The following is a 55,160-nucleotide window of genomic DNA, read 5'->3' on the forward strand; positions in this document are numbered from 1 at the left end:
GCGTTGAAAGACTCCATCCCCTTCCTCCCGCAGGATTCCAACCTCACGTCGCTCGGCGTCATCAAGGTGCCCGACGCACTGCCGAAACAGCTCGGCATGCAGGGCTTCTTCTACCCCAGCGCCGTCAAGCAGGCGACGGGCGCCTACGCGTCGAACTATCCCGACGCCATCAACCCGGTCCTCTCGCTGAGCGTGTACACGGGCGACCTCGGCCTCGACGACGGTGTGCCTCAGTCGGTCTACACGCTCGAGACCGGAAAGCTGAAGGTCCTCGCCGGCACCCAGCCGTCGGCCGAAGAGAAGCCGATCGCCCTGAAGCCCGGCCAGACAGTGAAGTTGCCCGACGGTCTCGGCTCGATCGAGTTCACCGGAGTCAGCCGCTTCGTCTCGCTCGACATCCACCACGACCCGTCGCAGCTCTACGTGCTCGTCTTCGCCGTGCTCATCGTGCTCGGCCTGCTCACGGGCCTGTTCGTGCCCCGCCGCCGCGTGTGGGTCAAGGCCGTCCAGGGCGAGAACGGGCTCCGCATCGAGTACGCGGGCCTCGCCCGCGGAGAAGACCCGACGCTCGAGCGCGCCGTCGGCGACCTGGCCAAGAGGCACCAGGCCGTACTCGACCCGAAATCGGCCTCCGATCGACGTAAGGTGAACCCGTGACGACTGATCAACTCTCGCTCTACTGCCTCTATGCGGCCTATTCGGCGATGGCGATCTACACGATCTCCTTCATCGCCTTCGCGCTCGACCTCGCGAAGCGGTCGGGCGACGCCCAGGTGGCCGCTACCGCGGCGATCAAGGCTCAGGCCCAGCGTCTCGCCGGCAAGGCCGAGATGATCGAACAGGGCGCAGGAACTCCTGGCGGCTCCGTCGCCGTCCTCGAGCGCACCGACGTCGACACCGGCGCCGACGCGCCCCGCCGCTCGTCGAAGTTCGAGCGCATCGGCATGTCGATGATGGTCCTCGGCCTCGCCGTCCACATCTCCTCCGTCGTGCTCCGCGGGTTCGCGGCCGACCGGGTGCCGTGGGCGAACATGTTCGAGTTCGGCCTCACCGGCACGGCTCTCATCGTCGCGGTCTTCCTGATCGTGAACCTGTTCGTCAACCTGAGGTACCTCGGCGCCTACGTGATGGGCCTGAACCTCATCCTGCTGGGCGTCGCCGTGGTCAACTTCTACGTCGCGGTCAGCCCCCTGGTGCCGGCGCTGCAGTCGTACTGGCTCGTCATCCACGTCTTCGTCGCCTGCCTCGGCACGGCGTTCTTCGCCATCGCCGGTGGGCTCTCGGCCGCGCAGATCATCCAGGACCGCCGCGAGACGGCGAAGAACCCGGGTCTGCGCCTGTTCGACACGCTCCCCGGAGCCGAGCGCCTCGAAGACCTCGCCTACCGCATCGCGCTGGTCGGCTTCGTGCTCTGGACCTTCACGCTCATCGCCGGCGCCATCTGGGCCGAGAAGGCCTGGGGCCGCTACTGGGGCTGGGACACCAAGGAGACCTGGACCTTCATCATCTGGGTCATCTACGCCGGCTACATCCACGCCCGAGCGACCCGCGGGTGGAGAGGAGCGCGCTCGGCGTACCTGTCGCTGGTCGGCTTCGCGGCTGTCATGTTCAACTTCTCGGTCGTGAACCTGTTCTTCAAGGGCCTTCACGCCTACTCGGGTCTGTAAGCGCCGCCGTTCTCGCCGAGGAGGGCGTAGCAGGCTCGGATGCGGTCGAGCCACCAGGCGCGTCGCTCGGCGGGCGCCGCGTGCTGCCGCAGCAGGTCGATGTCGACGTCGATGCGCCGCACGTCGACCGCACCGCCCGAGGGGAGCAGCGGCTCGCGAGTGACGTCGGCGGTCAACATCGCCGCGGTGCCGAGGCCGCAATCGTGGGGGAGCGCGGGCACGGCGGCGGCGAGGTAGGCCCCCATCGAGAGCCCGACCGACGTATCGATGGCGCTCGATACGACGACCGGCAGCCCGGCCTCGCGCACGATGCGCGTCGCGGCGGCCACCCCGCCGAGCGGCTGGGCCTTGATGACGAGGAGGTCGGCGGCTCCGGCGCGGGCGACGGCCAGAGGGTCGGCGGCCTTGCGGACGCTCTCGTCGGCGGCCACGGGCACCCCGGTGCCGGCGGCCCGTACCGCGGCGAGCTCTGCGACGGTGCGACAGGGCTGCTCGACGTACTCCAGGTCGAAGGGGGCCAGCGCCTCGAGGGCGGCCAGCGTCTCGTCGACGGACCAGTGCATGTTGGCGTCGACGCGCACCCTCCCGGCGGCACCGACGTACTCGCGCGCGGCCCGGACCCGGGCGACGTCGTCGGCGAGGCTCTGCCCCGGCTCGGCCACCTTCACCTTGACGGTGCGGCAGCCGGGGTACCGGTCGAGGATCCCCGCCACCAGCGCCGCGTCGACAGCGGGGAGCGTCGCGTTGACCGGCACCCGGTCGCGCAGGGGAGCCGTCTCGTCGCCCCACCCGAAGTCGATGGCGGCCCGGAGCCAGGTCGAGGCCTCCGCAGGCTCGTACTCGACGAACGGGCTGAACTCGGTCCAGCCGCGGGGCCCCTCGACGAGCAGCGCCTCGCGCACGTCGACACCGCGGAACCGGTTGCGGAGCGGAAGGGCCACCACGTGGGCGTCGCGGACGAGGTCGTCGATCGAGGGAAGCACGCGGCCCAGTCTTCCACCGGGGCCGGTGGCTAGGCTTGCAGCCATGCGCGACACCGTCTCCGACCTGTTCGATCCCCGCGAGTGGAATGAGGTCGAGGGCTTCGCCGGGCCGACGAATGCCGCGTTCACTGACATCACCTACCATCACGACGTCCGCGGCCAGGTCGCCCGGATCGCGTTCGACCGTCCGGAGGTGCGCAACGCCTTCCGGCCGCACACCGTCGACGAGCTCTACCGTGCCCTCGACGACGCCCGCATGAACCCGCGGATCGGCGTGGTGCTCCTCACCGGCAACGGGCCCAGCGCGAAGGACGGCGGCTGGGCGTTCTGCTCGGGCGGCGACCAGCGCATCCGGGGCCGCGACGGCTACAAGTACGAAGGCGACGAGGCTCTCAAGCCCGACCCGGCCCGGAGCGGCCGACTCCACATCCTCGAGGTGCAGCGGTTGATCCGCACGATGCCCAAGGTCGTCATCGCGGTCGTCCCCGGCTGGGCCGCGGGCGGCGGCCACTCGCTGCACGCCGTCGCCGACCTGACGATCGCCAGCCGCGAGCACGGCAGGTTCAAGCAGACCGATGCCGACGTGGGCTCGTTCGACGGCGGCTACGGCAGCGCGTACTACGCGCGGCAGATCGGCCAGAAGCTCGCCCGCGAGGTGTTCTTCCTGGCGCAGGAGTACTCGGCCCAGCGCGCCTACGAGATGGGCGCGGTCAACGCCGTCGTCGACCACGCCGAGCTCGAGGTCGAGGCCCTGTCGTGGGCACGCATCATCATGACGAAGTCGCCGACCTCGATCCGCATGCTGAAGTTCGCCTTCAACGCGGTCGACGACGGCATGGTCGGCCAGCAGGTGTTCGCCGGCGAGGCGACCCGCCTGGCCTACGGCACCGACGAGGCCGTCGAGGGCCGCGACTCCTTCCTGCAGAAGCGCGAGCCTGACTGGTCGCCCTACCCCTGGCAGTACTGATGTCGGGAGGGCAGTGATGCACGGGCTGCGAGCCATCGACGCACGCCGGCCGCGCGAGGTGCTCGAGGGGCTGCGCGACGCGCTGGCAGGCGGCGACGCCGTGAATCCGCGGGTCGACTCCGGAGTTCCTGCGGACCTCCCGACCCAGGTCGAGAAGCGCGTCGCCCTGGTGATCGAGACGAGCGGCTCGACGGGGAAGGCCAAGCGCGTGGCCCTCTCGACCGGCGCCCTGCTCGCCGGAGCGGCCGCCGCCGACTCGGCCCTGAGCGGCCCGGGCCAGTGGGTGCTCGCGCTTCCGGCGCACTACGTCGCAGGCACCAACGTGCTCGTCCGCTCGATCGCCGCCGAGACGGAGCCCGAGCTGCTCGAGCCGGGGCACTTCGATCCGGCCGCGTTCGCCGCTGCCGCACGGCGCCTGACGCATCCCGTCCGCTACACCTCCCTCTTGCCGGCCCAGCTCTCGACGATGCTCGACTCGCCCGACGCCTCTTGGCTCGCGCGATTCGACGCGGTGCTGGTCGGCGGTCAGGCCACCCCGCGATCGCTGCAGGAACGTGCACTCGCCGCCGGAGTCCGCGTCGTCCGCACCTACGGCTCGAGCGAGACGAGCGGAGGCTGCGTGTACGACGGCGTCCCCGTCGGCGCCACTCGAGCGGCCGTGGTCGACGGTCAGCTGGAGCTCAGCGGACCCACCCTCGCCGAGTACTACCTGGGCGATCCCGAGCGGACCGCGGCGGCGTTCGTCGAGCGTGACGGCGTGCGCTGGTACCGCACCGGCGATGCGGGCGTCGTCGACGACGAGGGCGTCGTCACCGTGACCGGCCGGCTCGACGACGTGATCGTCTCGGGCGGTGAGAAGGTCTCGCTCGGCGTCGTGGAGCGGATCGTGCGCGAGCTGCCGGGCCTGGCGGGCGCCGTCGTCGTGCGCGCCCCCCATGCCCGCTGGGGTGAGGTGCCGGTCGTCGTCGCTGTGCCGCCCGTCGTGCTGACCCTGGCCGACCTCCGGACCGCCGTCGCGGACTCCGCGGGTCGCGCCGCGGCCCCCGACCGCATCCTGGTCGTCGACGCTCTCCCGCTGCTGCCGAGCGGCAAGCCCGACCGCGTCGCCCTGGCGCGCCTCGCCGCCACGGCCTGAGCCCCGGGGGTTTCGTTCCCGAAGGCTTTCCCTGGGCGTGAATTCACGCGCAGGGAAAGCGTCTCCAGAGCGAACTCCTGCCCCTCGCAGGGCGTGGAGCGAAGTGGCCGACTTCGGAGAGACGCCCGGTAAACTCCCGAGGTGCCACAGACGCGATCGAACAGCAAGAAGAAGACCGGCCGACCGGGCGGACGCCCCGGGAAGGTCGTCGCGCGCAAGGCGACGGCCGGCGACTGGATCTCGGGGGCGCGGCCTCGCACGCTGACCCTGTCGATCGCGCCGGTCGCCCTCGGCAGTGCCGCCGCCGCGGCCGTCAACGACTTCGACTGGCCGCTCGCGCTCCTGTGCCTCATCGTGTCGCTGTTCCTGCAGGTCGGTGTGAACTACGCGAACGACTACTCCGACGGGATCAAGGGCACCGACAAGTTCCGCGTCGGCCCTCCGCGCCTGACCGGCGGCGGCGTCGCCAACGCGAAGAGGGTGCGCAACGTCGCCTTCGCCTCGTTCGCCGTCGCGGCCGGTGCGGGCATCGCCATCGTGATCATCACGCAGTTCTGGTGGCTCCTCGCCGTCGGCGCCGCGTGCGTGGTCGCGGCCTGGTTCTACACCGGGGGCCGCCGCCCGTACGGCTACAACGCCATGGGCGAGATCTTCGTCTTCGTGTTCTTCGGCCTCGTGGCGACGTGCGGCACCATGTTCGTCCAGGCGCACGACGTCTCGTACACGGCCGTCGGCTTCGCCGTCATGATCGGCCTGTTCTCGTGCGCGGTGCTGATGGTCAACAACATCCGCGACATCGAGCAGGACCGCCAGGCCGGCAAGCGCACGCTCGCCGTCGTCCTCGGCCAGCGCGGGTCGCGCATCGTCTACGCGCTCTTCCTTCTGGTGCCGTACGTGATCGTGTTCTTCTACACGTACCTCTTCTTCAACGTCGGCTACGTCTACTTCGCTCTGATCCTGACGCTGCCGGCCCTGCTCATCGGCGTCACGGCGAAGACGGCGAAAGAGCTCATCCTGGCGCTCCAGCTGTCGTCGTTCTCTGCGCTGCTGTTCTCACTGGGCCTGAGCGCCCTGTTCTTCTTCGCGCAGCCGTAGCGCGCACCGGCGCGGCGTCAGCGCGCACCGGCGCGGCGTCAGCGCGCGTCGGTCCGGGACGCCCTACGCGTCTTCGGACGGCGGACCCGACTTGCGCAGCACGGGGCGGCCGCCGAGCAGCTCGTCCTCCGCGTCGGCGTCGAGGTCGCGCTCCGGCACCATGCGCCGCTGCGCGATGCCCTCGGCGACACCGGCGCGAAGGCGGCCGAAGAAGATGTACGAGATGAGCAGTGCCAGCACCGCGGCGATTGCGGCGGCGATGTAGACGTTGATCGACGGGATGAACCTCAGCACCACGAAGATGACCGCGAACGTGCCGATGCGGGCGGAGGTGTAGAGGAGCGCTGCTTTCACGCTGGGCAGTCTAAACGAGCTACCTCGGCCAGGCGATCGCACAGTCGGGGCGCCTACCATCGCCCACATGGTCAAGGGTCTGATTGTTCTGATCGTGGCAGCCGCCGCGTTCGTCGTCTACGCCCTCGTCGACTGCCTCTTCACCGAGCATCAGCGGGTGCGCGCACTGCCGAAGCCGGTGTGGGCTCTGATCGTCATCGTGCTCCCCGTCGTCGGCGCCGTGCTGTGGCTGCTGCTCGGCAGAGCCCCGCGCACGCCGCGACGCACCGTCGCCCCCGACGACGATCCGGAGTTCCTGGGCCGCCCGTTCACGGCGGTGAGCGACGAAGACCGTCACGAGCTCGACGAGCGCATCCGCCGCCTCGAGCAGGAGCTCTCGGAGCCGCCCGCCCGCACGGATGACGACGGGCCGAGTGGCACACTGAGGTAGTGCCGACCCTTCCCGCCCCCTCGGGCAGTCCCGCTACCGATTTCGCCGTCATGCTCCTCGCCGAGCTGCAGGCCTCGGGCGTCCGAGACGTCGTGCTCAGCCCGGGGTCGCGGTCGCAGGCGCTGGCCCTCGCGGCGGCGGAGTTCGAGCGCGCCGGGCGCCTGCGGCTGCACGTCCGGCTCGACGAGCGCTCAGCGGGGTTCCTGGCCCTGGGGCTGGCGATCGAGTCGGGGCAGCCCACCGCCGTCGTCACCACGTCGGGAACCGCCGTCGCGAATCTGCATCCGGCCGTGCTCGAGGCGCATCACTCGGGCGTCCCGCTGATCCTGCTGACGGCCGACCGGCCCGACGAGATGCGCGGGATCGGCTCCAACCAGACCACTCACCAGCCGCGCCTCTTCGGCGAGGCACTCCGCCTGCTGCGCGACGTGCAGGCGCCGTCCGACAGCGGAGTCGACGCGCAGTACGTCCACGAGCTGGCGCGCGAAGCCGTCTCGGCCGCCCTCGGCCGCTCCGGCTCGCCCGACCGTCCCGCTGCACCGGGCCCCGTCCAGCTCAACGTGGCCTTCCGGGAGCCGCTCTCCGCCCCGGCGACCACGCTTCCGACCGAGGCTGCGCCTGCTCCGGGCGCAGGAACTCCGACGACCGCCGCCCTCCCCGGCCGCACCGCCGACCTCCGCGTCGACGAGGTACCCGGCACCGTCGTCGTCGCCGGCCACGCGGCCGGCCCCCGGGCCGAGGAGGCCGCCCGCCTGCTCGGCGCGCCTCTCGTCGCCGAGGTGTCGAGCGGCGCCCGCTTCGGCCCGCACCTCGTGCCGTCGTATCGGCAGCTGCTCGACGATCCCGCGTTCGGCGGCGCCGTGCGCCGCGTCGTCGTGTTCGGGCACCCCACGCTCACCCGCGAGATCCCCGCACTGCTGAAGCGGGCCGACGTGGAGGTCGTCGTGGTGCGCGGCGCAGTCCCGGAGGCGTACGACCCGAGCCGGTCGGCGACCGTGGTCGACGACGTGCGGATCGAGGGCGACCCCGACGGTCGGCAGCATCGCGGCTGGGTCGGAAGCTGGGTGCACACCGGTCGGGCGCTGCTGAGCGACGACGACGCGGCGCCCGACCTGGAGGCCGAGCAGTCCGAGTTCCTGCGCTCCGAGGTCGACGTGATTCGGCAGCCGGTGACACGTCGCCACCTGGTCGAAGCGCTCTGGCGCCTGACCTGGCCGCACGACCGGCTGATCCTCGGGGCGTCTCGGCTGATCCGCGAGGCCGACGTCGCCGTGACCGGCAAGAAGATCGCCGTGCACGCGAACCGCGGCCTCGCCGGCATCGACGGCACGATCGCGACGGCCACCGGAATCGCGCTCGCGTCGCAGGCCGGCGGCACCTCGGGAGGCCCTGCGCTCGACTGGGCCGACGGCGCCCGGGGCATCTCGCGCGTGCTCGTCGGCGACCTCACACTGCTGCACGACGCCGGCTCCCTGCTGTTCGGCGAGGGCGAGGCCCGCCCGCGGCTGCAGATCGTCGTGGGCAACGACGGCGGCGGCACGATCTTCGACGGGCTGGAGGTCGCGCAGACCGCGCCCGTCGACGCCATGACGCGCGTGCAGCTCACGCCGCAGCCGGTGTCGTTCGAGCACCTGGCCCGTGCCTACGGCTGGGACTACGTGCGGGCGTCGACCCGCGGCGAGCTCGAGCAGGCGCTCGCCGGGCCGACGGGCACTGTCATCGAGGTGCCGCTGGCGCGGTGAGAACGGCAGAGGCTCCGGGTCTGCAGGCGCTCCGGGTCTGCAGGCGCTTCGGGTCTAAGGTCGAGAAATGGCCAAGACGTGGAGCACCGAACCGTCCGACGCGCTGAAGTTCGCGCCCGGCACCGCCCTCGACAGCATCGACACCGACGCCTCGCCCGGCTTCGGCGGCGACAAGAAGTACGGTCAGCAGACGCTCGAGTCGGGCCGCGAGCAGCTGTCCGAGCTGCAGGAAAAGCTCTTCGCCGACTCGCGCGCGGCAGGTGGCACGAAGAGCGTGCTGCTCGTGCTCCAGGCGATGGACACCGCCGGCAAGGGCGGCATCGTCCGCCACGTGGTCGGCGCGGTCGACCCGCAGGGCATCAAGCACCACGCCTTCAAGAAGCCCACCGAAGAGGAGCTGGCCCACGACTTCCTCTGGCGGGTGCGCAACGAGCTGCCCGGCGTGGGCATGATCGGCGTCTTCGACCGGTCGCACTACGAAGACGTCCTCGTCGCGCGGGTCCGCTCGCTGGTCTCGACCGACGTGCTCGAGCAACGCTACGACGAGATCAACGCCTTCGAGAGCGAGCTCGTCGCGAGCGGCACGACCCTGATCAAGGTGATGCTGCACATCTCGTTCGACGAGCAGAAGGCGCGTCTGGCAGAACGGCTCGACCGCCCCGACAAGCACTGGAAGTACAACCCCGGCGACATCGACGAGCGCAACCTCTGGGCCGACTACCAGAGCGCCTACCAGGTGGCCCTCGATCGCACGTCGACCGATCAGGCGCCGTGGTTCGTGGTGCCAGCCGACAAGAAGTGGTACGCGAGGGTCGCCGTCCAGCGGCTCCTCATCACCGCGCTCCGGGCGCAGGAACTCGACTGGCCGCCGGCCGACTTCGACGTCGCCGTCGAGAAGACGCGTCTCGCAGCCTCCTAGCGGGGCCACGGCTCGGCCCACCCGGTCAGCGTCGTCGACGGTCAGCCCAGCGCGTCGGCCATCGGCATGAACTTCATCGTGGTCTCCGCGACCTCGCGACTGGCGACGGACTCGGCGACGATGCCCGCCCCGGCGTAGGCCCGCACGCGGCCGTCGGCGCCGTCGGCCGCTCGCGTCACCTGAGCGCACCGGAGAGCGATCGCCCACTCGCCGTCGCCGTCGGCCCCCACCCAGCCCACGGGGCCGGCGTAGCGGCCGCGGTCGAACGGCTCGAGCCGCGCGATGACGGCCAGGGCGGCGGGGGTGGGAGTTCCTGCGACCGCTGCCGTGGGGTGCAGGGAGTCGATGAGGTCGAGCGCGGACGCGCCGTCGGCCAGGCGCCCCCGGACGTCGGTGGCGAGGTGCCACACGTTCGGCAGCCGGAGCGTGAACGGCCTCTCGGCCGTGGTGACCTCGATCGCGTGGCGCTCGAGCGAGAGCAGGATGCTGCTCAGGGCGAAGGCGTGCTCGTCGAGGTCTTTCTGCGACGTAGCGAGCTCGAGCGCGTTCGCGGCGTCGGAGGCCGCGTCGATGCCGCGGCCCATGCTGCCGGCAAGGACCCGGGCGCTCAGCTCGCCGGACTCGCTGCGGATCAGAGTCTCGGGGCTCGACCCGATGAGCCCGTCGACCGCGAACGTGTAGGTGTCGGGGTAGGCGAACGCGAGGTCGCGCGCCACGCGACGCAGGTCGGCGTCGTCGGGGAGGGCGGCGTCGAGGGGCCTCGCCAGCACGACCTTGCTCAGCTCGCCCGACTCGATCGCGGCGACAGCGTCGTGCACGGCACCGGCGTACGCGGCCGCCGTGAACGCCGGCTCGGCGAACTCGACGTGCACCTCGGCGCCCAGCGACGTGCGCTCGCCGACGTCGGCGCCGTCGACCCGCGTGATCCAGTCGATGCCCGCGCGACGGCCGACGACGACCCGCGGCACGATGAGCACGCTCACGTCGTCGGACTCGTCCGCGAACGCGAAGGACCCGAACGCGACGAGCCCCGTTCCCGCGAGCCGCACCTCGTCGACGACGGTCGCAGCCGCGGCGATCCCTCGCCAGGCCTCGGCCGCCTCCCGCATCCGCGCCTCGCCCCGGAACTCGAGCCGCAGCGCCTCGCCGATGCCGGCGATGCCGTCGCCGCGCCGCACGAAGAGGAGCGGATCGCGAGGGTCGACGTGGGCGAGGAAGGGGGTGATGTCGTCGATCCGGGTGGTCTCGACGTGCAGGGGGTGGTTCACTTCTTCATCGTAACGACCGGGATCGCGGGGCCCTCGGGCAGTTGCGTCCCCTTCACCTGGGTGTTCGTCGTGCATCGCCTGCTCTCGGCCTGGGTGGAGATCGGGCCGGTAGGATTCCCTGCGTGACCAAGGCCGATATGAACAAGCAGCCCAGCGAGGTTGCCTCCATGTTCGATGGGGTGGCCGCGCACTACGACGTGACGAACGACATCCTGTCGGGCGGCAACGCGGTGCTGTGGCGCATCGCCACCGTGAAGGCGATCGGCGCCGAGCCCGGCGAGAAGGTGCTCGACATCGCCGCCGGCACCGGCACGTCGTCGGCCGCCATCGCCAAGGGCGGCGCCACCGTCACGGCTCTCGACTTCTCGGCCGGCATGGTCGCGGTCGGCCGCAAGCGCCAGCCGCACATCGAGTTCATCGAGGGCGATGCCGAGCGGCTGCCGTTCGACGACGGCACCTTCGACGCCGTCACGATCTCGTTCGGCCTGCGCAACGTGAACAAGCCGCGCCAGGCGCTCTCCGAGATGTACCGTGTGCTCAAGCCCGGCGGCCGTGTCGTGATCTGCGAGTTCTCGACCCCGCCCGTCGCCGCCCTGCGCTTCGGCTACCAGGCGTACCTGCGGCACGTGCTGCCCGGAATCGCCAAGGTCACCTCCAGCAACTCGCCCGCCTACACCTACCTTGCCGAGTCGATCGAGAAATGGCCCGAGCAGCAGGTGCTCAGCCAGTGGCTCCGCGGGGCCGGCTTCACCCGTGTCGCCTACCGCAACCTGACCGCAGGGATCGTGGCCCTCCACCGGGGCCACAAGCCCGCCGGCTCGACGAGGCGACCCGCCTCGGCCCCCGACGCCTGAACCACACGCAAAGGTGAACCCGTGAACCCCAGTGCACCTCCGGCTCGTCGGAGCTCGGGCTTGAGCTCGTCGCTCGGCCTCGCTGAGAAGCTCTTCTCGTCGGCCTCCGAGCGCCGCTTCGTCGCGGCCATCGACGCCGGCCTCGAGCGCGTCGAAGACGGCCTGCTCGTCGAGATGGCCTTCGGCGACGACCTCGCCGACGTCACGAGCCGCTACCTGCTCAGTGCCGGCGGCAAGCGCATCCGCCCGACGCTCGCACTGCTCATCTCGCAGCTGGGCGACGGGGCCACCGACGCCGTCGTGTCGGCCGCGCAGGCCGTCGAGATCACTCATCTCGCGTCGCTCTACCACGACGACGTCATGGACGAGGCGACCATGCGCCGAGGCGTACCGAGCGCCCAGTCGCGCTGGGGCAACAGCGTCGCCATCCTCACCGGCGACCTGCTCTTCGCCCGGGCCTCCACGATCGTCGCCGATCTCGGCGAGGAGGCGATACGGCTCCAGGCGCAGACATTCGAGCGCCTCTGCCTCGGCCAGCTGCATGAGACGATCGGCCCGCGCGAGGGCGACGACCCCATCGCGCATTACCTCGACGTGCTCAGCGACAAGACCGGCTCGCTCATCTCGATGGCGGCCAAGGTCGGCGTCATGTTCTCCGGCGCCCCGCGGGAGTACCTCGGGCCGGTCTCGGCCTTCGGCGAGAAGATCGGCGTCGCCTTCCAGCTCGTCGACGACGTCATCGACCTGTCTCCGCAGAGCGAGGAGACCGGCAAGCGCGCCGGCACCGACCTCCTGGCCGGCGTCGAGACCCTGCCGCTCATGTACCTGCGCGTCGAGGCCCAGACCGACATCGACTCGTCGGCCCTGCTCAGCGAGATCGAGGCCAACGTGCGCGCCGCGACCGCGGGCGGCGACGTCAGCGAGGCCGACCTCGCCGACACCGTCCGGCAGCTCCGCGAGCACGACGTGACGCGCCGCACCCACGACGAGGCCCGCCGCTGGGCCGACGACGCGGTCGCCGCACTCGCGCCGCTGCCGCAGGGCCCCGTGAAGAAGGCGCTGACCCGCTTCGCGGAGCGCGTCGTCGAGCGCCAGGCCTAGCTCTCCCGCCTCGGGCCCTGGTGCCCGGGCTTGTCCGAGCGATTCGCAGCGGCACGCCGAACACACCCTGACCACCTGTCCGAGAACACCCCGAACCGCCCGGAAAAGAACGCAGTACCTATGACGACCTTGCGCCTCGCCATCGTTGGAGCCGGCCCCGCCGGTATCTACGCCGCCGACATCATCCTGAAGGCCGAACGCCAGTTCGACGTCCAGATCGACCTGTTCGAGCAGCTCCCCGCCCCGTACGGCCTCGTCCGCTACGGCGTCGCCCCCGACCACCCGCGCATCAAGGGCATCATCAACGCCCTCCGCGACGTGCTCGACCGCGGCGACATCCGCATCTTCGGCAACGTCCGCTACGGCGTCGACATCTCGCTCGACGACCTGAAGAAGCACTACAACGCCGTGATCTTCTCGACCGGCGCCATCAAGGACGCCGACCTCGACATCCCCGGCATCGACCTCGAGGGCAGCTACGGCGCCGCCGACTTCGTCAGCTGGTTCGACGGCCACCCCGACGTGCCGCGCACCTGGCCGCTGGAGGCCTCCTCGATCGGCGTCGTCGGCGTCGGCAACGTCGCCCTGGACGTCTCGCGCATCCTCGCCAAGCACGCCGACGACCTCCTTCCCACCGAGATCCCCGACAACGTCTACGACGTGCTCAAGGCTTCGCCCGTCACCGATGTGCACATCTTCGGCCGCCGCGGTCCGGCCCAGGTGAAGTTCTCGCCGCTCGAGCTCCGCGAGCTGGGCGAGCTCCGCGACGTCGACATGATCGTCTACGACGAGGACTTCGACTACGACGAGGCCTCGAAGAACGCCATCGCCACCAACAAGCAGGTCTTCGTCATCGACAAGGTCCTGAACCAGTGGCGCCAGCGCGAGACCGGCAGCGCGTCGCGCCGTCTCCACCTGCACTTCTACGCCAAGCCCGTGCGAGTCGAAGAGGTCGACGGCCGGGTCTCCGGCCTCACCTACGAGCGCACCCGGCCCGACGGCGCCGGCAGCGTCGAGGGCACCGGCGAGTTCCGCACCGTCGAGATGCAGGCGATCTACCGCGCCGTCGGCTACTTCGGCTCGCCCCTCGACGGCATCCCGTTCGACGAGAAGCGCGGCGTCATCCCGAACCACGAGGGCCAGGTGCTCGACGACCACGATCAGATCGTGCCCGGCGTGTACGCCACCGGCTGGATCAAGCGCGGCCCCGTCGGCCTCATCGGCCACACCAAGAGCGACGCGATGGAGACCGTGCAGCACGTGCTGACCGACCAGGCGTCGTGGTGGGCCCCGGCCGACCCTTCGCTCGAGGCGATCCCCGCGTTGCTCGAATCCCGCGGCGTCGCGTTCACCGACCTCGAGGGCTGGCACCGCCTCGACGAGCACGAGATGGCGCTCGGCGCCGGCTTCGAGGGCGAGGTCGAGCGCGTCCGCGTGAAGGTCGTGCCGCGCGACGAGATGGTCACGGTGTCGCGGGCTCAGTAGTCTCGGCGCCCGGGCCTGTGGATGACTTCTGCAGACTCCCGGGCGCCGCCGCTACCGTGGTGGCATGACGCTCACCGCCTCGCGCCCTGCCGCTTCCGGCCCGGGAGCACGCCTCCGCGGCATCGACGCGGCGCGCGGCATCGCCCTGTTCGGCATGTTCGCGGCGCACCTCGTCGACGTCGAGAACCCCGTCGACTGGAGCGAGCCGTCGACCTGGTGGTCGATCGTGGCGGGTCGGTCGTCCGTGCTCTTCGCCGTGCTCGCAGGCGTCTCGCTGGCTCTGACGACGGGGCGCGACAAGCCGGTCCGCGGCGCGGCCCTGACAGTCGCCCGGCGCAGGATCGCCACCCGCGGCGTCCTCATCGCCGTGATCGGCATCCTCCTGATGCTGCTCGAGACTCCCGTGGCGGTCATCCTCGCCACCTACGGCATCCTCTTCGTCGTGCTCCTGCCCGCCCTGTCGTGGTCGCGCGTCGCGCTCCTGACAGTCGCCGGCGGGCTCGCCCTCGTCGCGTTCCCCATCTCGCTCGCTTCGGTGTTCCCGCTCGCCGAGACCGGCGTCATCCTCCAGCAGATCTTCCTGTACTACCCGCTCGCGACCTTCGCCGCCTACCTGTTGCTGGGCCTGGCCGTCGGCCGCTCCGACCTGCGGTCTCCGCGCGTGCTCGGTGCGCTCCTCGGCGGGGGCACGGCGCTGGCCGTGGTCGTCTACTCCGTCGGCGAGGCCGTCACGCCCGGCGGCCTCCTGTTCCACTCGTTCGGCGGTCTGCGGCTCCGCGACTACGTCTTCGCGTCCGAGCCGCACTCCTCGACTCTCGTCGACATGCTGGGCTCGGCCGGCGTGGCCCTCGCCGTCATCGGCGCCTGCGGGCTCCTCGCCCGGGTTCCGCGCAACGCGCCGCTGTTCGTGCTCGCCCGCGTGGGCGCCATGCCGCTCTCGATCTACTCGGCCCACCTCGTCGTCATCGCCTGGCTCTACCACTTCGGGTTCCTCGACGGGCTCACGCCCGCGGGCGAGGGGACCGTCTGGGCCCTCTTCGTGGTCGGAGCCTGCCTCGCAGCCCTCGCCTGGGGCGGGCGTCCGGGGCCGCTCGAGCGTGCGGTCGCCGCCGTCGCGCGTGCCGTCGGCGGGCGCGCGCCGGAGGCCGTGGCACCAGGTGTCCAGGGCGGCGCTCCCGTGCTCGGCGCGGTGTCCTCGTCCGTCAGCGGAGTCGCCGCCGGCGGATCCACGTCGACATCGCCCCGAGACGACTGGGCGCCGCCGAGCGGCCGCCCGCTGTAGGCCCGGCAGCTCTGGGGGATGGCGCCACGATCGGGTGGCGGAGGTCGGGTGCGACGGGGGGCCGGGTGACGAAGGGGTCAGGCGCGGCGGCGGGCGGCGAGTTCCTGCGCCCGGATCGTCGCGCGAAGCGCTGGTCGAGCCCGCCTAGCGGAAGTTGACGAACTGGAGCGAGACGTCGAGGTCGGCGCCCTTGAGGAGCGCCATCGTCGCCTGGAGGTCGTCGCGGCTCTTCGAGGTCACGCGCAGCTCGTCGCCCTGGATCTGGCTCTTGACGCCCTTGGGCCCCTCGTCGCGGATCAGCTTGTTGATCTTCTTCGCGGCCTCTTGGTCGATGCCGTCTTTCATGGAGATCTCGATGCGGTACTCCTTGCCGCTGGCGTACGGGTCGCCGGCGTCGATGCTCTTCAGCGAGATGCCCCGCTTGATGAGCTTCGACTCGTAGACGTCGAGGACGGCCTTGGCGCGCTCCTCGGTGTTCGCCTTGATGAGCACCTTCTCGCCGCTCATGTCGATGGCGGCGCCGACGTTCTTGAAGTCGTAGCGCTGCTCGACCTCCTTGCGCGCCTGGTTGAGCGCGTTGTCGGCCTCCATCTTGTCGACCTTGCTGACCACGTCGAAAGAGCTGTCTGCCATGTCATCCACCCTAGCGAATGGCGGCGGCGGCGGCCTCCGCACGCGCCGTGGTCGAGACCACGGCGCGGAGGCTGTATTGTTGACGGGCGCCTTCGGTTGGTGAATACACTGGTCGAGTGCGCACCTGGCAAGTTACCCAAGCGGCCAAAGGGATCTGACTGTAAATCAGCCGGCGTAGCCTCCGGGGGTTCGAATCCCTCACTTGCCACACGGTGTCCGATGACGACACGGAACAACACGCTGTGTCCCTTCGACACAGAAGAACGCAGAGACGCCCGGTGCTGAGCATCGGGCGTTTCGCATACCTGGGGGTCGCATGACCACGAACGCCGAGCTGCTCGAGATCGCCCGCTCCATCGCGCGGGAGGCGGGTGAGCTGGCTGCGCGGCGCCGGGCCCAGGGCGTCGAGGTCGCCGCGAGCAAGTCGAGCTCGGTCGACATCGTGACGCACGCCGATCGCGAGGTCGAGGCCCTGATCCGCGCACGGCTCGCAGCAGAGCGACCGGGCGACGGCTTCTACGGCGAGGAGTCCGGCGCGGAGCCGACGCAGACGGGTCTCACCTGGATCGTCGACCCGATCGACGGCACCGTGAACTTCCTCTACGGGATTCCGGCCTACGCCGTCAGCATCGCCGTCGTCGAGGGCGAGCCCGACCCGCTCACGTGGCGGGCTCTGGCCGCGTGCGTGTTCAACCCCGTCGCCGGGGAGGAGTACGTCGCGACCCGCGGCGGCGGCGCCTTCCTGAACGGCGAGCGTCTCGCCGTGTCGAGGCCCGCCGACCTGTCGCAGTCGCTGCTCGCCACCGGCTTCTCGTACGACCCTGTGCGCCGTATCGAGCAGGGCGCGGTCGTCGCCCCCCTCCTCGGCCGCGTCCGCGACATCCGCCGTATCGGGGCCGCCTCCCTCGACCTCTGCAGCGTCGCCGCGGGTCGGCTCGACGCCTACGTCGAGCGCGGCCTCCAGCCGTGGGATCACGCCGCCGGCGTCCTCGTCGCCGGTGAAGCAGGTGCGACGGTGCTCACCCCCGCCGGAGCCCAGGCCAGCCGCGACCTCACCTTCGTCTGCGCGCCCGCCGTCGCCGCTGGGCTCGCGGAGGCACTCGCCGACGTCGGGTTCTGAGTGCCGAACCAGAGAGGGCGCAGGAACTCCCCGACACCGCCCGACCCCCCACACTTCGGTATATATCAATATCGGGCCTAGCCATCCGGTTGCGAATTCGCTACCATTGGTCAGGCGTTGCTCGTCCGGGAGGCTTTCCGGGGGCGCACGCTAGGGTGATTCGATCACCGTCGTCCGCGGCCGTCTCTCCGCGGGCAGTTCCCGGCCACAGCCCTGTGCAGCACTTTCTGCGCGGCGCCGAAGCCCGCCCCCGAACCTGAGGACCTACTCGCAGTGACCCAGCCTGACGCCGCCCCCACCGCCCACCGCGGAACCGCAGGCGACGTCGACGGCCCCACCGTGGCCCCCCTCACGCGACGTGCCGCGCGCGCCCGCGAGCGTCAGCTCGAGACGGCGGCGACCCTGGTCGTCGACCCGTCATCGCTGGCTGGCTCGTCGTCGCTGGCTGGCTCGGCTGCGCTCGCCGGTCCGGCTTCGCTGGCTGGCGCGGCTGCGCTGGCCGATCCGACTGCTGTGGCCTCGGCGGCGCTCGGTGCCAATCCGGCTCGGGTCTCGCCGGCCCGCCTGTCTCCCGACGCGATGTCGTCGTCTGCCGTGTCGCCCGCGTCGGCGTCCGTGTCGACTGCTTCGGCGTCGCCAGCTCCGGTGTCGACTGCTTCGGCGTCGCCCGTATCGACGCCGGCGAGTCCGGCGTCGGTCGCCTGGCCCGCCACACGCACGACGCCGGGCTCGATGGTCACGTCGCGCACGTCGACGGGGTCCGGCCCGACGGTCGCGACGCCTGCGGTCACGACGACCGGTGGCCCGACGGTCGCGACGCGCACCTCGGTGGCGGCCGACCCTGTGGCTCGTGAGGCGACCCGTGCTGCCAAAGCCCCCTCGGTCGCAGCACCCGCCGCGGCCTCCGCCCCGGCGGCGCGACGGTCGCTGCGTGCCCAGCCGATGCGTCGAGTTCCTGCGCCCGGTTCCCCTCGTCTCGCACCCGCCGCGCTCCGGCCCGTGATCTCGACCCGCGGCCGTCGCACCCGCCGTTTCGGGGTCCTCGGAGGCCTCCTGTTCGTCGGGGCCACCGTCGTCGCGACCTCCGTTCCCGCGAACGCCTACTTCGTCGACACCCCCGAGCACGTCGCCGTGAAGCTCGCCGCCGCCGTCGAGGCCGGCACCACCGTCGGCGGGGCCACCTCGTCGACCGCCGGGCAGGGCTACATCGCGTCGGGCACCGTCGTCGGCGCCAGCCTCGGCCGTGACGGCTACTCGGTCAGCGCCCCCAAGGTCACCTCGTCGAGCACCGGCACCGGAGCGTTCGCGAACGACTCGACCGCGCCGGTCCAGTGGCCGTTCGCCACGACCTCGCCGATCAGCAGCGGCTTCGGCTCGCGGCAGGTCGCCAACTGCAGCTTCTGCTCCACATTCCACGAGGGCCTCGACTTCACGCCCGGCGCCGGCACGCCGATCCAGATCATCGCCGACGGCACCGTCTCGAAGGTCGAGCAGGGCGGCGGTGCCCTGGGCTACAACGTGTGGATCGACCACACCATCAACGGCGTCCCGGTCACCAGCGTGTACGCGCACATGGTCGCCGGATCCATCAAGGTCACGCTCGGCGAGAAGGTGAAGGTCGGCCAGCAGGTCGGCAACGTCGGCTCGACCGGCAACAGCACGGGTGCGCACCTGCACTTCGAGATCCACCTCAACGGCGTCCCGGTCGACCCGTACCCCTGGCTCGTAGCCAACGCCGGCGCGTAGCGCCTCGCCTGCCGCGGCTGCGCGCGGCGCCGCCGAACGTCGGCCCCGCCCCGCCTCATACCCGCCAATCGAGCGGCTCGGCCCGCGGGTTCGGTTCGGCCCCGCCGGGTCGGCGAAGACACGCCGCCGCGGCTCACGCCTGCCGATCCGGCGCGCTCCCGCCGAGTCGGCGACCTGGTCCCGCCGAATCGGCTCGCGCCCGCTGAAGGTCCGGCGGCTTCGTGCCGATCCGGCGGGGGCGAGGCGGTGGCGGGCGGCTCGGCCCGCGCTTTCGGTTCGGCCCCGCCGGTTCGGCGAAGACGCGCCGATGCGGCTCACGCCTGCCGATCCGGCGCGCTCCCTCCGGGGCGGCGACGTGGTCCTGCCGAATCGGCGCGTTCCCGCCGAACAGCAGGCGGGTTCGTGCTGATTCGGCGGGGGCGAGGCGGTGGCGAGCGGCTCGGCCCGCGGGTTCGGTTCGGCCCCGCCGGGTCGGCGAAGACACGCCGCCGCGGCTCACGCCGGTCGATTCGGCACGTTCCCTCCGAGGCGGCGACGTAGCCCCGCCGATTCGGCTCGTTCCCGCCGAACGGCAGGCGGGTTCGTGCCGATCCGGCGGGGGTGACGCACGCGCAGCCACCCACACCATGCCGCACCGACAACGCCGCGGATCACCCCACCCAGCGCCGCGACCGCGATCAGGCCGAGCGGACCCAGACGGTCGCGTCGCCCGGCAGCGCCGGCCCGTCGAGCTCCACGGTCGCCAGCAGCTCGTCGCCGATCGGCAGCTCGACCGGCACCGTGCCGGTATTCGCGATGACGGTCACGACGCCGTTGCGGAACGCGACCACATCGGCTCCGTATCCGTCGAGCCACTCGACCGAACCGGAACCCAGGTCGAACTCGGCCCGGAGCGCGAGCGCCAGGCGGTAGAGCTCGAGCGTCGACGCCGGCTTGCCGGTCTGCGAGTCGCGGGCGTAGGGCGCCCAGTCGTCGGGCTGCGGCAGCCACGACTCGCCGCTCGTGTTGAAGCCGTAGGCGGGGGACGCGGCCTCCCACGGGATGGGCACGCGGCAGCCGTCGCGGCCGTACCTCTCGCCGTTCGTGCGGAACCAGGTGGGGTCCTGGCGGGCGTCGTCGGGCAGGTCGATGGCCTCGGGCAGGCCGAGCTCCTCGCCCTGGTAGAGGTAGGCCGAGCCGGGAAGGGCGAGCATGACGGCGGTGGCGGCGCGGGCTCGGGCCAGGCCGACCGCGCGGTCGGGGAGGCCCGGGCTCGTGGGGCCGATTCCTGCGCCCTGGGGGTTGTCGGCGGTCAGCCCGAGGCGGGAGGCGTGGCGGACGACGTCGTGGTTCGACAGCACCCACGTGCTCGGCGCGCCGACGCTGGAGAACACCTCGAGGGAGGCGTCGATGACGCGCTTGATCGACGGGGCCGACCAGCCGCTCTCGAGGTAGGTGAAGTTGAAGGCCTGGTGCATCTCGTCGGGGCGCACCCAGTTGGCGAGCTTCGAGAGCGGCTCGACCCACGCCTCGGCGACGAGGATCCGGTCGCCCGCATACGTGTCGAGCAGCGCGCGCCAGGAGCGGTAGATCTCGTGGACGCCATCCTGCGCCCAGTACGGCGGCGTCGCGCCCTCTTCGAGCCCGCCGCCCATGCTGCCGCTGTCGGCGGGCGGGGTGTAGTCGGGCAGACCGGGCTTCTTGATCATGCCGTGGGCGACGTCGACCCGGAATCCGTCGACTCCGCGGTCGAGCCAGAAGCGCAGGATGTCGAGGAACTGCTCGCGCACCCACGGGTTCTGCCAGTCGAAGTCGGGTTGCGACGAGTCGAAGAGGTGGAGGTACCACTGGCCGGGCGTGCCGTCGGCCTCGGTGATCCGGGTCCAGGCCTCGCCGCCGAAGACCGACTGCCAGTTGTTCGGCGGCAGCTCGCCGTCGGCTCCCGTGCCGTCGCGGAACAGGTAGCGAGCCCGCTCGGTCGAGCCGGGACCGGCGGCGAGGGCCTCCTGGAACCAGCGGTGATCGCTCGACGAGTGGTTGGGGACGAGGTCGACCACGAGGCGCAGTCCGAGCTCGGTGGCCTTTGCGCGGAGGGCGTCGAAGTCGGCGAGGGTGCCGAACCGCGGGTCGACGTCGCAGTAGTCGGCGACGTCGTAGCCGGCGTCGCGCTGCGGCGACGTGTAGAACGGCGACAGCCAGACGGCGTCGACGCCGAGATCGGCGAGGGCCGAGAGGCGTGAGGTGATGCCGGGGAGATCGCCCATGCCGTCGCCGTCGCTGTCGGCGAACGAGCGCGGGTACACCTGGTAGATGACGGCTGTGCGCCACCACTCCGATCCCGTGTCGGCGGCGATCAGCTCGGAGGGGTCGATGTCTGAGGCGGGCACGGTGGACTCGTCGAGAGGCATGGGTGCCACGATACGACAGGCGTGCTCTGCTTTCCGTCTCCCTTGCCAGGCGGCCGATCTGATCGGTTAAGGTGGAGTTTCCGACGTCGATTGGCCTTGACCTGAACATCTTCACCGACACTGAGACCGCCACCGGTTCCGCGTTCCCTCTCGCGCTCGGCACGAACGTCTTCGGATGGACCGTCGGGGCTCCGACGGCGCTCGAGATCCTCGACGTGTTCGCGGCCGACGGCGGCCGGGTCATCGACACCGCCGACGTCTACTCGGCCTGGCTCCCGGGCAATTCGGGCGGCGAGTCCGAGGCCATCATCGGCCGCTGGCTGGCACGCCCCGGCAACCGCGACCGCGTGCTCGTCAGCACCAAGGTGGGCCAGCACCCCGACGCGCCCGGCCTCACGCGCGACAGCATCCGCCGGGGTGTCGAGGCGTCGCTGACCCGCCTCCGCACCGATCGCATCGACCTCTACTTCGCGCACTACGACGACGACGAGACGCCGCTGGAGGAGACCGTCGGCGCGCTTAGCGAGCTGGTCGACGAGGGCAAGATCCGGTATCCGGCCGCCTCGAACTACACGGGCGCGCGGCTCCGGCAGGCACTCGCGATCGCCGACCGCGACGGGCTGCACCCCTTCAGGGCGATCCAGTCGGCGTACAACCTCGTGCGGCGCGACGACTACGAGCGCGACGTCGCCCCGATCGTCGACCACTTCGGCCTCGCAGTGCTTCCGCACTCGGCGCTGGCGAGCGGATTCCTCACGGGCAAGTACCGCAACGGCGTCGACGACGGCGAGTCGCCCCGCGGCGGTCGTGCGCTGAGCTACCTCACCCCCGAGAACGTCGCCACGGTCGACGTCGTCATGGAGATCGCCGAACGCCACGGCGTCGTGCCGGGCGCCGTCGCCATCAAGTGGCTGGCCTCTCGCGACGGCGTGATCGGCGCCCTCTCCAGCGCCCGCTCGACTCTCCAGCTCGAGGGTCTGCTCGCGGCCTCCAGCCTCGATCTCTCGGCGCAGGAACTCGGGGCCCTCACTGCGATCTCGGAGCCCCCGGCCGCGTAGGCGCCGTCCGGGCCCTCCCGGCTCCCGCCCCGTGCGGTGACCGTCGTCGCCGTCGAGCAGGAGCTCCAGGCTGTGCGTGACCCGATGATGCCCCTCGCCGAATGTGTCGCCGCTCGGAATGCCCGGCGTAGACCGGTGTTGTCTTCAGGAGACACCTCGACAGAAGGAGCTCACATGACGGACGCACCTCGTATCGCACTCGGCGAAAGCGACCTCCGGGTCTTCCCCCTCAATCTCGGCGGCAACGTCTTCGGCTGGACGGCCGACGAAGAGACGTCGTTCGGCGTCCTCGACGCGTACGTCGCGGCCGGCGGCAACTTCATCGACACGGCTGACGTCTACTCGGCGTGGGTCCCTGGCAACGCCGGTGGCGAGTCGGAGTCGATCATCGGCCGCTGGATGGCGTCGCGCGGCAACCGCGCCGACATCGTGATCGCCACCAAGGTCGGCATGCTCGAGGGCTTCCAGGGCACCTCGCGCGACATCGTGCGCAAGGCCGTCGATGCATCTCTGCAGCGCCTCGGCACCGACTACATCGACCTCTACTACGCGCACCAGGACTTCACCGACCGCCCGGTCGAGGAGGCCGTCGAGGCTCTCGACGAGCAGGTGCAACTCGGCAAGGTCCGCGCCATCGGCGCCTCCAACTTCACCGGCCAGCGCCTCGAGCAGGCCCTGCGCTTCAGCGAGTCCGAGAACATCTCGAAGTACGCCGCGATCCAGAACAAGTACAGCCTCGTCGAGCGCGACGACGTCGAGGGAAGCGAGGGCGGCCCGACGGTCGCCGACGTGGCGCTCGCCGAGACCGTGTCGGTCATGCCGTACTTCTCGCTGGCCAGCGGATTCCTCACGGGCAAGTACCGCGACGGCGTGACCGTCGACAGCCAGCGCGCCAGCGGCGCCGGCGCGTACCTCGACGACCGTGGCCGCCGCGTGCTCGAGGTCCTCGACGAGGTGGCCGGAGCCCACTCGACCTCGGTCGCCACCGTGGCGCTCGCGTGGCTGCTCGCCCAGCCGTCGGTCGGCACGCCGATCGCGTCGTCCCGGACCGTCGAGCAGCTGCCCGACCTCGTCGCGGCCGCGACGCTGACGCTCGCCGACGACGAGGTCGCCGCCCTGTCGGCGGCGTCGTCGACCGTCTCGGCGTAGCCCTCATCGCGAGGGTGTCGGGGCGACCCGGCACCCTCCGTGCTGTCGGCGTCGTCCCGTGTCACGAGGCGCCTCGAAGTCCTGCTATTCTCGTGTGGTGCCAATCGCGGCCTGAAACACTGACGGCGCGACGGCTACGCCCCCTTAGCTCATTGGTAGAGCACTTCCTTGGTAAGGAAGAGGTAGTGGGTCCGATTCCCACAGGGGGCTCGTCCCTCTGAACGACACTGAACCACCGCTCGCGCGGACTCAGTCGAGATGCGGAGGCACAGGCCGGCCTAGTCGGCTGGTGCGGCGGGGTAGCTCAGGTGGTTAGAGCACACGGCTCATAATCGTGGTGTCGCGGGTTCGAGTCCCGCTCCCGCTACAGCTAAGACCCTCTGACCTGGCTTTTATTCGGGCAGAGGGTCTTTTTTATTCCAACCCCATTGCCTATATCGCTCAGAACTACGCTCAAGCTGTCGCCCTCCATGTGTAGCTTCGATCGACGCTCGTTTCAGTCTGCCTTGCACAGTCTTTCAAACACTGCGGATGGTTGCCCTGCAAGAAGCCGGCGCTACATCGGCTCAGCAGGCACAGATCTTGGAACGGGCGGTCACCTCCCCCCTGCCAAGGAGGTGACCAACGCAGCTCATATTTCGGGCTGCCGTCTTGGACACCAGGGGAGGATGAGCAGAGGCACTTTGTCGACTCCGTCCGGCTAAAAGATCATGCCCAGGGGTCTAACGCCGACTGCCTTTCCACTCGACTGCCAAGTCGCGTCCGTGGGTTCGTCCTCAGGTACGCGGAACATAAAGCCATGGCTGCAGGGCGGATCCACCAAAAGACATTCTCAATGACGCATCGCTCGCCGACTGTCTCGTCACTCCGGCCGGTCATGTCCCTGACTCGGTAGCACCTGGTAAGCGCCATTACCCGTGTTGACCCCGGTACGCTCCATCTGAGGTCAAAACGGGCTCCAGCCGGCCCGAGGTGATGAGGGAGACGCGATGAGTAACGGATACGGGCCGGGTGCTAGCGCGTCGACCCCATCCGTCGTTGTGGTGCCCTCGGGCGCCGGCCCGCGGGCCCGAGCTGTTCCGGTCGGGGGAGAGGCGGCCGCCCGTGAGCTGACGACCGCGTCGGCGGTGTTTCAGCGGGCGGCGCTGTCGGTGGGGACGCGGCGGTCGTATGAGTCGGATGTCCGGATGTTCTGCCGCTGGCTGGCCGGGTACACCGAGAAGGATCCTATCCCCGACACTCTCGTGGAGGAGCAGCTTTCGTTTCCCCGGAAGGCTGCGGAGGTGGCGGAGTACCTGTCCGAGAAGGCACTCCAACGCACGTCAGAGGATTTGCCGCGGTATTCGACGGCGTCGATTGGTCGGTGGGTGGCGGCGATCGCGTGGGCCCACCACGAGCGGGGTTTTCTGAACCCGTGCACCAGCCGGCAGGTCACTGACACGTTGAACGGGATCCGCCGCAGCACCCACCGCCCCACGAAACGGGCTTCGCCGCTTCTGGTGGCGGATTTACGGAAGACGGTGTTGGCGGTGGATGTGACCTCGTTTCCGGCCGGGGTGAAAGGCACCCGCGACATTGCCTTGTTGGTGTTCGGGTTCGCGGGGGCGTTTCGCCGCACCGAATTGTCCGAGCTGCTTATCGGGGACGTGTTCCTGCACGCGGAGGACGGTTTGCATGTGCGGGTGCGGTCCTCGAAAACGGACCAGGAGGGTCGGGGTCAGGTGAAGGCGTTGCCGTATGGGGCGAACAGTGCCACGTGTCCGCCGTGTGCGTTCCGCCGCTGGTACCGGCTCCTGCAAGCACGAGAGCAGGGCCGGCCGGAGGTGATGCGTGTCCTCCGCGGCCAGGATCTAGCGATTCACGTCTGCCAGGACCCGTGGACGGGCGGTCTTGCGGGGCGGGCGTCGTTGTTTCGGGCGATGGCGAAAACCGGCACCATCCGGGCGACGGCGGTTCAGGGCAATGCGATCGGGCGGATGGTCACCGAGCGTGCCGCCGCCGCCGGGATCCCGGCCGGGAACATCACCGGGCACTCCCTGCGGGCGGGGTTCGTTACCCAGGCCATTAGGGCGGGAGCCACTGATCATCAGATCATGCGGCAGACCGGACACAAAAACCCCGCCACTGTGCACGTGTATGCGAGGGAGAACGCTCCGTTGGAGCAGAACGCCGTCACCACCCTCGGCCTCTAACCCCAGGACCCCCTGACATGGACACCACACACACCACCGCAACCCAGGATGGGCGAGCCCGCCGGCTGGACCCGAAACAGTCGTGGGCGTGGGGGTTGTTTGCGGACTGGTGCGAGTCGTGTGGTGTGGAGGCGTTGCCGGCGACCCGGGACTCCCTGACCGGGTTCCTGGACGCATTCCCGGCCGCCAGGACAACCAAGGTGGGCCGGCTCGCGGTGATCCTCAGAGTGCATGCCCAGGCAGGGGTGGAGATTGATGCGCCTCGACTGACCGGGTACCCCGACACGCTGTGGACGGTCCGGTCCGGCCTCCTGGACCCGCAGGGCGCGTTGGCCCAACTCCCCAGGTACCGGTTCCCGGTAGGGCTGGTCGGGCGGCGGGACGGGTTCCTCATCGTCCTCACCGGGACTCTCGGGTTCACCCGTAACCAGGCCCGCATTGTGACGCCGCACGACATCACCATTCGTCCCGGCCACGCCAGCATCCGTGGCCATGTCATTCCGGCTGCGGATCTTCCGGGGGAGTGCCCGCGATGCGCCGTCGCCGCGTGGTTGTTGGTGATTGCCCCGCATTATGAACGCCTCCGCGGCTCCTACCTGCCGCTGCTTGACCCCACCACCGCTGACCTGACCGTGCACGCCTGCCAGCAGGAGGTCGGGGTGTTGTGGCGGGACGGGGTCGCGTTGTTGCCCTCGATCGACCACACCGGCGCCGTCGGCACCGGTGGCCCGATCAGTGCCCGGACGATCACGACCATCATCCGGCACCGCCGCACCCCCACCGGGTTCAGAGAGAAGATCGGGCCAGCGACGTTCGCGGTGGGCCGATTCCGGAACGCCAACTCTCGCGAACTGGCCACGGCGCAAGACGAGGTCCTCGACCAGATCGACACCGCCAACGCATACCTCGAGGAGCTCCTGGCCGAAGCACACCTGCTGAAGGGGCGAACCGCTCGGCCCGAAGAATGACTTCGGTTCGCGGTTTGTCGGGGGTTAGGTGGTGAGGGTGGTGGGGTTGCGGGGTCGGACAGAGACGATCTTGTCGGCAATGGTGGTGGCCCAAGCCCGGTAGCCGTCAGAGACACGTTGCTCTTCCGGAATGGTGGTCGCTGCGGGGGCCGTGCGCGGGCCAACCGTGTCCAGCCGAGGAGGGTCAAGATAGTGCACCCGGCCGGTGCAGTAAGCCTTCGTTAGGGTGTTGAGGGTGTTGGCGTGCTGGTCGACGGCGCCGCCGGGGCTGAGGGAGAACACGGGAACGGTGCTGGGGGGTTGGATACCGACCAGGATGATCTCCGCCGCCGTCGCCTTCACCAGGGCGCGGCTCAGGTGTCGCACGGCAGTGTCCCATTTTCGTGGTGCGAGGAGTTGCACGGCGTCGCTGGCGCCGCAGATAACGACGATCACATCAAAGTCCGTCACGTCCGTCCCGCCCAGCAGTGTGCTGAGGGTGTTAATGGTGGCCCCGTGGTCCATGCGGAGGTGTACTTCGGCGGGGTGACGGGTGCGGGATGTCATGGCGCGGGCAAGATGCCCAGGAATGGCGTCGTCGTGATCGGTGACACCCCAGCCCGCGAGAGCACCGTTCCCGAGCAGCAGCACCTTGTCGGGGTAGGCACCCGGGGTGCAGGCGGGGCAAGCGTAGGTGGGGCGGGGAATGGCGGTATCGGAGTGGATGGAACGGGCTTTGACCTTCATCACCGGCCGGAAAAGGGCAGCGATTTTGCGAACCATGCTTCGATCCCTCTTCCAGCGTTACAGCCACGTGGCCGCGCGGTCGACCTTAGATAAGTCAAGTCACCTTTGCTGAATGCGCTCGAGCACGGGAAGCGATTTCTGCGCGTAGTGCTGGGACACCGTTCACAAACGCGGGCCGCAGAGAGCTACGCGTGTTGATCAGATCAGAGGGAAGGGCATTGCGGGATGGATTCTGAGGCGGTCATTACGGCGTTGGCGGAGTTTGGTCGGGCCAATCATCTTCCGCCGGTGTTGTGGTAGGAAGATACCGTCGGCGCGTTCGGGGGTGTGGACGGGTTCGGGAACCTGACCACCTGCACCCGCTGGGCCGGCCTATTACAGCTGGCTGAGGTCCCCGCGGCCGGGGAACCCATGTGGTCGGGCCAATTCGGTTCCTGGCAGGTCCGTATCCGCTGCGACGAGGCATGAATGGCAAGACCTCTGACCGGTCGTGACGTTGCCGGTGTCGTAGTCTTCGACAGGTGAGTGTCGCTGCCAATAGTTGGTTCCTTGACCGTGCCGAGTGGGGTCCGTCAGTGTCGGATGTTCATTCCGGTGGAGCGGGGCCGTGGTCGGAGGGCAACCTGGTACGCCCGCTTGTGCATGGGGCGACGTACTTCGCCCGGTTGCACGAGGAATTGACAGCGCTCGGCCCGGGGGACCGGGTGTGGTTTACCGATTGGCGTGGTGACGCCGACGAACGCCTCCTCCCCGACGGCCCCACTGTCGGCCAGGTCCTGACCGACCTGGCGAAGCGTGACGTGGAGGTGCGCGGGCTGGTGTGGCGATCGCACGGGGAGAAGATCTCGGGGCCGATCAGTGGCCGGTCGAATCAGCTGCTGGGCGCGGAGATCAACGAGGCCGGCGGGGAGGTGCTGCTGGATCAGCGGGTGCGGGTGTTCGGCTCGCACCATCAGAAATTATTCGTCATCCGGCGCCGAGACGACCCGTCCAAGGACGTCGCTTTCGTCGGCGGCATCGACTTGTGTCACAGCCGCCGAGACGACGCCGATCATCACGGCGACCCGCAGGCCCTGGACATGGATCCGCGTTACGGGAAGCAGCCCCCGTGGCACGACGCCGCATTGGAACTACGGGGCCCTGTCGTTGCCGACCTGCTGGACGTATTCGCAGAGCGGTGGGATGACCCGCACCCGTTGGATCGGCGGACCCCGTGGCGGATGCTGATGCAACGCCTAGCCCGAATGCCAAGGCATCCTGAGCCCCTCCCGGAGAGGACACCGCCGCCGCCCTTTGCCGGCCCACACTCGGTGCAACTGCTTCGCACGTACGGGCACAAGCGGCCCCCGTTCCCGTTCGCTCCGGGCGGGGAGCGCAGCGTTGCCCGAGGCTACGCGAAAGCGTTCGCACAAGCCGAAAAGCTGATTTACATCGAAGACCAGTACCTGTGGTCGACCGAGGTCGCCGCCGGCATCGCGGAGGCTCTTCGCAAAAGCCCCCGCCTTCAGGTCATCGTCGTCGTGCCCCGCTACCCGAACTCCGATACCGCTTTCTCCGGGCCGCCGTCGCGGATCGGGCAGATCGACGCCATCCGGCTTCTTAAGCGGGCGGCGCCCGGCCGGGTGGGTGTGTTCGACCTCGAGAACTCCGTGGGAACGCCGATCTATATTCACGCGAAGGTGTGCATCGTCGATGACGTGTGGATGACCTGCGGGTCGGACAACTTCAACCGCCGCTCCTGGACGACCGATAGCGAACTGACCTGCGCCGTCTTCGACACCACCCCCGCGCAAGCGGGCGCCAGCCCCGAGGGCGGGCAGGAAGACGGCGCCCGGATGTTGGGGCAGAGCCTTCGGGTGCAGCTCTGGGCAGAGCACCTGGGCCTTGATGAGGGTGACCCGCGTCTTCTCGACCTCGATTCCGGGCTCAGGCTCTGGCGGGAGACAGCGGACGTTCTCGATCACTGGCACGACTTCGGCCACGGCCGGCCGCGGCCGGTAGGGCAGATCCGCCACCATGTAACCGAGCCTGTCTCCCGCTGGCAGCGGCTGTGGGCAAGACCGGTGAACCGGCTCGCGGTCGACCCTGACGGTCGGCCTCGCAGCCAACGGAAAACCGCCGATTTTTAACAGCACAGTCAGCGACCGTCGACGTTAGAACATGAACCGTCGGTGGCCCGATGTTTATGTGGTCGTCCAGACGAAGTTAAAGCTGTTTCTGGATTTGGAGGGCGAGGTCGCGGAAGATGACCGGGTCGATGCCGTCTTCTGGGGGCGTGTCGGAGACGACGCAGAAGGTGCCGATGCGTGTGCCGTCGGGGGCTGTCAGGGGGTGCCCGGCGTAGAACATGCCGGGGTAGTTCCCGGTGAGGCGGTCATCGAGGGCGGTGTTTTCGATGATGACGGTTCCGCACTGGGCAAGAGTCACGGCGCAAAACGACCCCGCAACGGGGATCACACCTGTTTCTCGGGCTGTGGTTCGGACGATGAGGTCGTCGCCGCGCGCGATGGTGAACATCGCCGTGTCCACCCCCAGCACGGCCTTGGCGCGATCGAGCAGCGTGTCGATTCGTTTGTCAGTGTCGATCATGGGTTGCAGTTGCGCCCAGCTGCGCAACCGCTGCCGCGCCGTCTGGACGGGGAGCGCCGTAGCAGGTGTGCCGGTCGAGCTGCGTTCAGGGGTCGGAAGCAGGGGGGCGAGGTGGTCTGCTTGCTCACCGGCCCAATATTCGTAGTGACTGGGTCGCCCGAGCTGGTTCGCCGGATCGGGTTGAGGGACGAACATCGGGGCGGGCATAAAAAAGGTGTCTTTGCGGGCGGTGCAGAGGGCCTTGGTGGCGGCATTCAGATGCTCGGCTTGCACATCGAGCGCCCCGGCGGCGGGTGCTTTTAGGAAAGGGACGCGGCTTGGTGTGGGGACGCCCATGACTGTCGCGGTGATCCCGTCGCGGGTGCGGTCACGGATCTGATCGAGAAGGAGCGTCAGCTGAGCCGTCCACGAGGCGGCGGTGGTAAACGCGTTGAGGTCCCTGAGACCTGCGTGGATAGCAATGGCGTCGATGTCCCCCAGGTCTCGGTTGTCGAGAATTGCCCGAACGGAAGAAACGTCGTCTCTGTCGACCAGTTCTAGGGAGACATTTACTCCTCGCCCGGTGCGGGTGTGCAGGGCCCGTGCGAGGTGGCCGGGAAGGGCGAGGTCATGGGTGCTGACCCCCCACCCGCGAACGATGTCACCCCCGACTAGGAGCACCGTGACCGGGTCGGGGCCGGACGTGTGCGCTTCTGGGGCGTCACGCGGAAACACGCGGGTGGGCATGGGCCTCGGGTAAAGGTGTCGAAGCCGAGACGTTAGTGTCTTGATCACGGGCGGTCTTTCAGCGAGGGAAGGGAAAGCCCTGCGGCGCTGCGGGGCTTCCCTCGGATGGTTACCAACAGGTAAACAGACACGGCCGCCATTCGCACCACCCCCAACGGGGACTTCCCGCTTGCGTTCCGCCGGACAGAGAATGCGGGCACCGCTCAGTTGGAGTTTGTTGCTGCCCATCTCGCAGGAGGTTGTCGTGACGACTCGCCGGCGGCAGCTCTACCCACACCGCACGAAAACGCGGCGCTCCAGGCTTACCTGCTTGAAGAGCATTCATTAGCGCCCAACACGCCACCAAGCCGGGGTTCGTGACGCCACAGAAAGCTGCGTGCAGCGATACCCGGCCTGGGCAGGAGGGCAGTTAAGCATTCGCTCTACTCGCACGCATGATCGGGTTGCTTGTTGTGCGGAGGTGCCCAGTCCTTCCATCGAAGAAAGGATCAGAGCTAGATAAATTCGGGGGGTCGACCCGACGTATCGCTCACGCTGCCGCCAGGAGTTCGACTGGGGGCATTTCGTCTTGGTTGTGCACGGGTCGGGGGATGGTGACCCAGAGGTCCATGGTGTCGTCGGTGTCGAGCCCGAGGGCGACGGCGGTTTCGTCGGGGGTGGAGGCGACGATGGTGATGGCGGTATCGGAGTCGGGGTCGCCGGTGCGGATGATGATGCGGCTGGAGGTCAAGTGGCGAATGTGATCAGCGACTTGGTGCAGTAGTGGGTCGAGGTCGTGGTGGGGGATGTCGTCGAGGCCGCCGTCGTCGAGGATTTGCACGGTGGCGCCGCGGCGGCGGTGGTCGTGTGCGGCGGCACGGATGGCACCGTTGAGGAGTGTTCTGCCGCGGATCTCGTCGCGAAGGGCCTGCTCAAGGACCCGGCACTCGTCGCGGAGCTCGTCAGTCGGGACGCCATCTAGGGCAATCACTTTGCGCAGGGCGGGGGTTGCGTTGTGGCCGGCACGGAGAAGACGTCGCCGCCGTTCGGAGTTGTACGCGTTACTCTGAGCCTGCCAGATCACGAGTTGTCGTTCGCGCATCGTGGCCGCCTGGGTGAGGGAGTTGACCCGGCTGATCGCGTGGTTGAGGACTAGGCCCTCGGTTAGGAGGATCAACTCGCCGGCAAGGCCCAAATGGATGATGCCGAGGGGGCCGGCCCAAATGCTGATGTAGATGGCCAGTGCTGTGAGGGCGACGATGGGCGGGAGTCGATGTCCGCTCATGATGAGCATGGTAGCGCCGGCGATGATGCCGCAGGTATACCAGGAGATGGACACGGCGGTCTGTTGCTCAGGGTGCAAGCCGACGGGGCCGCAGATGATGATGACGAAGCCGACTCCGACGACCAGCCACGCGGTTCGGGCCCTCATGGTGCCGGTATGCGCGCCTTTGAGGAGGGTAGGGAGCAGTGCCACTCCGAGGATGATGGCGACCCCTGGGCCGTGTGCCCTGTACACCACGAGGTTTTCGATGGCGGCCATCGTGATCGCGCCACCGATCAGGATCGCAAGAACAACACGCAAAAGCCCGCGGGAGATGACCCGCACCCCGGTACCCGTGTCCCGGGTTGGGCAGGACGGTTGATCGTCGGGATGCCAATCCAGGGTGACGGTGGTGCCGCGACCGGGGGTGGATTCAATGGTGGCGGTACCGCCGACGTCCCGAACCCGTTCCAGGATCGACACCCGCACCCCGAGGCGCTCCGGAGGGAGAAGGGAGGTATCAAACCCGGACCCGTCGTCGGCGATGACGATTCGGACGCCGCGATCACCGAGAAGTTCCGCAGTCACGGTGCACGTCGCCCCAGGGCCGGCATGGTGTCGGCTGTTGGTGACGGCTTGTGTGGTGGCGCCGAGAAGAGCTGAGGCCGTGTTTTCCGGCATGCGGACGTGAGCAACGGGTCCAAAGTCGATTTCCGTGTTCCGATGGGGTGCGTCCAGGTGCGGGGCCTCGTCATGGAGGACGTCACCCAACATGACGTCGACCGCTGTTGGCAGCAGGCGAGGCGTGACGTTCGAGACAATGTCCAAAGCCGCCACCGCCATACCTTTGACCTGCTCGCGGGCGGGGGCCGAGGAAGCGGCCGCGAGAAGGGCAGCAAGGACGGTGTCATGGATAAGAGCATCTGTCCGCACCCGTTCGGCTTCGCGAGCGATCTCTCCCTGGCTGTGAGCGAACATCCGATCGGCAGAATGCCGGGCGGCGTCAGCCCAGTCCGCCCTGTTGCGCAGCGACGTCACCGCAAGGACCAGGAACACGGACAAGGCGATGAGGCCGGCGGCAGCGATCGCGACGAAACCCGGCGGCAGCGAAGGGGCGTACAGGGCCACGGGTCCGCAGATAACCAGCAGACAACCAGCAATCGCCCGGCGGGGTGTCATCGTCCCGATTGCCACGCAGGCAAAAGCGGAGCAACCGAACGTGAACGGCCACGGGTTCGTCACGCTCAGGGACGGGGCATCCGGTAGTAACGGGTGCGACACGACGAGCAGCACGTACGACGTTGCCGAGCACCACAACCAGGTCCGAGACGGTGAGCCCTTGCGGAGCAGAGCTGTCAGAATAGACAGCACCATCAGGATGGCCAGCGTCCACGACATGATCGTCCCGTGGCCACTCAACCCAGGACCGGAATCAGGGATGGCCGACAGCATCAGGAGAACAGTGACGACAGCCACAACGGTGACCATGACCCGCTCCACACCTACCCGCAATGACCCGAAACGGGCCGCGTCGAAGGCTGGCGCCGCAAAGAGCCTCATGGGTCGACGCAGGATGTTGTCTCCCGCTGCGGCCGGCGTTGAAGGCCCCACGACACCACCATCCTTATTCCTCGTCAGAACCGTAAGACGACCTGGACCCGTGCGTCGACGCCCAAAACGGGGTGCGGAGGGTAGAGCTTGCGGATTGTCCACCTATTAGGCGGATGAGAAGCTGGCGGGTTTGGAAAGGGTTCCAACCAGGTAGAGGCCGCCGAGAGCGGACGTGACGAGCCCGACCGGGATCTGGGTGGGGCTGAGGACGCGGGCGGCGAGAAGATCGGCGACGCTCAAGAGAAGGGCACCGACCAGAGTTGCCGGAAGAAGTCGGGCTTTGAGCTCGGGGATGACCAGGCCAGCGATGTGTGGCGCGGCTAGGGCGACGAAAGAGATGGGCCCGGCGGCCGCAACAGAGACGGCGGCCAGGGCGACGCCGGCGAGGAGGAGTGCCGGTCGCCAGAATTGGACCGCGAGCCCTACTGAGATCGCCGTGTCGTCGCCGAGGTCGAGGATCTGCAGTGGGGTCTGGCCGAGGAAGGTGATCGGGATGAGGACGGCGATCACGATGACGGCGGGGGTGACTTGGTGCCAGGTGATGGCGTTGAGGCTGCCGAATTTCCATGCTGCGGCGGCCTGGGCGCGGTCGATGTCGGCCCGGGTCAGCAGGTAGTCGTTGACCGAGGCGAGCATTGCCCCGACGCCGATGCCAACCAGGATCAGCCGTTCTCCGTGGCTTTTGCTGGCCGCGCCGAGAACGTAGACGACCACCGCGGTTGCGGTGGTCGCACCCAACCCTGCGCATTCGGTGATGAACGAGGTGGTGGGGGCCAACGCCCATGGCGTGCTCTTTCGAACAGACCCAGTAGACAGCCTGGCCCCGGCCCTGCACCATCTTCCGGGGCGGCCCCCGAAGGCTGTATTTGGGCCGGTGGGTGTTCGTACCCCGCGTCTGGCCCCGCACCAGCGCGACGTGGTCGCCCTGTATGGGGCGGGGCTCACTCTCCCAGAAGTCGCCGCCCACATGGGGTTGAGTCGCCACACAGTCGAGACGTATCTGAAAGAGGCCCGCACCACCTTCGAAAAGGCCGGCATCGATATCCGCACCAAGACCCGCCTGAGCATGCACACCGCCGGCTGACACCACGGCGGCGGTGCGGTGGTGGCGCTACCGGATCACGGGGTGCCGGAAACCGGGTGGGGATAGTTGACCGGGTGTCGGCAGGCGGTAGTGTTCTGCCAATCCACCGTGGGGTGGCCCGTAAGGGGGATCGGTATGTGGGAGCGTGTGCTGCGGCCGGTGATGCGGGGTTGGTACCGGAAGATCATGTTCACCGCTGGCAGTCTGCCCTCGCCCCAGGACGCCCCGACCGTGACCACGCCGGGTCCCGACCCGGACCGGATCCTGCTGATCGGGAACGGGCCGGCGTTCGGGTGGGGAGTGACCTCTCATGAGTTGTCTTTGACGGGGCATCTTGCTCGGGAGGCACACCGGGGAACCGGCCGCCCAGCCACGGTTCGTTTCATGGGTCACGAGATGATGAATGTCGCCTCCGCTACCCGCTGGCTTGGCGACCACGACCTGCACGCGTATGACGCGATCGTGGTCATGATCGGTCTCAATGACGCCGCTCGTTTGACCCCGGAGGCCGACTGGCGGCAGCACCTCACACGGCTTCTAGACGCTTTTTGCCAACGGTCAAAGTGGTCCGCGCAGATCATCGTCGCCGGCATCCAACCCGTCCGGTCCATCACCGCCTTCGATTCGGTCCTGGGCGGCATCGCTGCCAAGCATGCGGAACGTTTGAACCGCATCACAGAAGAAGTCGTTACCGGCCGCGACGATACGACCTTCTACCCGCTTGCACCCGTCGTGTTCGCAGCAGATCGCCCCTTCGGGTCGACCGACACGTATAAGCAACGCGCCATCACCCTCACCGACCAGCTCATCCCCAAGCTCGAGCAGGTCCGCCAGGACGAACAAGAAGCGCGCGCCCAACACCGTGAGACGAATACGACGTGGCACTGGTCAGGCGCGGAACAATTCGTCGCCAACGCCGCCGACGGCGGCTCGGACACCCTCAAGGCACTCACTACGGAGGCGCAGACGACGTTCGGTGTGGATCTCGCCGTGGTGACGCTGCTGGATGGGACGACCCTCTGGTACGGGGTGCACACGAACCTGCTTCCCCGGTCGGTGCCGAGGGACCTGACGTATTGCGATGTCGCCGCCGCCACCGACGCACCGCTGATCGTGCCGGATTCTCGGTCGGACCCCCGGTTCCAGGACAACCCGTTCATCGACATCAGCGGCAGCAGGTTCTACGCCGGTCACCCGCTGAAATCATCTACGGGCGTCACCATCGGCACCTTCTGCCTCCACAACCTCGCACCCCGCCCCGCCTCCAGCATCCCATTGGACACCTTGGCATCGTTCGCCAGACGCGCCGAACAGGAACTGCACCGGTACGAAAAGGGACAACCCTCGCCGCCGTCTGATCTCGACTGATCCGCACGCCCACGGAGGTCTTCTCGGAAAGTGCAGGGTTTCCCGCCCGGGCGGGAAACCCCGCGGCCGTTCCTCGACAGGAACCGGATCAGTGGATCCCCGGGGTCGGGCCTTTGCCTGGGGTACCATCCCCCGGCACCACTACCGTAACCGGTATCTGGCTGCCGGTAGAAGCCTTATTGACGTCTGCTCAGAGGGCTCGGGTGGGTGCGTTTGTGAAGCAGGCGGCCCTTACGCCGCGCTCGGCAGCGCGAGAGCTGACCGCAGATACGCTTTCAACAACTCTGGTCTCTTGTCCGCCTGGCTGTCGTCCAGGCACGCACAGATACTCAACCCGTCAATGAGCGCCACAAACCCTGCCGCCACAAAGTCGGCATCCACCAGCGGCAGCTCCTTCGAGGCGATCCCAGCAGTAATGATTCCCGTGATGACACCGGACCACATGCCCGTTACGTCCCGGGCAACTTCCGCGGTCGCCGCATTTTTTTCGACCCAAAGCCCAGGCGTCTGCCCATACCCAGTTATCGGCGCAGTGGGCTCCATCCCCGATCTCCTCGGCAACGAACCACAGCGCGTCGACCGCCGAACCGAATGCGGCAGCGTCGGTAGTGATTTTCTCGAGTTCCCGGATCGCGATCGTGCGGAACACCCGGGCAGCAAGAACTGGCATCGACGGCTCCACCCGGGCAACAGTCCTCGGGTCAAGCCCTGCCCGTTTCGCCACCCGGCCCAAGGTCACCGCCGGTAGCCCCGACTCGTATGCGACATCACACGCGATCCGGTCGATTCGTGCCCGCAGCTCCGCGTCGGCCCCCATCAATTCCATGACCTTAGAAAACCAGAGTCACGTCGGGACCGGTACCACCCAAGAGAGCGCCCCCAGCGGCATACCCCCCTCTGTCAGAGATCATCGCGCGCGTTAAGGGCGGACAGGCATGAGATCGCGGCGTCGATGCGGACGCAGGTTACGCTGCGGCGCCGACATGCTTGCGGAGAGTAATAAGGCTGTCTCGAAGCCTGGTCTTCATCGTGCCGACGGGAATGCCGGCACGAGCTGCGGCCTCGGTGTTGGTCAAACCTCGGTAGTAGGTCAGCTCCAGTGCTTCACGCTGGGTCGACGACAAACGCGACATCGCAGTCGACACCCGAGCGTGTTCCATCCGGATGGTGACGGAGTTTTCGACGTCGTCACAGGAGTTCTCGAAGTCTCGGATCCCGATTTTCATGTCTCTGTCTCGGCTGGACTGCGATGCTCGGACCCGGTCGATAGCTCGTCGGTGCGCGAGGGTGAGCATCCACGACGACGCGTTTCCCTTCGCAGGGTCGAAGCGGCAAGCGTGTTGCCACACCTCGAGGAAGACGTCTTGAGTAACTTCTTCCGATTGTGCGGGGTCGACGAGGATGCGTCGCACGAGCCCGAGAACGCGTGGTGCGATCCGGTCATAGAGCAGCCCAAATGCTTCGCGGTTGTCTTCCGCAATTAAGAGGAGAAGGTCGTTGTCAGAGCCAGCGTTATCGACTGGGGGTGCAGGGGCAAGAGTCATTGGGTGTCCTAGACCGGCCCGAAGATGAGGCCGCAACATCACGCACCGGAAGAGACCATCACGCACTCCTCACTGTATGCGACTGCATAAAACTGGTAACCCCCAAAAGAGGGGTAGAAGCAATGGCATGGTGCCGCGTCAGAGGGTTAGGAGTTTTCGGGATCGCACAGTGTTAGTCGTGCAACACCTATCCGTTAGCCGGACGGCCAGCGTCTTTCGGCCGGTTGGCGCTCGAGCGAGATCGCGGCGGGAATGGGGATGCACGTTTACCCCGTACGGTGATCGGGGGCCTACTGCAACCGGTAAATCAGTGCTGGAAGGCAACTGTTTCGGAACACATCGGTTATGTGAGTGTTCGAGCGGGGAGTTGATGTGTCACGGAGGGTCAGTTGGTGTGCTGGGTAAGACCGTGTTCGGTTTTTTCCCAGTAGTGCGGGCGGGTCAGCAGTTGCCAGAGCCCCTTGTACGCGGCGAGGGAGTGCAGGATCCAGTACACCGGGTTCAAGAGTGACCACAGGATGAGGTTGAATGTCCCGCGTTTGAAGGGCCCCATCATCGACAGGTACACCATGATGCCGTTGCCGATCAGGAAGTTGAACAGACAGATCCAGAGCACCCACGCCGGGAACACCGACGAGATGACCGTGCTCGGGATGACCAGCGACGCCGCCGTCAGCAGGTAGAACGGGATCACGCCGAGGAACGTCGCCGGTGTGCCGCCGATGAGGAGCGCGAACGCAAGGAACCGCACGATCCCGACCTCGCGGATCAGGGCGACGGGTCGCCTGGCATGGACGAGCGTCGTCTGCATGTAGCCCTTGATCCACCTCGATCTCTGGCGGATAAAGTTCGGGATGGAGGTGTTCGCTTCCTCCATCGTGGTGGAGTTGATGACGCCGACGCGGTAGCCGATGGCGGAGGCCCGGATGCCGAGGTCGGCGTCTTCAGTCACGTTGTACGGGTCCCAGCCGCCGAGCTCGATGAGCGCCTCGGTGCGGAAGTGGTTCGACGTGCCTCCGAGCGGGATTGGCAGGTTCGAGCGGTCAAGGCCCGCGAGCATGTAGTCGAACCAGTACGAGTACTCGAGCGTGAACATGCGGGTGAGCGCGTTCTCGGTGGCGTTGAAGTAGTTGAGGGCCGCCTGCACGCACACGGTCTCGTTGCCGCCGCGGTCGAAGGCGATGAGGGCCTTTTTGAGCTGGTCGGGGTCGGGGGTGTCTTCGGCGTCGTAGATCACGAGGTAGCTGCCGGAGGCGAGGTAGAGGCCGACGTTGCAGGCGCGTGGCTTCGTCTGCGGGTGCCCCTTCGGCACGGTCACGATGTGGAAGTGCGCGGGCGGTTCGGCGTTCTCGATGGCCTGGCGCGTCTCGAGATCCTCTTCCTCGATGAGGATCAGCACCTCCAGTTTGTGTACCGGGTAGTCGAGGCCGCCGAGGTTGTCGATGAGCTGCGCGACGATGTTCGCCTCGTGGAACACGGGCACGAGAACCGTGTAGACGGGCAGGTCGGCGTCGTCGAGGTCGGCTACCTCGGCGTCGGTTATGCGTTCCACGACGTCGAAACGGGCGCCCTGAAGGGACACGAGAAACTTGAACGCGGTGCCGGCCAGAAACACCAAGCTGACCGTCGCGAGCACGCCAATCGCGGTCTGTCGCGGCCAGATGATCGCGAGAGCAACCAAGACGATCGCCGAGACCACGGCGGCGATTTTTTGGCTTCGGGAGAAGACGATGCGGCCTGAAAGCTCGGGGTTTCTACGGAAGAGCCGGTTGGCGGCGTCGTCAGCGACCTTGTCTCCAAAGAGCCGCAGCACTGTGCTTTTCAATTCCCATGGGGCGACTCTTGTGAACTGTATTGCTGAGCCGTATTCGTCTGACAGAGCGTCGGCGAGGGCGGCGTCTTGGTGCCGGTCGGCCGTTGCGATGAGCAGGGTGTTGTTGGGCAGTCGACGGATCGGGAGCCAGTCTTCGGAGATGTAGCGCTGTCCGGATCCGCCCCGGACCAGGTCGACATCGATGGCGACAGTCCAGGCGGGCTGGGTAGTGATCGGCTGATCGGGGTGGTGCCGGCCCTGCCGAGGGCCCGTGTGGGTAGAGGTGTCGTTGGTGCTCACGTCAACTCCAGCCCAGGGCTTTGACGAGAGATCCCATCCAGTCCAAAACGACGGGCCGGTTATACGCGGCTGCCCACGCGATGACGATCTGCGCCGCGGCCACGAGAGTGATGAACACGCTAGATCGCATGGTGGTGGCGGCGGGAAGGATGGCGATTCCCATCATGGTCATGATAAGGAACGTGTTGCCGGCCGCGTTCAGCGGGATGAGGTCAAAGACGTAGCCGAAGAGCAGGCCCAGGAAGAGGAACGTGGCAATGAGGATCGCGCCCGGTCGACGGACCAGAAGGGCGAGGGCCCAACCGGAAATCATGGGGGCCAAAAGCAGAAACCCATCGAGAGTCGTGACGAACGCCGGCACGATTGCCCACCGGGCAGGGTCGTAGTGGAACTGGGCGGTGAGGACATCAAACGGCCGGTGCAGGAACACCAACTGCAAGAAGAACACCGTGAAAAACGTCGCCAGGGTCGGAAACAGGAGAACGAGAATGTTCGAGGCGCGAGCACCCCTCTGCCCGCGGCGGGCCAGGGTGATGAGTGGTGCGGTGATGCCGATGACGGTGATGTAGACGATGCCACTGGCACTGGAAAGGGCGGAGACCATGAACAAGAGCCCCGCGCGAAACCCGGCCTGAGTGTTGCGGTTTGCGACGAAACGAACCATGTTCGCTGCCCCGAGGCCGAAGAAAGCAATACCCAGGAACGCTTCGAAGTTGGTGGTGGCGGTGAAAGCAAACAGCGGGTTGGCCCCGAGGGCGACCAGGAAAGTCGTCGATTTCCAGGCGTGAAAACGTCTCTGATGCATGACCTCCAGCATCTGCTGAAGGAACGGCCCTGCCAGAACGGCTCCCGCCAGGCCCAACCCCAGGGTTGCGCCGGGAATGATCGCCGTGAGCACCGTTCCTATCGGCGGGTAGAGGCTCCCCACCCAGCTGACATCTGCGCGGGTCCAGTCGATGCGTCCCACGCGCTCGATGAGGTCCTGGTTCACAGTTGTCCCTGACGCCAAACCGGGTGACATGTTCTCGACGACCGCCAGCACGGCGAAGGGCAGAGCGAACAGCAACCTGAGCAGCCAACGGTTCGTTGCACGCCGAGGGAACGCATCCAAGCGAACCCGCGACACACCCGCACTCGGATCCGCTGTCATGCTTTCGCCTCGAAGGCGGATGATCATAGTCATCAGAACAAACTTTCCGACATCGCCGCGGACAGGTTCGTGAACGTTCGAATGAGAACGCTTCGATCGCCAGGGCGAACGGCGCTCTCGAACACAGCACGATACCGATCCCAAATGCTTCCAACAATGACCGTGCCTGCAGGGGTAAGAGATACCAGGATGCTCCGGCGATCCCCAGGATTTGGACGCCGCGAGAGAAAAAGACGCTTCTCCAACCGGTCCGCGATAAACGTAGTCGTGCTTGGCAATTGGCCAAGAAGCTGCCCGAACCGCTTCAACGAAAGGCTGCCATGCACGCTCAGCAAGAGAAGGGCTCGAAGTTCCGTCGCTCCGACCCCATGGCTGTTAATCAGTGCAGACGTTAGCCGTTCGTTCTGGTTCTGAAAGCCCTGAAAAGCCAGCAACAGGTGATGCACGGTGGTCTCACCGAGCTCCTGCTCCGTGTCGTCCATAAGTCTGTCCGCCCTTCATCCCATCGACTTCATTAGCAGCGACCGAATAGTCCAAGGGTAGAAATGCTTTTCCATTAATCGAAGACCCATTTCGAGGGTCATCGGGAGCCCAGCAGTGTCCCGTATCCCTACGGTTTTGAACCGTCTCGTGGGAAGCCTGCGGTGGTGCCAGATCGATGGGGCAGTTGGCGTCTCAGAACCATGTGCTGTATCCCGGGGCTCTGATTGTGTGTTGATTATGGGTTACGAGACGGTGTTCGGGAGCTCGGTCGTGTGGTCGAGGCGGGATGGCTGCCGGTGGAGGACGCGGCAGCGGGCCGGTGCAGGGTTTGTGACAGGGGTGCCACGTCGTCTTGCGTGTCGGCGGGGAGGTCCGTCGTGGTCGGGTCCTTCGGGTGCGGCGGCGGGTAGTGACAGTGTGACGCACCATTGGTGCGTCGGTGTGAAAGTGTCGCCGGGGAGTGCGGGGTCTCCCGCCCGGGCGGGAGACCCCGCGGCCATTCCTCGCAGGAACCGGATCAGTGGATCCCCGGGGTCGGGCCTTCGCCTGGGGTACCAACCCCCCGGCTACATCAACCGTAACGAACTGAGGTGGCCGGAAGTTGTGGCGGGGCGGCCGGTCAGGAGATCTCGGATTCGTGAGACATTACTAGAGTTCAACCGGGACCGGCACCGGAACCGGGTGGCTATGCAGACGCGGGTCAGAAAAGTGACGGTGCCGATCGTGGAGGCGACCATGACACTCACGAGCTGGGCAAGCATCAAGGATCCATTCAGGCGAGGTGATTAAGCGAAAACCTGTCTCACTTCTCTGCAACCGCAGGGATTTGGGCGGGTGGCCCTGACACAGGGCACTGAGGCGGGTCCGGTGAGGGGTGGTGGGGGAGGGGCGCCCGGATGGGGTTCTACCGCTGGAGGCTGATGACTGGTTTTCTGAGCGGATGCAGCAGCCAGCTACCTCAGACAGTGACATCCGTGCGGCCATTGATCGTGCCGCGCGGGAAGTGGCGTGGGAGTCGGGCCTGTCTGCGGTGACCCTGCGCCGGGTCGCCTCACGGGCGCGGTTGGATCCGGGGACGGTGGCGCGGGTTGAGCCGTCCATGACGGTGCTGGCGGCACGGATGTTTCGCCAGATCGTGGCCAAGGAGTTAGAGGCCGTGTCGGCGGGTGCGTCGTTATGTATGACGGCGGTGGACGCGTTGTGGTTCGTTGTGGACGCAGCTACCGCTAACAGTGAGGGTAACGATGACTGGATGTGGGCTGAAGCGTGGAGCGTCGGCGCCCGGAACCCTCGTGTTGCCGAGGCTGTGCGGGACATTAACCAGGTGTGGACCGAGTTTGTTGCTGCCCTGATCGATGGGGGCGTTCGGTCGGGAGAATTCGCGACTGTGGACAGTCTTTTCGTCGCGCGGACGTTCTTGGCGTTGGTCGACGGGTCCGGGGTTCGCTCCGTGTTTGGTGGTGACTTACCGGACATGCGGACCCGGTTGGTGCAAGCCTTCCTTGCCGACGCGCTCGGGCTTGAGGTCCCCGGGCCGTAGCGGCAGGGCTGGGGCGTTCAGATGTCGAGGTTCCACACGGGTGGAGTGTAGGTGCGGGCCCAGCCGTCGCGGAGTCTGGTGACGGCGCGGTCGTAGGCGTCGAGGAGGTCCATCCCGGGGCGGACCATGGATTGCAGTTGCAGGCCTTCGTAGAGGGCGATGAGTTGTTCGGCGCCGCGGACGGGTTGCATGGTGTCAGGTTCCCGGCCGGCGAGGATGTCTTTCTCAAGCTGGCGAAAAACGAGCATGTGGAAGCGGGCCCATTCTTGGTGCAGGAATGGGGCCATGGGGTGGTTCGGGGTCGCTGCGATGTTCGCGGTGGCCGATAGCAGCCGCATGAGGGAGGAGTCTTGGACGTTGGCTTGGACGATGCCGCGGAGAAACACGACGGCGCCGTGGTGTTCTGCCAGGGGGAGGATGGGCCGCATGCGTTGGGCGTTCCACCGGTCGATGGTGGCCACCAGCAGACTCTCCCACGTAGGAAACGCGTGCGCCACCTCGGCGACGGATAGTCCGGCGGTTGAGGCGACGATGGCGGTGGTGGCGGTATGGAAGGCGTACTGGCGGAAGACCGCGATCGCGGCTTCGACGATCCGGACCCGGGTTGCGGCGTCGCCGCTGGAGCGTGCTGGCCCGCCAGCAGACTCGGGGGTTGAAGCCGACTGTGGTGGTGCCGGGAAAGTGGGTGCCTGCTCGGACATGGCGCCAGGATAAAGCCGACCATGGTGGGGTTTGAAGACCCCATTCGGGGCGAGACCGCGAAGATCGCCTTCGGGTTGTCTTAGGGGTGCCGGTGCCCCCCTACCGGCGTGAGTGATACCGCGGGCGACCAGTCGGGTTGGTCGTCACGATGGTTCCTCTTCGTGGACGTTCTCATTGGGTGTGGGAATGTCCCTGCGTCACCGTGGCCCGCTCTGACCGGCGTGGCCACGGTGCCCACTCTTTTGCAAGCCCACCCGAAGTGGGCACAAACCACTTCTTGTATCCATCACGAACTTTGTTTGACGTGCCGGAACTGTCAAGTAGAGCGGCCGCACGGCAAAGCTAAGGGAGGGATGAGGGTGCTGGACACGCAGACGCCGTTGCTGCCTTCTCGCAGCGCTGAGCGACCTCTTGAATTTGCAGTTGGTCCGGTCCGGCTGGAACTGATGTGGAAAGCCGAAGGGCTTTGGCAGATCAGCGAAGCCATCGGAACCACCCGGGTCCAGCACGGACAGTTGCACCGCCGGAGCGCCCATTACGAGATAACGACCGCCAGCGGAGTGCAAGCGCGAGCAACCAGCTGGGAGCGAGCCATCCGCCTCCACTTCGGAGGCCGCTAGCTCAAACCGATCAGGTCCGCACTAAGCGAAGTGTTCGGTCTAGACCGAGCCTGCGCCACTGCCTTGGTAACCGGGGAGCCTACTCCGGTGACGAAATGGTCCCCATCAGGGACTCCGCCGGCCTCGTGGATTCGGGCGACGCGCTCCGAGCTCATAGAGAGAGTTGGGCAGGCAGCGACGACTAGGCGGTTTGCCTCAGCTGGGGCGGGCCACCACTTTCGATCGGGACCATGGGCCGCCTCAGTTGCCCTCGCCGTGCCGTTGCTGGTTGGTGATATGGCGGTACAGGGTCGGCCGGCTCCAACCCACCAACGCCGCGGCAGCTTCAGCCGATTTCCCTTCAACCCGAGCGGCCGCCACGATCGCGAGCTTTTCCGCGACCACGGCCGGGTCAATTCGGGGCCTGCCGAACTTCGTCCCGGCGTTTTGAGCGACGGTGACCCCGGCACGGACACGCTCGACGATCAGTTCCCGTTCGTACTCGGCGAGGGTGGCGAGCATGTTAAGCATGAGGCGGCCCGTCGCTGTCGCCGGGTCGATCCCGTCGGAGATTGAGCGGACCTGAATGCCCTGCTCCCGAAGACCCGCCACCGTGTTCAGCACATCGAGGAGGGAACGGCCGAGCCGGTCGATGCGCCACACCACGATCGTGTCGCCCTCGGTCGCATGCTCGATCAGCTTCTGCATCCCGGGTCGTTCCGCAGCTGTTTTTCGGCCCGACATCACGTCGGAGAAGATGTCCCGTTTTTGGACCCCTATAGAGAGGAGCGAGTCGATCTGGAGTTGGGGGTCCTGGTTTCCGGTACTGACCCGGGTGTAGCCAAGCAGTCTCATCTGACCAGAGTGTCTTGTAGATCCCAAGAATGCAGGTGAAACGCCGAAACAGGGCGAGACAACTTTGCAAGACATTCGTCAAACCCGAATTTGCTGGTCTAGTCAGCGACCTCATCAGACGGATCGAGACGTCTCATAAAACTCTTATTTTCCGAGACTCGCCTGGCTGCCCTGGTGTCCGAATGAGACACCGTCACCGGAATCGACGCCGGACCACACAACCGAGACAACTAGATCCGCGTAGCTCCGGGGGAATGGTCGAAGTTGGCGATCGTGCGTTGGACGATCGTCTTGGCGGCGATTCTGCTCGACGATCGGCGAAAGGCCCCTTCCCGACGGGAAGGGGCCTTCGGTGGTGCTGGTTCTTACTTACCGAACATGCCGCCGAGCTTGCCGATGAGGTCTTGCGGGTTGACGCCGAACTTCTGGAGGAGGTCGGAGTGCTGATCGGTGTCGACCTTGTCGGGTAGTTCCTGGTCGGCTTTCTTGGCGTCGGCATGCTGGCCGGCGCCCTTCAGCATGTCGAGGATCTGGTTCTTATCGAATTCCATCAGCTACTTCTTTCTTTCGTGGGTAATGCGGTTGGGGTTTAGCGGTGCTTCTTTGTGGACTTCAGGCGTCCGGCGACGGGCCGCTGCTGTTCGCCTTGCTGGGCCGCGAGAACGATCAAAGTTCCGGTGAGGACCGGGGTCGCCCACTGGAGGATCTTCAGCTGGTTCTGTGCGGAGGCGAGGGCCTTGGAGGCGAACTCGTCCGGTTCGGTGGTCCCGTCGGTGCCTTCGTCGGAATGATCTGCAAGCCGTTTCCCGGCGATCCCGGACCAGAGTGTGGTGCCGGCGGCGAGGAAGGTAAGGGCGAGTTTGATGCTGGTATTGGTACGGCCCTCTTCCTGCGTCGCTAGGCGGCCCTTGTTGGCGCCGATGAGCCCGATCCCGCCGATCGCATGGACAGCCAGGGCGCCGATTTGCAGGGGTGCCCATTTCTTCCAGCCGAGGGCTGCGAGGGTGAGGCGCTCGACTGGGTCTTTGGCGCCGCCGGCGGCGCCGTTGAGGCCGACCGCTCCCATGAGGTTGCCGCCGAACCAGGCGGCGAGCCCGAGGTCGTGCATGCTGCGGATGAGCGTGTTTCGTCCAGGCATGGTGATGCTCCTTATTTGAGGTGGTGCCGTTTCAGTGGTCGGGGGTGTGGGGCATGGTGCGGGTGAACAAGGTTCGGTGCGTGTAGCCGGCTAGGGCGGCATCGGCGAGTGGGGCGAGGATGAACACCCACAGCTGTTCCAGGGCTGCGGGGCCGCCGTAGAGGACAGTCGCAATGGAGCGGGCCGGGTTCACGGAGGTGTTGTCGCGAGCAGGGCAGCTCCGGCGCCGCCAAAGGCAAGAAGGAACGTTCCGAATGCTTCGGCAGTGATTCGGCTGATGCGGGCGGGGCTGCTGGACTGGTCGGGATCCATGGGAGCGGCGGCATCGTCGGACACGGTGAATCACTTTCGGAATCGCGGGGTAGTGGGATGGGTCAGGTGGCGGTGGTGGTGTGGATGTCGACTTGTTCTTTACGGACGGTGTCAGTGACGGGCAGTTGGTCGATGACCGGGGACACCGTGACGCGGACGCGTTCGGTCGGGATGACTTCGGTGCTGATCAGGATGCGTTCTTCGTGCAGCACGATTTCAAAATCGCCCGTGCTGCTGGTGTGCGGGGAGGTCGGGGACTCGTCCATGTCGGTGAGGGGTTCTCGGATCATGCGGATCTCTTCTCGACGGACCGTGACCGTGATGGTCTTTTCCTCGGTCACGATGACTTTCTGGAACCGGACGCGTTCCTTTGGCTGTGCGATGGTGCTGACTCGCAGTTGCTCTTCGAAGCGAACGACTTCGATGCCCGCCGAGCTCGCGGCATCGTCGGCGCCGGGTGTCGGAGCCAGGGTTGTCGGGTTGTAGTAGTTGCGGAGGGCGTTGACGTCGTCGCGGGCGAGAGTGTCGATGCATCCAATTGGGGGGGCGACATCCACGGTGGCGCGGGGAAGGGCGATGTGGAGGGCCGATCCGGGTTGGTCATCGAACCGGGCATCCTCCAGGGGCGCAAACACGTTCTCGGCGCCGTCAATGTGAGTGTGGATGGCCACCCAGAGGGGTGCGCCGGTGTCTTGATGGATGTAGATGCGTTCGACGGAGCCAATGATGTCTCCGTCGACGTCGAAGACGGGAACACCGGGCAGGTGCGGGACGGACTGCGGGTCGATCATGAAGTGCTCGTTTCCGGTCAAGACCGCACATACCCCGGTCTAGGAGATGAGGACGGGGCGGGCATCACCGTTGATGCCCGCCCCGAGTCGTGGTGTCCCGGCCTTGAATCGGGCGCGGGGTCAAAAAGTAGGGTGGTGCGGGCAGCGGGTTAGGGGACCGCTGCCCGCACCGGTTCGTGTCCGGCCTGGGCTAAAGACCGAGGCCGACTTTGTCGACCTTGCGGTGGAACCGCATCCCGGTCAGCCCGCCGAGGATCGCGCCAATGAGGGCGAGGACCACGACGAGGACCAGGGTGATGATTCCGCCGGCGGTCGCATTTCCGTTGATGCTTCCGGTGGGGATGGTGCCGAGGCGGTTGAGGACGTCGAACTGGCTGCCGGCGATGACCCCGATGATCGCGAGGATCACGGTAACGATGACCGCCCACAGCCACACGGCGACGCCCTGACGGACGCCGTTGAAGCGGGCCATCCGCCCGGCGACGTAACCGCCGGCGAAGTACGCGATGAACACGACCAAGAGGAGCACGATCGCGCTCACGATGGTGGTCGTCGTCGCGTTGTCCCGCGCTGCGTTCTTCGCATCCCCGTTGGTCGCGGTGACTCCGACGCCGATGCCGGAGAGGATCCCGAGCAGCAGCACGGCAAGCCCTGTAGCCGTCAACCAGCCAAAGAACGCACTACCGAACTTCATCCCGCCGAATTCGGCCTTCTCCCGCGCCACGACCGATTGCCGGTCGGTGGCGAGGGCGTCACGGTTGGCACCATAGACGCCGTGTTCGGTCTTGTTTTGCCCGTCGTTGCCGCGGGTGCGGTTGTCTTCGGCCCCGGGGCCGCCAATGCTGCTACTCATGTGATCGTCTCTGTTGGGTGATCGCGGTTAGGCACGGTCGGTGTCGACGTCACCGGTTGTGCGACCGGTGGTGTTGGTGTCGTCCTCGAACTCGATCTGCTCTTTGCGGACGTCCTCCGTGACCGTCTGGTTCTCGGTGACGGTCTCGGTGCCGAGCTTGATGCGCTCGACCGGGACGGCCTCCTTGTCGACGACGACCTTGTCCTCGTGCAGGACGACCTCGTGCTCTTCTTCGGTGAGGTCGCCACCGGAGAGGGCGTCGCCACGGTTGGCGTCGGTGATCGGCTCGCGGGTGATGGTGACTTCGTCGTGGGAGACGGGGACGGTGCGGGTCTCCTGCTCGGTGACGATGTACTTCCGCAGCCGCGCCTTGCCGGCTTCGGTCTGACGGGTCCCGACGTGCAGCTGCTCCTCTGAGCGGGTCATGGCGTCGTCCGTGTTCGCACCCGACGTGTCGTGGCCTTCGGTGGGGCGGCCGGTTTCCGTCTCTGCGTACTCACCCGTGGTCGCGGTGCCGGTGGCGTCCTGGTCATAGACCGGGGGGTTGCCGTACAGGTCGGCCTGGTCGGTGGTGGTGTCCTCGAGGCCGTAGTGGGCGTAGAGGGCGGACTCCTGCTCGACAGTGAGGTACCCGTCTTTGTCGTCGGAGTGCGGGGCGTCCTTGACCTGGTCCTTCGTGTAGGGCACCTGCACGTCGTTGCCGGTCACAGTCGCCGAGGCGAGGGGGACGAAGGATTCGCCGCCGCCGAAGAGGCCGGTGTGGGCGGTGACCCACTCCGGTTCACCGGTGCGGTCGTCAGTGAAGATCTGGCCGATGGAGCCGATCTTCTTGCCCTGCTGGTCGACGACGTCGCCGCGGCCGGAGAGGAGGGTGTTGATTTCGTCGGTGCTGATCATGATGATCGTTCCTTTACCGATTGTGGACGGAGACTAGGTTTCCGCCCGGTGGGGTGTTACCGGGTTGTGGGGTGGGGTTGTGTGTTGCGGTTTCTTCCCGAGCAATCACGTCGGAGGAAGAAGATTCACACTCGAGCGCCCATTGCAACAGCGCATCGAGAAGACTCTGGGTCACGGGGTCGAAGCCGGGATGGGGTCAAGCCCAACTCCGAGGTATAGAGCGAGACCGCCAAGCACCGCAATGCCTGCGGTGAGGATGAGTGCGACGAGACCGCCCCGGATCACGCTTCGGGGGATCCGGCGCCGGAAGCGGCGTCCGGGGCGGGGTGTCGGGTGTGGTGCGGGCATGCGTAAGGGGCCTTTTCTAGCCGGGGGACCGTGCGGGCGGTAAGGGCGAGAAAAGACCCCTTTGGGTTGCTGATCGTGCAGGTACTGCTTGCTGCGAGTAATTCAGGTGGAGCTTGTTCTCGGTGGGTCTATTTGCGATAGGTGCTGCGCCGCTTCCGCGGTGCATTCCCGGCCGTCCCCGCCTGCTTAGCGGCGGCGTCTTTCCGGGATTTGCGGATGACGCCGATGATCGACATGATGACTGGGACGTATTTCAGGAGGCGGATCAATGGGTCTCCTTTCCTACGACAGTCGTGTCTTCTTGGCGGTCCGGGCGCGGAAGCCGCCGGAGATCTGGATCATCGCCGGCACTTCGAACCCGAGGAGCTGGTCCAGGGCCTTCAGGTGCCCTTGGATGTGGTCGGAGACATCCTTCGGGGACACCCCACGACGAGCGGTCGCACTGATCTTCAGCACGTTCGTGCCCTGGACGTCGTAGGTCGTGACCGATGACGACACCAGGTCGTCTCGATCTTTCAGCGCCTCCTGGAGGGCTTCCTTTGCGACGCCTGATTTGACGATGGTGGAGCCGTGTTCGGTGGTGTCGTCATGGAACAACTCCGAGGTGTGTCCGTTGCCTTGCTTGACGATGAACCGGACTAGCAGGATCACGATGATCACTAGGACGGCGATCAGGGCGATGTACAGCCAGCTGGACCCGGTCGCGAAGAACGGTGCCGCGGAGAAAGTCGAGGCGACGTTCTTGGATACCGTCGGTGCGGTCGACTTCCAGCCAGAGCTGAAGGCCGGGAGTACCCCGAGGAGGATGGACGCTGCACCAAGGATGAGGAGTGCGAGGCCGACAATGAAGATGAGGAGCCGGTTGGCGCCACGGTTGGTGGTGTTCATGCGCCGACCTTCCCGGTCTTTTTGACGTCGATCTTCGATCGCAGCTTTGGGGTGACGTCGTAGGCGGCGAGCTGCTCGTCGACGGCGGACTGCACCCGGCCCTTGTCCACGTCCCGCCCGGTCGCCGGCGTCATCTCGACCACGGCACGGTTATGCGTGACGGAGACCCGGGTGTTGTCCGGGTCGGTGTTCGCCGCGTAAGACGCGTGCCGGGCCAAGGCGGAGGCGATGACCTCGTTATCGATCACCGTGACAGCCCGATCTGTCTGGATCAGGTGCCGGGCGCGACGCCCGGAGGTGAACGATGCGATGATCAGCCACAGCCCAACCAGGGCAAGCATGATCCCCGCCACGATCAGGACCCAGATAGGCAGGGTGTTGGCCCCGACGAGACCCTTCGCCGCATTCCCCGGTGTCACGAGGAGCGGCTTCTGCCCGGCGATCGAGAGGATGATCTCGATGACCGCATAAGCGGCGGCGAGGATTAGGAGGACAGCCAGGACGATCGCGAGGACCGACCGGGGGGAATGAGTTTCCCGCCGAGCAATGCGCGCGTATGTGCTCGTCGTGCTCACTTGACGCGCCTTTCTTCCTGAATGTCGACCCCGGTGATTTTGACGATCACGCGGTCAACCTGGTTGCCGGTGAGCTGCTGCACGCGGGTGCGGATCTGCTCCTGCGCAGACTTAGCCCGCTCGAGAAGCGGACCGCCCTGCCGGTCGACGACCCCGGGTTCGTTCTCGATCCGAAGAAGCGACGGCACCCGAATGGGTGCGGACACTGTCAGCGACAGGCTGCCTGCGTCGTCGTTTAAGTCGACGGACACCTTCTTGCTAGAGACGCCGAGGGCGTCGGCGGTGACGGCCGAAACGACCCGGTCCAACGCCTTCGGGGCGACGGTCGTCCGTCCCGGCGCCTTCTCCCACTCGTTCTTCTGGGTCGTGGTGGGGGTCGTTTCGGTCATCGTCATGAGGAGGAGCGCTTTCCCTTGAAGATGTCCAGCAGCGCCGAGAACTCGATGTCCCCGGACACAATCCGGCCGACGATCGCGCCGGCCGCCATCGCGAGGGCTAAGAGGATAAACGCACCGAAGCCGAGCGTCATCCAGGTGAGGACGAGGGCTGCGGCGACGGCGATGCCGGTGATGGTGGGGGTCACTTGACGCGGCTGTCGGAGTCGTCGTCATCGTCATCGGTGGGGACGAAGACATCGGCAATGGTCACGTTGATCTCGGCGACCTCCATGCCGACGATGTTCTCGACCGCATCAGCAACGGCAGAGCGGACGTTGTCGGCGAGGTCCTGCAGGGATACCGGGTACTCGGCGGTGAGGGTGACATCGACGGCGACCTGCGTCTCGCCGACCTCGACCGAGATGCCCTGGGCGAGGTTGGTCTGGCCGACACGGTCACGGAGCGCACCGATGGCACGGCCCGCGCCGCCGCCGAGGGCGTGGACACCGCGGACCTCGCGGGCGGCAATGCCGGCAACCTTGGACACAACGGCGTCATTAATGTTCGTCTTGCCAGTCTCGGTGGAGTGCGCTGGGGCGACGGCCTTGGAGGAGGTCGTGGGGATCACGGCGTTGGGGGTGGGGGTGGTGTTCGACATAAACGTTCTCCTGAAGTTGATGAGGTCCAAGGGCACCGTGTTGGTGTCCTGGCGAATCGACTACCCCGCAAGCAAGTGGTGGACCCCCTTACGAGGGGCAGTCATTAAGGAAACGAGTCGAGCGGACCATTCGTCACACAATGGCCGAAAAGAATTCTTAGGACGCTGCGCTCAGGGAGCGAGAGATGCAGAGGATTAGTCGGTGACGTAGGCGATAGTGATCTTGACGTCCAGGTCTTGTCCCGCGTTCGACAGTTGTTCACGGATTCGGGTGCAGACGGCTTCACCGATTTCTGCCGCCGATGCGGACAGGTCGATGCCAATCGACGCGAACACTACTTTCCGGCGCTGATCGACGACGACGTGCGCTGCGGGAACGGCAATGAGGAGGTCGATGAGAAGTCGGTGGGCCGTGTTTGCGCCTGGTACGGCTCGGGTGGGGGGGTACAGCCGGGTCACACCCGGGGTCGCTTCCACGAGAGCAGTCAGCGTGTCAGCCAGAGCGATCTTGGTGATGGCCATCAGTTTTTCTCCTGCGGGGTGATGTGCACGTCGCTGATGGTGACGGTGATCCCCGTGACATTGAGGTCCGTGTTTCGGGCGAGGGTGTCTTGGAGGGCTGCGCGTAGCTGTTCGGCGGCGTCAGGGATGTTGTTGCGCCAGATGATGGTTGCGTCGACTTCTACCTTGATTGGTGCGTCCAGCGTGGTGACATCGCCGACGAGGGTGCTTCGGCCGACGAGGATTCCGTGCACCATGTCGCCGGCGGCGCGAATAAGACCACGCACGGCACCCTCGGTGATTACCAGTTCGGTGCGGAGCTGGGCTGTTCGGTAGGGGATTTGCCTGCCTGCGCGGGACTCCAAGGAGATGTTTTGCAGCAGCGAGGATATCCACGAGTCGTCTTGAGGGCCCTCGGCGGCAGCCTCCTCATCGAGGAACGTGGCAGTAAGGGTTTTCAGCCGGGCGAGGGCGGCAAGAGCGATTTGGCACGCCGGGGAGATGTCGATCACTGGATCCCGGGGAGTCATCCCGGCATCGAGGTAGTCGGACAGGTCATCGACCGTGTATCCGTCGAGGTCTTGGGGCTCAAGGGACAAAACGGCGGCGGGCGGGGTGTCGTGATCGAGAAGGTGTTTCACGACGGGGTCGGGGATGGGGTTAGGCGTGCTGCTCATCGCCAGGCCTCCATCTCTCGGATCATGTTTTTCCGTGCTCGGGACAGTAGACCCCGCACCGTACTCACCGGCTGATCGATTTCCGCGGCAATGTCGTCGTAACTGTAACCACCCAACTCTTTCAGCACCCAACACTGGCGCTGCTCCGCCGGAAGAGCCGACAAGGCGATACCGAGAGCTTGCTGCCGACTGGAAGCCTCTGCAGAGTGTTCAGGGCCGTCCTCGCTGCGGGCGGGCTGTTCATGGTCATCAATATCTGCGTGATCACGTCGCGCCCGGACCCGGTCGATCGCTTTCCGCGACGCGATCGTCAAAAGCCAACCGCGAACCCCGCTGGTGTCTGGCAACCCTGGCAGCTGCTGCCAGGCGGTGACGAAGGTGTCCTGCGCGACATCGTCCACGTCCGCTGCAGAACCGAGAATGCGACGGGCATACACCCGCACAACTGCTTCGTGTCGGCGCACCAGCGCTGCAAAGGCGCAGACGTCGCCGTCACCTGCCCGTCGAGCAAGGGCCGGGTCGCCGACGTCCTCCAGGGCTACACGCTCCTCAACGTCCGGCACGTCGCCCATCCCTGCGATTCGAAGAAATAACAGTCTCGGCGAGGGTTAGCTCAGAGCACTGCTCAAGACGCTGGGCCGTGAAGGATGAACCGACAGTGCTTTGACAAGCACCCCAGAACAGGCTTCTTCTCAACGGCCTGCCCTCCCTAGCTCGAATTGTGGGGCTTACGACGTAAGTCCCACGGCAACCTTACAACGTAAGTGTTGTTAGCGTTGAGGTTGTCGAATGCACCCGCGTCTCCAGCCCGGCTGTCAGCGAAAAACCGCATATCGGCAGGAGAGGGCCGACGTGGACGACCGCAAAAAGCCGAACCGGACGGGGCCAGCCCCCGCAAAACTCAATCGCGACCTCATTGTTGACACCGCGCTGGGCCAGATCGATCGGCTGGGCCCGCAAGGCCTGTCGATGCGATCCCTTGCCCAAGAACTAGGCGTGGAGGCGATGTCGCTCTACCGGTACGTCCACGGAAAAGAGGACCTCCTCGAAGGTGTCGTCGCATCGCTGATGAGCGATCTCACCTCGCACCTCGATGAGGCAGAAGGAGAACATTGGCAGGCCTTCCTGCAAATGGTGGCCCATGCGGTGCGTCGCATCGCAACGGAGCACCCCAACGCGTTCCCACTCGTGGCGACCCGACACCCGGCCGCGCCCTGGCTCCGTCCACCTCTTCGCAGCATTGAGGTAGTCAACACATTCCTCAGGGCCTTGAGGGAAAACGGGTTCACTGATCCGCAAGCTGTGAACGCGTACCGGGCATTTAGCAGCTTCCTCCTTGGCCAACTCCTTCTGCAATCCGTGGTCCGAGGTGCCGAAGCCGGACCGGCCGAAGAACCCCTGGACGAAGGCGGTGCGGACATTCCTGCGGGTGACGGCAGCATGTCACTCGAGGTCGCACCCGAAGTCCTGCGCCTCCGACCCCTCTTGAGCGAGGACCGAAGTGATGAGGAATTCGAGGTAGCCCTCGAAGCGCTTCTGGACCGTTTGGACCGGGAACTTTCCCAATAAGCAAGTCCTCCCGCTTCGCCCTCCCGCCATTCGGTAGGACATGTTTCGTCGTCCGGCGTGACGAAAAGGGCTTTTCACTCGTTGTCTTAGTGGAAGCATCCTCTTTCCGCCGCCGCTCACTGACGCAAGGACGCCATGGCTGACTCCGACACCACCCCCACGTACTCCCTCGACGAAACTTCTCCCACCACCTGGGATGTTCTCCTTGAGGGGTCTGCCCTGGTCGCTGGGACCATCACCCAAGACGGTGACGAATACCGTCTCGCCGATGCGCAAAACCTGTCTCGTGGCAACTACCCCACTGTGATGGAAGCGTGCGCTGCTCTTGCGGACGGCGACGCCTGATGGTCGAACCGACCGCAGTCTTGTTTGACATCGATGGCACCCTCGTCGACTCGAACTTTCTCCACGTCGAAGCGTGGGACTACGCGTTCACCTCAGCCGGGCTGAACGTTCCCTCGTGGCGGATTCAGCAGGCCATCGGTGCGGACTCGAACGAACTCCTCGACCAGCTAATCGGTGATGAGCCCCAGACCATGAGGGATGAGGCGAAGAGTCTGCATGACAAGCGCTATAAGCAGCTCGCCCCACGGCTGAAGATCTTTGACCAGGCGCAAGAGCTCGTGACCGAACTAGCGGGCCGCGGAACACGGGTGGTGTTGGCCACATCGGCCCCGCAACGGGAGCTCGACCGTCTCCTCGCCCTGC

General features: G+C 67.0%; 55 protein-coding genes and 3 tRNA genes (2 of these 58 only partly in view). 28 read left to right on the plus strand and 30 right to left on the minus strand.

The window, feature by feature from the left end:
* Together resB and ccsB are read left to right on the plus strand one after the other, a co-directional pair.
* A protein-coding gene (gene resB, locus AC07TY_RS08150) for a cytochrome c biogenesis protein ResB (RefSeq protein WP_494784958.1) crosses the window boundary here: on the plus strand, window positions 1-657 show its 3' end. Its footprint begins 1,080 nt before the window's first position; the window shows 657 of its 1,737 coding nt (coding positions 1,081-1,737); the start codon falls outside the window, past its left edge; it ends in the stop codon at window positions 655-657.
* Window positions 654-1,667: a c-type cytochrome biogenesis protein CcsB gene (gene ccsB / locus AC07TY_RS08155; RefSeq protein ID WP_494784959.1), complete on the plus strand. Its 1,014-nt coding sequence runs from the start codon at window positions 654-656 to the stop codon at window positions 1,665-1,667. The genes resB and ccsB overlap by 4 nt, the downstream gene beginning before the upstream one ends.
* Here the strand turns inward: ccsB and AC07TY_RS08160 are convergent.
* Window positions 1,652-2,650 (minus strand): o-succinylbenzoate synthase, encoded by a 999-nt coding sequence (locus tag AC07TY_RS08160; RefSeq protein ID WP_494784960.1) that lies wholly within the window; start codon window positions 2,648-2,650, stop codon window positions 1,652-1,654. The two genes, ccsB and AC07TY_RS08160, sit on opposite strands and share 16 nt — an antisense overlap.
* 43 nt (window positions 2,651-2,693) lie before the next feature.
* On the opposite strand from AC07TY_RS08160, the gene AC07TY_RS08165 reads away from it, so the two are divergent.
* From AC07TY_RS08165 to AC07TY_RS08175, 3 genes are all read left to right on the plus strand, one after another.
* The gene (locus AC07TY_RS08165) at window positions 2,694-3,617 is read left to right on the plus strand and encodes a 1,4-dihydroxy-2-naphthoyl-CoA synthase (protein ID WP_123505247.1); all 924 of its coding nucleotides are present in this window, start codon (window positions 2,694-2,696) and stop codon (window positions 3,615-3,617) included.
* A 16-nt stretch (window positions 3,618-3,633) separates the two neighbouring features.
* Window positions 3,634-4,752, plus strand: coding sequence for an AMP-binding protein (locus tag AC07TY_RS08170; RefSeq protein ID WP_494784961.1), 1,119 nt, complete (start codon window positions 3,634-3,636; stop codon window positions 4,750-4,752).
* Between the two features lie 141 nt (window positions 4,753-4,893).
* Window positions 4,894-5,847, plus strand: a complete 954-nt coding sequence (locus tag AC07TY_RS08175; protein WP_494784962.1) for a 1,4-dihydroxy-2-naphthoate polyprenyltransferase — start codon at window positions 4,894-4,896, stop codon at window positions 5,845-5,847.
* Between the two features lie 63 nt (window positions 5,848-5,910).
* On the opposite strand, the gene AC07TY_RS08180 is transcribed toward AC07TY_RS08175, so the two are convergent.
* Window positions 5,911-6,201 (minus strand): DUF4229 domain-containing protein, encoded by a 291-nt coding sequence (locus tag AC07TY_RS08180; RefSeq protein ID WP_158614155.1) that lies wholly within the window; start codon window positions 6,199-6,201, stop codon window positions 5,911-5,913.
* Between the two features lie 67 nt (window positions 6,202-6,268).
* On the opposite strand from AC07TY_RS08180, the gene AC07TY_RS08185 reads away from it, so the two are divergent.
* From AC07TY_RS08185 to AC07TY_RS08195, 3 genes are all read left to right on the plus strand, one after another.
* Window positions 6,269-6,631 (plus strand): PLD nuclease N-terminal domain-containing protein, encoded by a 363-nt coding sequence (locus AC07TY_RS08185; protein WP_494784963.1) that lies wholly within the window; start codon window positions 6,269-6,271, stop codon window positions 6,629-6,631.
* Window positions 6,632-6,681: 50 nt separating this feature from the next.
* Window positions 6,682-8,373 carry a 2-succinyl-5-enolpyruvyl-6-hydroxy-3-cyclohexene-1-carboxylic-acid synthase gene (menD, locus tag AC07TY_RS08190; protein WP_494785051.1) on the plus strand — a complete coding sequence of 564 codons (1,692 nt, stop codon included), beginning with the start codon at window positions 6,682-6,684 and terminating at the stop codon, window positions 8,371-8,373.
* 67 nt (window positions 8,374-8,440) lie between these two features.
* Entirely contained in the window at window positions 8,441-9,292 is an 852-nt protein-coding gene (locus AC07TY_RS08195) for a PPK2 family polyphosphate kinase (RefSeq protein ID WP_488624497.1), read from the plus strand.
* Between the two features lie 41 nt (window positions 9,293-9,333).
* Here AC07TY_RS08195 and AC07TY_RS08200 read toward each other — a convergent pair whose 3' ends face one another.
* Window positions 9,334-10,560 carry an isochorismate synthase gene (locus AC07TY_RS08200; protein WP_488624496.1) on the minus strand — a complete coding sequence of 409 codons (1,227 nt, stop codon included), beginning with the start codon at window positions 10,558-10,560 and terminating at the stop codon, window positions 9,334-9,336.
* 122 nt (window positions 10,561-10,682) lie between these two features.
* Here AC07TY_RS08200 and AC07TY_RS08205 point away from each other — a divergent pair, with 122 nt between their 5' ends.
* The 4 genes from AC07TY_RS08205 to AC07TY_RS08220 all read left to right on the plus strand — a co-directional run bounded on the left by AC07TY_RS08205 (window position 10,683) and on the right by AC07TY_RS08220 (window position 15,282).
* Complete coding sequence (locus tag AC07TY_RS08205) at window positions 10,683-11,414, plus strand: demethylmenaquinone methyltransferase (RefSeq protein WP_199738215.1); 732 nt, start codon at window positions 10,683-10,685, stop codon at window positions 11,412-11,414.
* A 21-nt stretch (window positions 11,415-11,435) separates the two neighbouring features.
* Window positions 11,436-12,515: a polyprenyl synthetase family protein gene (locus tag AC07TY_RS08210; RefSeq protein WP_494784964.1), complete on the plus strand. Its 1,080-nt coding sequence runs from the start codon at window positions 11,436-11,438 to the stop codon at window positions 12,513-12,515.
* Between the two features lie 120 nt (window positions 12,516-12,635).
* Entirely contained in the window at window positions 12,636-14,000 is a 1,365-nt protein-coding gene (locus AC07TY_RS08215; RefSeq protein WP_494784965.1) for a ferredoxin--NADP reductase domain-containing protein, read from the plus strand.
* 64 nt (window positions 14,001-14,064) lie between these two features.
* Window positions 14,065-15,282, plus strand: coding sequence for a heparan-alpha-glucosaminide N-acetyltransferase domain-containing protein (locus tag AC07TY_RS08220; RefSeq protein WP_494784966.1), 1,218 nt, complete (start codon window positions 14,065-14,067; stop codon window positions 15,280-15,282).
* A gap of 144 nt (window positions 15,283-15,426) precedes the next feature.
* Here the strand turns inward: AC07TY_RS08220 and AC07TY_RS08225 are convergent, their stop codons facing one another.
* Entirely contained in the window at window positions 15,427-15,915 is a 489-nt protein-coding gene (locus AC07TY_RS08225; protein ID WP_123505236.1) for a YajQ family cyclic di-GMP-binding protein, read from the minus strand.
* Window positions 15,916-16,041: 126 nt separating this feature from the next.
* On the opposite strand from AC07TY_RS08225, the gene AC07TY_RS08230 reads away from it, so the two are divergent.
* The 3 genes from AC07TY_RS08230 to AC07TY_RS08240 all read left to right on the plus strand — a co-directional run bounded on the left by AC07TY_RS08230 (window position 16,042) and on the right by AC07TY_RS08240 (window position 18,781).
* A tRNA-Tyr gene (locus tag AC07TY_RS08230) sits at window positions 16,042-16,123 on the plus strand.
* Between the two features lie 108 nt (window positions 16,124-16,231).
* Complete coding sequence (locus AC07TY_RS08235) at window positions 16,232-17,035, plus strand: inositol monophosphatase family protein (RefSeq protein WP_494784967.1); 804 nt, start codon at window positions 16,232-16,234, stop codon at window positions 17,033-17,035.
* A gap of 273 nt (window positions 17,036-17,308) precedes the next feature.
* Window positions 17,309-18,781: a M23 family metallopeptidase gene (locus AC07TY_RS08240; RefSeq protein ID WP_494784968.1), complete on the plus strand. Its 1,473-nt coding sequence runs from the start codon at window positions 17,309-17,311 to the stop codon at window positions 18,779-18,781.
* A gap of 677 nt (window positions 18,782-19,458) precedes the next feature.
* On the opposite strand, the gene AC07TY_RS08245 is transcribed toward AC07TY_RS08240, so the two are convergent.
* Window positions 19,459-21,168, minus strand: a complete 1,710-nt coding sequence (locus tag AC07TY_RS08245) for a glycoside hydrolase family 13 protein (protein ID WP_494784969.1) — start codon at window positions 21,166-21,168, stop codon at window positions 19,459-19,461.
* Between the two features lie 71 nt (window positions 21,169-21,239).
* On the opposite strand from AC07TY_RS08245, the gene AC07TY_RS08250 reads away from it, so the two are divergent.
* The 6 genes from AC07TY_RS08250 (at window position 21,240) to AC07TY_RS08275 (ending at window position 26,535) form a co-directional block, all read left to right on the plus strand.
* Window positions 21,240-22,226, plus strand: a complete 987-nt coding sequence (locus AC07TY_RS08250; RefSeq protein WP_494784970.1) for an aldo/keto reductase — start codon at window positions 21,240-21,242, stop codon at window positions 22,224-22,226.
* Between the two features lie 174 nt (window positions 22,227-22,400).
* Window positions 22,401-23,375, plus strand: a complete 975-nt coding sequence (locus AC07TY_RS08255; protein WP_494784971.1) for an aldo/keto reductase — start codon at window positions 22,401-22,403, stop codon at window positions 23,373-23,375.
* Between the two features lie 138 nt (window positions 23,376-23,513).
* Window positions 23,514-23,585, plus strand: a tRNA-Thr gene (locus AC07TY_RS08260).
* An 83-nt stretch (window positions 23,586-23,668) separates the two neighbouring features.
* Window positions 23,669-23,742 (plus strand) — tRNA-Met (locus AC07TY_RS08265).
* Between the two features lie 622 nt (window positions 23,743-24,364).
* Entirely contained in the window at window positions 24,365-25,567 is a 1,203-nt protein-coding gene (locus AC07TY_RS08270) for a site-specific integrase (protein ID WP_494784972.1), read from the plus strand.
* Between the two features lie 17 nt (window positions 25,568-25,584).
* Window positions 25,585-26,535 (plus strand): hypothetical protein, encoded by a 951-nt coding sequence (locus AC07TY_RS08275; protein WP_494784973.1) that lies wholly within the window; start codon window positions 25,585-25,587, stop codon window positions 26,533-26,535.
* Window positions 26,536-26,559: 24 nt separating this feature from the next.
* Here AC07TY_RS08275 and AC07TY_RS08280 read toward each other — a convergent pair whose 3' ends face one another.
* Window positions 26,560-27,297, minus strand: a complete 738-nt coding sequence (locus AC07TY_RS08280) for an SGNH/GDSL hydrolase family protein (RefSeq protein ID WP_494784974.1) — start codon at window positions 27,295-27,297, stop codon at window positions 26,560-26,562.
* Between the two features lie 629 nt (window positions 27,298-27,926).
* Between AC07TY_RS08280 and AC07TY_RS08285 the strand changes: the two genes are divergently transcribed.
* Window positions 27,927-29,390 carry a phospholipase D family protein gene (locus tag AC07TY_RS08285; RefSeq protein WP_494784975.1) on the plus strand — a complete coding sequence of 488 codons (1,464 nt, stop codon included), beginning with the start codon at window positions 27,927-27,929 and terminating at the stop codon, window positions 29,388-29,390.
* A 76-nt stretch (window positions 29,391-29,466) separates the two neighbouring features.
* Here the strand turns inward: AC07TY_RS08285 and AC07TY_RS08290 are convergent, their stop codons facing one another.
* The 3 genes from AC07TY_RS08290 to AC07TY_RS08300 all read right to left on the minus strand — a co-directional run bounded on the left by AC07TY_RS08290 (window position 29,467) and on the right by AC07TY_RS08300 (window position 34,207).
* Window positions 29,467-30,576, minus strand: a complete 1,110-nt coding sequence (locus AC07TY_RS08290; protein WP_494784976.1) for a GAF domain-containing protein — start codon at window positions 30,574-30,576, stop codon at window positions 29,467-29,469.
* A gap of 529 nt (window positions 30,577-31,105) precedes the next feature.
* Window positions 31,106-33,379, minus strand: a complete 2,274-nt coding sequence (locus tag AC07TY_RS08295) for a sensor histidine kinase (RefSeq protein WP_494784977.1) — start codon at window positions 33,377-33,379, stop codon at window positions 31,106-31,108.
* 156 nt (window positions 33,380-33,535) lie between these two features.
* Window positions 33,536-34,207 (minus strand): FecCD family ABC transporter permease, encoded by a 672-nt coding sequence (locus AC07TY_RS08300; RefSeq protein ID WP_494784978.1) that lies wholly within the window; start codon window positions 34,205-34,207, stop codon window positions 33,536-33,538.
* A 97-nt stretch (window positions 34,208-34,304) separates the two neighbouring features.
* Here AC07TY_RS08300 and AC07TY_RS08305 point away from each other — a divergent pair, with 97 nt between their 5' ends.
* Both AC07TY_RS08305 and AC07TY_RS08310 read left to right on the plus strand, forming a co-directional pair.
* Window positions 34,305-34,514, plus strand: a complete 210-nt coding sequence (locus AC07TY_RS08305) for a sigma factor-like helix-turn-helix DNA-binding protein (RefSeq protein WP_494784979.1) — start codon at window positions 34,305-34,307, stop codon at window positions 34,512-34,514.
* Window positions 34,515-34,700: 186 nt separating this feature from the next.
* Window positions 34,701-35,882 (plus strand): GAF domain-containing protein, encoded by a 1,182-nt coding sequence (locus AC07TY_RS08310; protein WP_494784980.1) that lies wholly within the window; start codon window positions 34,701-34,703, stop codon window positions 35,880-35,882.
* 231 nt (window positions 35,883-36,113) lie between these two features.
* On the opposite strand, the gene AC07TY_RS08315 is transcribed toward AC07TY_RS08310, so the two are convergent.
* The 5 genes from AC07TY_RS08315 to AC07TY_RS08335 all read right to left on the minus strand — a co-directional run bounded on the left by AC07TY_RS08315 (window position 36,114) and on the right by AC07TY_RS08335 (window position 41,171).
* Window positions 36,114-36,425: a TetR family transcriptional regulator C-terminal domain-containing protein gene (locus AC07TY_RS08315; protein ID WP_494784981.1), complete on the minus strand. Its 312-nt coding sequence runs from the start codon at window positions 36,423-36,425 to the stop codon at window positions 36,114-36,116.
* Between the two features lie 422 nt (window positions 36,426-36,847).
* Complete coding sequence (gene sigK, locus AC07TY_RS08320) at window positions 36,848-37,426, minus strand: ECF RNA polymerase sigma factor SigK (RefSeq protein WP_494784982.1); 579 nt, start codon at window positions 37,424-37,426, stop codon at window positions 36,848-36,850.
* 385 nt (window positions 37,427-37,811) lie between these two features.
* A complete protein-coding gene (locus AC07TY_RS08325) occupies window positions 37,812-39,539 on the minus strand; it encodes a glycosyltransferase family 2 protein (RefSeq protein WP_494784983.1) in 1,728 nt (575 codons plus the stop codon).
* A 1-nt stretch (window position 39,540) separates the two neighbouring features.
* On the minus strand, window positions 39,541-40,722 hold the full coding sequence (locus AC07TY_RS08330; protein ID WP_494784984.1) for a hypothetical protein: 1,182 nt from the start codon (window positions 40,720-40,722) through the stop codon (window positions 39,541-39,543).
* Window positions 40,722-41,171, minus strand: coding sequence for a MarR family winged helix-turn-helix transcriptional regulator (locus AC07TY_RS08335; protein WP_494784985.1), 450 nt, complete (start codon window positions 41,169-41,171; stop codon window positions 40,722-40,724). Before AC07TY_RS08335 ends, AC07TY_RS08330 begins: the two co-directional genes overlap by 1 nt.
* A gap of 941 nt (window positions 41,172-42,112) precedes the next feature.
* On the opposite strand from AC07TY_RS08335, the gene AC07TY_RS08340 reads away from it, so the two are divergent.
* Complete coding sequence (locus AC07TY_RS08340) at window positions 42,113-42,712, plus strand: TetR/AcrR family transcriptional regulator (RefSeq protein WP_494784986.1); 600 nt, start codon at window positions 42,113-42,115, stop codon at window positions 42,710-42,712.
* A 17-nt stretch (window positions 42,713-42,729) separates the two neighbouring features.
* Here AC07TY_RS08340 and AC07TY_RS08345 read toward each other — a convergent pair whose 3' ends face one another.
* From AC07TY_RS08345 to AC07TY_RS08420, 16 genes are all read right to left on the minus strand, one after another.
* Window positions 42,730-43,413 carry a TetR/AcrR family transcriptional regulator gene (locus tag AC07TY_RS08345; protein WP_494784987.1) on the minus strand — a complete coding sequence of 228 codons (684 nt, stop codon included), beginning with the start codon at window positions 43,411-43,413 and terminating at the stop codon, window positions 42,730-42,732.
* A gap of 861 nt (window positions 43,414-44,274) precedes the next feature.
* The gene (locus AC07TY_RS08350) at window positions 44,275-44,868 is read right to left on the minus strand and encodes a recombinase family protein (RefSeq protein ID WP_494784988.1); all 594 of its coding nucleotides are present in this window, start codon (window positions 44,866-44,868) and stop codon (window positions 44,275-44,277) included.
* 365 nt (window positions 44,869-45,233) lie between these two features.
* A complete protein-coding gene (locus tag AC07TY_RS08355; RefSeq protein WP_494784989.1) occupies window positions 45,234-45,419 on the minus strand; it encodes a hypothetical protein in 186 nt (61 codons plus the stop codon).
* Between the two features lie 38 nt (window positions 45,420-45,457).
* Entirely contained in the window at window positions 45,458-46,006 is a 549-nt protein-coding gene (locus tag AC07TY_RS08360) for a hypothetical protein (RefSeq protein ID WP_494784990.1), read from the minus strand.
* Between the two features lie 374 nt (window positions 46,007-46,380).
* Window positions 46,381-47,109, minus strand: coding sequence for a YsnF/AvaK domain-containing protein (locus AC07TY_RS08365; protein ID WP_494784991.1), 729 nt, complete (start codon window positions 47,107-47,109; stop codon window positions 46,381-46,383).
* 190 nt (window positions 47,110-47,299) lie between these two features.
* Window positions 47,300-47,962, minus strand: coding sequence for a hypothetical protein (locus AC07TY_RS08370; protein WP_494784992.1), 663 nt, complete (start codon window positions 47,960-47,962; stop codon window positions 47,300-47,302).
* Window positions 47,963-47,989: 27 nt separating this feature from the next.
* Window positions 47,990-48,859, minus strand: coding sequence for a DUF2382 domain-containing protein (locus AC07TY_RS08375; RefSeq protein ID WP_494784993.1), 870 nt, complete (start codon window positions 48,857-48,859; stop codon window positions 47,990-47,992).
* A 476-nt stretch (window positions 48,860-49,335) separates the two neighbouring features.
* A complete protein-coding gene (locus AC07TY_RS08380; protein ID WP_494784994.1) occupies window positions 49,336-49,476 on the minus strand; it encodes a hypothetical protein in 141 nt (46 codons plus the stop codon).
* 13 nt (window positions 49,477-49,489) lie between these two features.
* Entirely contained in the window at window positions 49,490-50,095 is a 606-nt protein-coding gene (locus tag AC07TY_RS08385; RefSeq protein ID WP_494784995.1) for a hypothetical protein, read from the minus strand.
* Window positions 50,092-50,670: a hypothetical protein gene (locus AC07TY_RS08390; RefSeq protein ID WP_494784996.1), complete on the minus strand. Its 579-nt coding sequence runs from the start codon at window positions 50,668-50,670 to the stop codon at window positions 50,092-50,094. The genes AC07TY_RS08385 and AC07TY_RS08390 overlap by 4 nt, the downstream gene beginning before the upstream one ends.
* Window positions 50,667-51,065 (minus strand): hypothetical protein, encoded by a 399-nt coding sequence (locus AC07TY_RS08395; protein ID WP_494784997.1) that lies wholly within the window; start codon window positions 51,063-51,065, stop codon window positions 50,667-50,669. The genes AC07TY_RS08390 and AC07TY_RS08395 overlap by 4 nt, the downstream gene beginning before the upstream one ends.
* Complete coding sequence (locus AC07TY_RS08400; RefSeq protein WP_494784998.1) at window positions 51,062-51,253, minus strand: hypothetical protein; 192 nt, start codon at window positions 51,251-51,253, stop codon at window positions 51,062-51,064. The genes AC07TY_RS08395 and AC07TY_RS08400 overlap by 4 nt, the downstream gene beginning before the upstream one ends.
* Complete coding sequence (locus tag AC07TY_RS08405) at window positions 51,250-51,705, minus strand: Asp23/Gls24 family envelope stress response protein (RefSeq protein ID WP_494784999.1); 456 nt, start codon at window positions 51,703-51,705, stop codon at window positions 51,250-51,252. Before AC07TY_RS08405 ends, AC07TY_RS08400 begins: the two co-directional genes overlap by 4 nt.
* Before the next feature lie 195 nt (window positions 51,706-51,900).
* Complete coding sequence (locus AC07TY_RS08410) at window positions 51,901-52,227, minus strand: hypothetical protein (RefSeq protein WP_494785000.1); 327 nt, start codon at window positions 52,225-52,227, stop codon at window positions 51,901-51,903.
* On the minus strand, window positions 52,227-52,883 hold the full coding sequence (locus AC07TY_RS08415) for an Asp23/Gls24 family envelope stress response protein (protein WP_494785001.1): 657 nt from the start codon (window positions 52,881-52,883) through the stop codon (window positions 52,227-52,229). The genes AC07TY_RS08410 and AC07TY_RS08415 overlap by 1 nt, the downstream gene beginning before the upstream one ends.
* Window positions 52,880-53,455, minus strand: coding sequence for an RNA polymerase sigma factor (locus tag AC07TY_RS08420; protein WP_494785002.1), 576 nt, complete (start codon window positions 53,453-53,455; stop codon window positions 52,880-52,882). The genes AC07TY_RS08415 and AC07TY_RS08420 overlap by 4 nt, the downstream gene beginning before the upstream one ends.
* 280 nt (window positions 53,456-53,735) lie before the next feature.
* On the opposite strand from AC07TY_RS08420, the gene AC07TY_RS08425 reads away from it, so the two are divergent.
* The 3 genes from AC07TY_RS08425 to AC07TY_RS08435 all read left to right on the plus strand — a co-directional run.
* Window positions 53,736-54,452, plus strand: coding sequence for a TetR/AcrR family transcriptional regulator C-terminal domain-containing protein (locus AC07TY_RS08425; RefSeq protein WP_494785003.1), 717 nt, complete (start codon window positions 53,736-53,738; stop codon window positions 54,450-54,452).
* Window positions 54,453-54,587: 135 nt separating this feature from the next.
* On the plus strand, window positions 54,588-54,797 hold the full coding sequence (locus tag AC07TY_RS08430) for a hypothetical protein (protein ID WP_494785004.1): 210 nt from the start codon (window positions 54,588-54,590) through the stop codon (window positions 54,795-54,797).
* A protein-coding gene (locus AC07TY_RS08435) for an HAD family hydrolase (protein WP_494785005.1) crosses the window boundary here: on the plus strand, window positions 54,797-55,160 show its 5' portion. 317 nt of this gene lie beyond the right edge of the window; the window shows 364 of its 681 coding nt (coding positions 1-364); its start codon is at window positions 54,797-54,799; the stop codon falls past the right edge of the window. The genes AC07TY_RS08430 and AC07TY_RS08435 overlap by 1 nt, the downstream gene beginning before the upstream one ends.

It is taken from the genome of Frondihabitans sp. GW821-FHT04F02 (genome assembly GCF_059420045.1).

What these genes read in the sequence shown, in the direction of transcription:
- AC07TY_RS08310 (WP_494784980.1), top strand. Translation starts at nt 34,701, where the DNA reads ATGTTCACCGCTGGCAGTCTGCCCTCGCCCCAGGACGCCCCGACCGTG.
- AC07TY_RS08355 (WP_494784989.1), bottom strand. Translation starts at nt 45,419, where the DNA reads ATGGAATTCGATAAGAACCAGATCCTCGACATGCTGAAGGGCGCCGGC.
- AC07TY_RS08275 (WP_494784973.1), top strand. Translation starts at nt 25,585, where the DNA reads ATGGACACCACACACACCACCGCAACCCAGGATGGGCGAGCCCGCCGG.
- AC07TY_RS08215 (WP_494784965.1), top strand. Translation starts at nt 12,636, where the DNA reads ATGACGACCTTGCGCCTCGCCATCGTTGGAGCCGGCCCCGCCGGTATC.
- AC07TY_RS08410 (WP_494785000.1), bottom strand. Translation starts at nt 52,227, where the DNA reads ATGGCCATCACCAAGATCGCTCTGGCTGACACGCTGACTGCTCTCGTG.
- AC07TY_RS08255 (WP_494784971.1), top strand. Translation starts at nt 22,401, where the DNA reads ATGACGGACGCACCTCGTATCGCACTCGGCGAAAGCGACCTCCGGGTC.
- AC07TY_RS08330 (WP_494784984.1), bottom strand. Translation starts at nt 40,722, where the DNA reads ATGACTATGATCATCCGCCTTCGAGGCGAAAGCATGACAGCGGATCCG.
- AC07TY_RS08235 (WP_494784967.1), top strand. Translation starts at nt 16,232, where the DNA reads ATGACCACGAACGCCGAGCTGCTCGAGATCGCCCGCTCCATCGCGCGG.
- AC07TY_RS08350 (WP_494784988.1), bottom strand. Translation starts at nt 44,868, where the DNA reads ATGAGACTGCTTGGCTACACCCGGGTCAGTACCGGAAACCAGGACCCC.
- AC07TY_RS08360 (WP_494784990.1), bottom strand. Translation starts at nt 46,006, where the DNA reads ATGCCTGGACGAAACACGCTCATCCGCAGCATGCACGACCTCGGGCTC.
- AC07TY_RS08315 (WP_494784981.1), bottom strand. Translation starts at nt 36,425, where the DNA reads ATGGAGCCCACTGCGCCGATAACTGGGTATGGGCAGACGCCTGGGCTT.
- AC07TY_RS08170 (WP_494784961.1), top strand. Translation starts at nt 3,634, where the DNA reads ATGCACGGGCTGCGAGCCATCGACGCACGCCGGCCGCGCGAGGTGCTC.
- AC07TY_RS08195 (WP_488624497.1), top strand. Translation starts at nt 8,441, where the DNA reads ATGGCCAAGACGTGGAGCACCGAACCGTCCGACGCGCTGAAGTTCGCG.
- AC07TY_RS08220 (WP_494784966.1), top strand. Translation starts at nt 14,065, where the DNA reads ATGACGCTCACCGCCTCGCGCCCTGCCGCTTCCGGCCCGGGAGCACGC.
- AC07TY_RS08335 (WP_494784985.1), bottom strand. Translation starts at nt 41,171, where the DNA reads ATGGACGACACGGAGCAGGAGCTCGGTGAGACCACCGTGCATCACCTG.
- AC07TY_RS08295 (WP_494784977.1), bottom strand. Translation starts at nt 33,379, where the DNA reads ATGAGGCTCTTTGCGGCGCCAGCCTTCGACGCGGCCCGTTTCGGGTCA.
- menD (WP_494785051.1), top strand. Translation starts at nt 6,682, where the DNA reads ATGCTCCTCGCCGAGCTGCAGGCCTCGGGCGTCCGAGACGTCGTGCTC.
- AC07TY_RS08375 (WP_494784993.1), bottom strand. Translation starts at nt 48,859, where the DNA reads ATGATCAGCACCGACGAAATCAACACCCTCCTCTCCGGCCGCGGCGAC.
- AC07TY_RS08280 (WP_494784974.1), bottom strand. Translation starts at nt 27,297, where the DNA reads ATGGTTCGCAAAATCGCTGCCCTTTTCCGGCCGGTGATGAAGGTCAAA.
- AC07TY_RS08385 (WP_494784995.1), bottom strand. Translation starts at nt 50,095, where the DNA reads ATGAACACCACCAACCGTGGCGCCAACCGGCTCCTCATCTTCATTGTC.
- AC07TY_RS08340 (WP_494784986.1), top strand. Translation starts at nt 42,113, where the DNA reads ATGCAGCAGCCAGCTACCTCAGACAGTGACATCCGTGCGGCCATTGAT.
- AC07TY_RS08185 (WP_494784963.1), top strand. Translation starts at nt 6,269, where the DNA reads ATGGTCAAGGGTCTGATTGTTCTGATCGTGGCAGCCGCCGCGTTCGTC.
- AC07TY_RS08290 (WP_494784976.1), bottom strand. Translation starts at nt 30,576, where the DNA reads ATGCCCACCCGCGTGTTTCCGCGTGACGCCCCAGAAGCGCACACGTCC.
- AC07TY_RS08430 (WP_494785004.1), top strand. Translation starts at nt 54,588, where the DNA reads ATGGCTGACTCCGACACCACCCCCACGTACTCCCTCGACGAAACTTCT.
- AC07TY_RS08365 (WP_494784991.1), bottom strand. Translation starts at nt 47,109, where the DNA reads ATGATCGACCCGCAGTCCGTCCCGCACCTGCCCGGTGTTCCCGTCTTC.
- AC07TY_RS08415 (WP_494785001.1), bottom strand. Translation starts at nt 52,883, where the DNA reads ATGAGCAGCACGCCTAACCCCATCCCCGACCCCGTCGTGAAACACCTT.
- AC07TY_RS08405 (WP_494784999.1), bottom strand. Translation starts at nt 51,705, where the DNA reads ATGTCGAACACCACCCCCACCCCCAACGCCGTGATCCCCACGACCTCC.
- AC07TY_RS08165 (WP_123505247.1), top strand. Translation starts at nt 2,694, where the DNA reads ATGCGCGACACCGTCTCCGACCTGTTCGATCCCCGCGAGTGGAATGAG.
- AC07TY_RS08225 (WP_123505236.1), bottom strand. Translation starts at nt 15,915, where the DNA reads ATGGCAGACAGCTCTTTCGACGTGGTCAGCAAGGTCGACAAGATGGAG.
- AC07TY_RS08420 (WP_494785002.1), bottom strand. Translation starts at nt 53,455, where the DNA reads ATGGGCGACGTGCCGGACGTTGAGGAGCGTGTAGCCCTGGAGGACGTC.
- AC07TY_RS08245 (WP_494784969.1), bottom strand. Translation starts at nt 21,168, where the DNA reads ATGCCTCTCGACGAGTCCACCGTGCCCGCCTCAGACATCGACCCCTCC.
- AC07TY_RS08270 (WP_494784972.1), top strand. Translation starts at nt 24,365, where the DNA reads ATGAGTAACGGATACGGGCCGGGTGCTAGCGCGTCGACCCCATCCGTC.
- AC07TY_RS08370 (WP_494784992.1), bottom strand. Translation starts at nt 47,962, where the DNA reads ATGAGTAGCAGCATTGGCGGCCCCGGGGCCGAAGACAACCGCACCCGC.
- sigK (WP_494784982.1), bottom strand. Translation starts at nt 37,426, where the DNA reads ATGACTCTTGCCCCTGCACCCCCAGTCGATAACGCTGGCTCTGACAAC.
- AC07TY_RS08345 (WP_494784987.1), bottom strand. Translation starts at nt 43,413, where the DNA reads ATGTCCGAGCAGGCACCCACTTTCCCGGCACCACCACAGTCGGCTTCA.
- AC07TY_RS08395 (WP_494784997.1), bottom strand. Translation starts at nt 51,065, where the DNA reads ATGACGATGACCGAAACGACCCCCACCACGACCCAGAAGAACGAGTGG.